The organism is Actinoplanes siamensis, assembly GCF_016862395.1.
In the GTDB taxonomy this organism is placed as follows: Bacteria; Actinomycetota; Actinomycetes; order Mycobacteriales; family Micromonosporaceae; genus Actinoplanes; species Actinoplanes siamensis.
In genome coordinates, this window is record NZ_BOMW01000028.1 from 114,971 (window position 1) to 168,066 (window position 53,096).

The window sequence follows — 53,096 nt, forward strand, 5'->3', positions numbered from 1 at the left end:
CCCGGCTGACCCGTCCGTCGACGATGTTGGAGGTGCCGATGAAGCCGGCCACGAACCGGGTCGCCGGCTTCTCGTAGATCTCCCGGGGCGTGCCGAGCTGTTCGATCAGGCCGGCGTTCATCACCGCGATCCGGTCCGACATGGTCAGCGCCTCGCCCTGGTCGTGGGTGACGTAGACGAAGGTGATCCCGACCTCGCGCTGGATCCGCTTGAGCTCGATCTGCATCTGCTGGCGCAGCTTGAGGTCGAGCGCGCCGAGCGGCTCGTCGAGCAGCAGCGCCCGCGGGTGGTTGACCAGCGCCCGGGCCAGCGCGACGCGCTGCTGCTGGCCGCCGGACATCTCCCTGGGGTGCCGCTTCTCCATGCCGGTGAGCGAGACGATCTCCAGGATCTCGCCGACCCGCCGCCTGATCTCGGCCTTGCCGACCTTCTTGCGCTCCAGCCCGAACGAGACGTTCTGCAACACGTTGAGGTGCGGGAACAGCGCGTACGACTGGAACACCATGTTCACGTCGCGCTTGTTGGCCGCGACGCCGGTCACGTCCTTGCCGTCCAGGAACACCCGGCCGGTGGTCGGCGCCTCGAAGCCGGCGATCATCCGCATCGTGGTGGTCTTGCCGCAGCCGGACGGACCGAGCAGCGAGAAGAACTCCCCCTGAGCGATGGACAGGTCGAGGCTCTTGACGGCCGGGACCGCCTCGCCGTGCGACAGGTATTGCTTGCGCACCCCGGCGAACTGGATCGCCGGGTGGCCGGTCCGCTCACCGCCGGCGGACCGAGCCGTCACGGCGTGATGCGGGGGAGACGTGGTCATCGTGGTCACCTCGGGGCGGGGGTGGTGAAATTCGGTCGGGCAGCGGATCAGCCGGGACAGCTCATCACGTGTTTGATCCGGGTGTACTCCTCGAAGCCGTGCAGGGAAAGGTCCTTGCCCCATCCCGTGTGGTGGTAGCCGGCCACCACCTCGGCGCGCGCCGGCGCGTGCGCGTAGGTCTCCCCGGCGTCGACGACCGGCGACGTCCGCCCCACCTCGGTGTCCGCGAACGACCAGCCGACGAAGTTGCGCAGCACGAGAAATTCGGTGCTCAAGGAGGAGGTGCCTTCCGATCGTGTGGGTCTGATCACCCGAAGTGGGGTGACCTTGTCACACCGGGTACAGGCGTGACAAGGGAATCCGAAGTAATTTCCAAGCATGAAACGGAATCCAAATCCCCGGTGACCAGGGGACAACGTAATCCCGTTTCAGGAGGAGCAACAACGATCCGCCACGGCGAGCGCCGCATCGATGGGCGCCAAGCCCACGCGGATCTCCTCGGCGCTCGTGGCGCACGGCGGCACCACGGGTAAGCGGTTGACATGCGGGAACGGCAGAGCCGTCGCTCCTTGCACGCCGCCGCCTCCGCCATCGGGCCGGCCGCCGCGCCCGCCGCGTCGAACGGCACCAGCGGGGTCCGGTCCGGGTCCCGGATCAGCTCGATTGCCCGCAACACGCCCGGTCCACCGACTTCGCCACCCACGGGGCTGCTTTTCGGCGAGCTCGGCGAGACCGCGACCGCGACCGATCACGTCCTCGCCGAGCGCGCGGGATCGCGTCGGAGATCACCACACCGCCCAGCGGCACCTGGCCGGAGTCCTCCCGGGCGGGGCGGGGGCGGAAGACGTGGGTGCGGGCACGGCGTTCCGGGCGGGCCCCGGCGCCCGCACGCACGTCGGATCACCGCCGGGCCCGCAACGAAATGATGGCCACCGTCCGGGAAAACGCCTGCGCCGAGCACACCGTCGCCGAGGACGGCGGGACACCGACCTCCGACGAACCGTTTCCGCTTCTCGATCGGCACGGACCGACTGCTCGACTACCGATCAGTCCCTGACCGGGACGAAGCTGGCGAAGACCACGTCAAGCACCTCCCTGCGGTACCTGGACCAGTCCGACTCCGGGGTCTGGAACCAGAAACCGTAGGCCTGGTGCGCCGACGTGACGACGCCGCGGTTGTTGATGTGCTGGGTGCCGTTCCTGCGGTAGGTGAACTCCCAGTCGGCCGCCTTCACGAAGTAGTCCACGGACTCGAGCTTGATCTCGCGGTAGTCCGGGAAGTCGCCGCCGCGCAGCCGGGCGTCCCGCTGCGAGCGCCAGTCGGCGACCGGGTTCGATCGCGGCTGGTCGGTCTGGTCGATGCCCAGGACGTGCCCCTTCCCGTCCCGCCAGTACCGCATCGAGCCTTCCTTCGACGTGGTCCAGCCGTCCGGCACGTACACCCGGAATCCGGTCTTGTCCGAGTAGTCGATCCACCCGGCGGGCAGCGGCGGCCGGGCATTCGCGGCGCTGCGGCTCGGCGAGGCGGACGCCGGCGGCGACGCCGGCGGGGAGGACGAGGCGGCGGCCGACGGCTTCGCGCTGGTCACGGTCGTCGCCGGGGGCACGGCCGGCGGAGAGGCCACACCGCTGCCGCCCGTGGTCGTCCGCGACGACGGGCGGTTCACCAGGAACACCGCCAGGCCGGCGAGCACCACCACCACCGCGGCGGCCAGGGCGACCAGCTTGCGCTTCGGGCTCTTCTGCGCCGGTACGGCCGGGGCAGCCGGCGGGATGTCGTCGTCGACCGGGACGCGCGGGGCCGGAATGGCGGCGGCCGCCCGGGCCACCGGCTCGGCCTCCAGCGTGGCCACGGCCTCCCGCAGCAGGCGCTCCGCCTCCTCCGCCTCGATCCGCTGCTCCGGGTCCTTGCGCAGCAGCCCCTCGAGGACCGGGGCGAGCGGACCGGCGTGCGCCGGCTGCTCCGGCTCCTCGGTGGCGAGCGCCGCCAGGGTCGCCATCGTCGACGAACGCTGGAACGGGGAATGGCCCTCGACCGCGGCGAACAGGGTGGCGCCCAGCCCCCACAGGTCGGCCGGCGGGCCGCCGGTGCCGAACCGGGCCCGCTCCGGCGCCATGTAGAGCGGCGAGCCGAGCAGCACGTCGGACTTGCTGGTCAGGCTGTCGTCGTCGAGCGCGGCGATGCCGAAGTCGGTGAGCAGCACCCGGCCGTCGTCGGCGAGCAGCACGTTCGCCGGCTTCACGTCGCGGTGGTGCACGCCGGCCCGGTGCGCGGCCTGCAACGCGGCGAGCAGATCCAGGCCGATCCGGGCCACCCGGTACGCGTCGAGCGGGCCGTCCTCGGCGGTGACCTGGCGCAGGGAGCGGCTCGGCACGTACTCCATGACGATCCAGGTGTGGTCGTCGAGCGACAGGACGTCGTACACCTGAACGACGTTGGGGTGGCTCAGGCGGGCCGCGGCCCGCGCCTCCCGCAGGGTCCGCCGCACGGCCGCGTCGCCCTGGGCGATCTCCTCCGGGAGATCTATCTGTTTGACAGCGACCTCGCGTTGCAGGGTCTCGTCGTGCGCCCGCCAGACCTGGCCCATGCCGCCACGGCCGAGTTCCTCACCCAGGCGATAGCGACCGGCGAGCAGGGGCGGCGCGTCAGGCATGTCGTTCGATATACCCGCCCCGGCGCTCCCCGCAACGTCGGCCGCGGAACGTGCCGGATCTGCCGGGGAGTTCATCGCGCGCCTGCCGTCCTGCGCCGGGCGGAGGTCGGCGCCGGACCATCCTCGCACGCCCTGCGTAACCTGCCCGGCATGGATCACGAGACCGCAGTCGCGGCGTCGCTGGCCGCCGCCGACGTCATCCGGGGGCGGTACGGCACCGCCCTCGACCGGGTGGACAAGGGCGGCGGCGACTTCGCGACGGCCGCGGATCTCGCCGCTGAGCAGGCCATCCGGGACGTGCTCCGGGCGGCCTGCCCGGATGACGCGATCACCGGGGAGGAGCACGGGGCCACCGGGCCGGCGCAGGCCCGGCGGCGGTGGCTGGTCGACCCGCTGTGCGGGACGCTGAACTACGCGGTGCGCACGCCGCTGGTCGCGGTGAACGTGGCGCTGCGTGACGGGGAGCGGGTGCGGGCGGCCGCGGTGGCCGACCCGTTCAGCGGGGAGACGTACTGGACCGACGGGTCTGTCGCGCGGGTGCGCCGGCCGGACGGCAGCACCGCTCCGCTGGCGCCGTCCGGCGCGTCCGGGCTGGTGGACATCAACCTGGACCCGCCGTTCGAGGTGGAGCCCGCCCTGGTGATCGCGGCGCCCGGGTTCCGTGACCGGTTCCGGCCGCGGGTGCTGTCGACGACGCTGGCGCTGGTGTGGGTGGCCGACGGGCGGCGGGCTGCCTATCTGACGTACGGGGACGTGCGGGGCAGCGTGCACTTCGCCGCCGGGATCGCCGTGTGCGAGGCGGCCGGCTGCGTGGTCAGCGGGGTGGACGGGGAGCCGTGGGAGTCGGGCTCCGGATTGCTCGTGGCGGCGGACTCGTCGGTGCATGCGGCGCTGCTCGGCCTGGTCCGTTCCGCCTGACCCGGGTGGGATGCGGCCGGGTACCCGTTCCGGTCGGGCGCCCGGCCGCTCGTCCGCGCGGTTCTTCGCCGGTGTCCGCGCGCTTCCCGCCGCCGGGCGGTCGACTCCGCTTCGCCGGCGGTCGCGCGCTGTCGTCAGCGGGAGCGGCGGATCAGGGCGACGCCGGCGGCGGCCGTGGCGAGGGCGGCTCCGAGGAGCGCGTACTCCCGGGGGTTGGCGGCGACCCGGCGCCGCGCCGAACCGATCGCCGTGGTGGCGCGTTCCGCGGCGTCCGCCGCGGAGGAGGCCATCCTGGTGCCGGTCTGCGCGGTGGCCTCGGCGATGTGGCCAGGGGTGTGCGTCGTGCCTGCTCCCGCCGCCGGCTCGGTCTCCTTGTCCTGGGTGGCCTTGTCCTTGACCTCAGCCGCCTTGTCCTTGATCTGGGCGGCCTTGTCCGCGGCGGTCTCCTTGAGGTGCGTGGCCTTGTCCGCGGCGGCCTCCTTGAGATGCGTGGCCTTGTCCGCGGCGGCCTCCTTCAGCAGGGCGGCCTTGTCCGCGGCCGAGTTCTTCACGCGGGACGGGATGTCCACCTTGGCGACCAGGGCCTCCACGGTGTCGCCCATCTCGGCGCGGGTCTGCTCGATCTCCGCTCGCAACTCCTCGCTCCCGCGAGGGGGCGTGTCGTTCTTGTCGTCGTCCTTGCGCTCCGACTGAACAGCCATGGATCCGTTTCCCTTCGACATCTCGGACTTCATCGGCTGAGCCGTCGCGGGCTCCGGAGTGGCTTCGGCGCTCCCGGCGCCCGGCGCGTCCCGCAGCGGGCCGCCCTTCCCACCGGGAGCCGACGAGGCGCCCGCCAGGGGATCGGACGCCGCCGCCGGCGGCACGGCCGGTGTGCTGGGCGTGACCTCCGCCGCGGCGTGCTCCGGCGGCCCGGGCTCGCTGCCCGTGGTCGGCGGCGTCGCTGCTCCTGGCGTCGCGGCGTGCTTCGGGGGCGCCGGCTTGGGGGTGGCCGGCCTCGCGCCGGCAGTGGCAGGCGTCCGAGGCGGGCCGGGCTTCGGCGGGGTGGGTCTGGGGGCCTGTGACGGACCGGGGGCGGCCTTCCCCGGCGAGCCGGCGGGGTGCTTCGCCGCCTTGGCGCCGCCCGGCGCTGTGTCGCGGGCGCCGGCCGGGGCTTTGCCCGCCGGGTCGGAGCCCGTCCCGGTCGCGGCTTTGCCGGCCTTCGGCTCCGGGACGCCGGACGCGGGGGCGGAGCCCGCTCCCGGCGCCGAGCCGGTGGCTTGCGGTGTGCCGGGGCGCTTCGGCGGCGGGGCGGGGGCCGGCGCCTTGCCCGCGGTGCCCGGACCGGGCACCGGCCGGCCGGCCCGGGCGCCGTGGTCGCGCGGACTCCGCCCGGTGGCCGGCCGGTCGCCGCTGGTGGCGTCGTCGCTCATGGATTCCTCCCCGAGCGGGCCGCCGACATGAACGTGTCCACGTCCTGCCGGCCGCTGGCCATGGCCTCCTGCGGCGCCGGCGGAACGGCCTGCTTCACCTGCCCGCGTCCGATCAGCGCGGCCACGCCGGCGACGGCGAACACCACTGCCGTCACGATCAGCGTGGCCGCCCACACCGGCAGGACCAGCGCCAGCGCCGCCCCGGCGGTGACGAGGAGCGCGCCCAGGCCGTACATCGCCAGCAGGCCGGAAGCACCCAGCAGCCCGGCGCCCTTCCCGGCCTTCTTGCCCTTCTCCATCATCTCCATCCGGGCGAGCGTCAGCTCGTCCCGGACCAGTGTCGTGACCTGCTCACTGAGCCGGCTGACCAGTTCCGCGGTAGACGTCTGCTCGCTTCGTGCGTCGGTGTGCGCCATCGTCCCCTCCGTCCTGTACAGCTTTCCGGGTTTCGACGTACCCGCCCTAATCCGCCCTAACCACCCGACCTCAGCGATGCGCGAGGGCCCGGCCGCCCGTGCCCAGCCCCTCGATGCGCGTCCGGACGCCTTCGCGGTGCGCCCCGGCCAGGTTCGGTCCGCCACCGGCAGGCCGGGTCGCTGCGGCGCGGGGCTGCCGCCCGACCCGGTCGAGGCGTCCAAGGCATCCGGGTAAGCCTCGGCGGTGAGCGTCGAGCGCGCGGGCGGCACGAGGCAGCCCGGGGCGCCTGACCGCTTCTGATCCACAGAACCGGAAGACCGGAAAGAAGGGTGCACCGGTTGGCAGGATGAGCGCATGGAGGACGAGCGGCTGGCCGCGGTCCGGGCGCGGATCGCGGTGATCATCGAACCGGATCCGACTCCGGACGAGCTGGCGCTGGTCCTGCGGATGCTGCGGGGATTCGTGGCGCGCACCCCGGGAGCGGTGGACCAGATGCTGGACGGGTTCCCGGGCAAGGACCTCGGCGTGCTCCGGGACCAGGCGCACGCGCTCAAGGGGTCGGCGGCCAACATCGGCGCCACCGGCCTGGCCGGGCTCTGCTCCGCGCTGGAGGACCAGGCGCGGGCCGGCGCGATCGCCGACCCGGCGGGCACGGCCGGACGGATCCGGGCCGAGGCCGCCGGAGCGGTCGAGGCGGTGTCGACACTGGCCGAGGAGTTCGCTGGGCAACGCCTCCCCTGAGCGGACAGCGGTGACCGGCGCAGGCGCATGTCGCCGCACTCCACGTAATGGGAAACGCCCCATCGGTCACTGGACAATCAGGATCACGGAAGTTCTCATCCGTGTGACCAGGTGGTCGATCCTTCCCTCACGTGAACCACCCGCAGGAGGAACGGATGCAGATGAGCGCAGTCGGTGACCAGGCCCGCGTTTCCGCGGTGCAGAGCTACCAGCTGCTCGACGCGCCCCGTCCCGTCGTCCTGGACGAGCTGGCCCGCCTGGCCAGCTCGGTGTTCGAGACGCCGATGTCCGCGGTGACGCTGATCGGAGCCGACCGGCAGTGGTTCGTCGGCAGCACCGGGATTTCGAGCCGGGGCGGGCCGCTGGAGACCTCGTTCTGCAGCCTGGTGGTGGACCGCCGGGTCCCGTTGATCGTCCGTGACACGCTGGCCCACCCGTTCTACTCGACCTGGGAGCACGTGGTCGGCGCGCCGAACATCCGGTTCTACGCCGGCGTCCCGCTGGCCGACGAGGACGGCTTCGTGCTGGGCACCGTGTGCGTGCTCGACCACCGCCCCCGCGACGTCGGCGACCGGCAGCTGGACATGCTGCGCGCGATGGCCGGGCAGGCCGCCGGGCACCTCTCGGCGATCCGGAACCGGATGTTGCTGGCCGAGGTGGGCGACGAGTTGTCCCGGGCGATCAGCCGCGAGGAGGACTTCGTCGCCACCGTGTCGCACGAGCTGCGCACGCCGGTCACCACCATCCAGGGCTACCTGGAGCTGCTGGTCGACAACGAGGAGCTGGCGCCGTACCGCAGGATGATCGAACCGATCCAGCGCAACGGCGAGCGCCTGGTCCGGATGGTCGATCACCTGCTCGCCGGCACCCGCCCGGCGGTCGCCCCGCTGCCGCTGCTGCGCGCGCAGACCGACCTGGTCGACGTCGCCGAGACGGCGACCGCCGCGTGCCGCGCCCAGGCCGAGCAGCGCGGGGTGGCGTTACGGCTGGAGATCCCGCAGGGCGCCGGGCCGTTCCCGGTACCCGGCGACTTCACCCGGCTCAGCCAGGCCGCGGAGCAGCTGATCCGCAACGCGGTGCTGTTCAGCCCGGGCGGCTCGGCGGTCCGGATCCGGGTCGGCGAGACAGGCATCGACGTGGTCGACCACGGCGCCGGCATCCCGGCCGACGAGCTGCCGCACGTGATCGAGCGCTTCTACCGCGGCCGGTTCGCCCGGGAACAGGCGGTGCCCGGGGTCGGCCTGGGACTCAGCATCGCCCAGCGGATCATGAAGGCGCACGACGGCGAGCTCGCCGTCTTCTCCGAGGGAAGCGGGAAGGGCACCACCGTGCGGATGACAGTGACCCCCTGACCTCGTGCCGCGGGCGGGGGCGGCGGCCGATCGGCGCGCGGCCTCAGGCCGCGGTGAGCAGCGCGAGAACGCCGGTGGCGGCCATCGACCGGCGCACTATCCCGCGGGCGCCCACCACCTGGAACGCCACGTCCCGCGAGGCCGCGCCGGCCCGGGCGGCGAGCAGCGCGTCGATGCCTGCCGAGTCGCAGAACGTCAGGCCGGCCACGTCCAGCACCAGCCGGCGCACGTCCTCCCCGGCCAGGGCGGCGGACACGTACGTGTCGACCAGGTCCGTGGTGGCCAGATCCAGCTCGCCGTGGAAGGCCAGCCGGACCACGCCGGGCCCGTCGTACCGGAGGATCCTCACGCGGCACCTCCGCGAGCCGAACCGGACTCCGCCGCCACGCCACCGGGGCACGGCTGCAGCGTCACCCGCACCTGCTTGCCACCCTCGTGGTTGTGCACCGTCCAGTCCACGGCGAGCGCCTCGATCAGCGCGAGGCCCCGGCCGCCCACGTCGTCCGGGTCGCGCCGCCGGGGCACCACCGAGGAGCCGTCGGCCACCGAGACCACCACCCGCGCGCCGTGCGCCTCGACGCGCAGCGCCACGCAGCCACCGCCGTGCCGCACCGCGTTGGTGACCAGCTCGCTGACCACCACGGCGGCCGCGTCCAGCCAGTCCGGGTCACGGAAGCCCCAACCCCCGAGCACGGCCACCACCGCACGGCGGGCAGCGCCCGGCGCGCCGTGATGGAGGGGAACGTCGAGGTGGGCGGTCAGAGCGCTCATGCACAAACCTCAGGAGTCGCCGATATGCGGCGGCACAGTACCCCGGTCACGCCGGTGGTGAAACATGAGCGGACCGATAGTGTTCTTTTACCTTTTAGAGAATTTTGTCGCTCTAGAGTACGGCCATGGCAGCGGTGCTGGTCGTCGAGGACAACCCGGAACATCAGGCGGTGCTCGTGGAGATCGTCCGCCGCCTCGGCCACGTGCCGACGGTCGCCGACGACGGCCGGGCCGGACTCGCCGCCGCCCTCGCCGCCCGGTTCGACCTGATCGTCGCGGACGTCGACATGCCGCACCTGGACGGGATACGGATGTGCCGGGCACTGCGGGCCGAGCCGGCCACCTCGGACGTCCCGGTCGTGCTGATCACCGGGTATCTGCCGCCCGGCGACAGCCTGCTCACCGGGGCGGGCGCGGCCGCTGTCGTACCCAAGCCGTTCCGTGTCCGCGAGCTCACCGAGACCCTGCGGCGCTGCCTGCCGCTGCCGCCGGACGACCCGTTCCTCGCCGAGCTGATGCACAGCCTGGACACCGGAGCGGTGGCCTGCGACCGCCAGGGCCGGCCGATCTTCGTGAACCGCGCGGTCCGTGACTTCTTCGGCGACGAGTGCGCCACCGTGCCGATCCGCGAATGGCCGGAGCGGTACCACCTGCGCCGCCACGACGGCACCCCGCTGCAGCCGGACGAACTGCCGCTGGACCGGGCGCTGCGCGGCGAACGGGTGCACCACGCCGCGCTGCGGGCCTGCGACCGCGAACACCGGCTGCGCTGGTTGACTGTCAACGCCCGGCCGGTGCGGGACCCGGGCGGGACGGTGCTCGGGGCGGTGGCCGCGGTGCACGACGTGACCGGGGAACGCCAGCAGATCCAGTACGAGAAGTGCAAGGCCGAGGTGCTCCGGGAACTGGTGCACGCCCCGGACATGCGGCACGCCGGCAAGGCCGTGCTGCGCACCCTGTCCACCTGCCTGGACTGGCCGTATCTGCGCCTCTGGCTGGTCGACGAGGTGACCGAGCGGCTGCGGTTGGAGGCCCTGCACGCCGCGCCGGACGCCGAGGAGACCCCGGTGCCGACGACACTGCGGCGCGGGCAGGGGCTGGCCGGCCTCTGCTGGGAGCGCGCCGAGCTGATCTGGGTGCCCGACATCCAGGCGCCGGACTCGCCGATGCTGCCCCAGGTGGCGGCGGCGACCAGGTACCGGGGCGCCGGGGCGGTGCCGGTGCTCAGCGCCGAGCAGGTGGTCGGCGTGCTCACCTTCTTCAGCCCGGACCGGCAGGACCCGGAGCCGGCCCTGGCGGTGCTGCTCACCGGCATCGCCGGGCTGCTCGGGGCGTACCTGGAGCGGCGCCGCTCGGACGAGCTGGCCAACCAGCTGGCGGCCAGCATCGGCGAGTACATCGCACTGGTCGGGCACGAGCTGCGCACACCGCTGACGTCGATCGCCACGTACACCGATCTGATCGTGGAATCCGACGACGACACCACCATCGGCGAGGTCCGCGACCTGCTCGCGGTGATCGAGCGCAACAACGCCCGGCTGCGCTCGCTGGTCGAGCGCCTGCTGGACCTCTCCGCCCTGGAGTCCGGCCACGCCGGCCTCACCCTCGGCACCGTCGACCTCTCCGCGGTGCTGCAGACCGCGATCGCCACGGTGACCGGCGAGACCGGCGAGCCGGGCCCGCGGATCCGCACCGACCTGCCGGACCACCTGCAGATCACCGGCGACCACGCCCGTCTACGCCAGGTCGCGGAAAATCTGATCGGCAACGCGGTCAAGTACAGCCCGGCCGGCTCCACCGTCACCGTCACCCTCACCGCCGACCAGGACGCCGCCGTCCTCACCGTCACCGACGCCGGCATGGGCGTCCCGGACGGCGAGCGGAACCGCCTGTTCGCCCGCCTCTACCGGGCCACGAACGCCCGCCACAGCGACATCCCCGGCGCCGGGCTCGGCCTGGCCCTGAGCCGCGCCATCGTGGAGCTACACCGGGGCTCGATCACCCTCACCAGCGGCGAGGCCGGCGGTACGGTGGCCACGGTCCGCCTCCCCCGCGCCACGGCCGGCTGATCAGTTGTGCCCCAGCAGTCTGGTGGCCAGCACCGCGGCCTGGGTGCGCCGCTCCAGGCCCAGCTTCGCGAGCAGGCTGGACACGTAGTTCTTCACCGTCTTCTCGGCCAGGAACATGCGGCCGGCGATCTCCCGGTTGGTCAGGCCCTCGGCCACGAACTCCAGGATGCGCCGCTCCTGATCGGTCAGGCCGGCCAGCTCGCGGGGCTGCTCGACGCCGTTGCGGATGCGCTCCAGGACGCGCTGGGTGACCGCCGGGTCCAGCAGGGACTGTCCGGCGGCCACCCGGCGCACCGCGTCGACCAGGTCGGTGCCGCGGATCTGCTTCAGGACGTAGCCCGACGCACCGGCCATGATGGCGGCGAAGAGCGCCTCGTCATCCTCGTACGAGGTGAGGATCAGCCCCTTGATCGTCGAGTCCACCGCCCGCACGTCGCGGCACACGTCGATGCCGTTGCCGTCGGGCAGCCGCGCGTCCAGCACGGCGACGTCCGGCCGCAGCGCCGGGATGCGGGCCGCCGCCTCGCGCGCGGAGCCTGACTCACCCACCACCTCGATGTCGCCGCCCGCCTGCAGCAGGTCGACCAGGCCACGACGAACGACCTCGTGGTCGTCGAGGAGAAAGACTCGGATCATGTCTCCTTTTTAGTCCCCGCCCGGCCCGGGCACACAGGGCCATAGGTCCCGGGCCGGACGGAAGGCGACGCGCTAGCCTCGTGGCCGTGGGCGAAGGATCGACGCCGTCGCTGGGCCTGGGCCCGTTGTCCCGGGTCCGGCTGGACGAGTTGCTGCAGGAGATGCTGGACCGGGTCGGCGACGTGGTGGCCAGCCGTGAGCGCCTGCGCTCCCTGCTGGACGCCGTCGTCGGCATCGGCACCGATCTGGACCTGCGCAGCACGTTGCAGCGGATCGTCGAGGCGGCGTGCGCGCTGGCCGGCGCGAAGTACGGCGCGCTCGGCGTGCTGGCCTCCGACAACCGCAGCCTGTCCGACTTCATCACGCACGGCATCGATCCGGAGACGCACACGCGGATCGGCGACCTGCCGCACGGCCGGGGCGTGCTGGGACTGCTGATCACCGATCCGCGCCCGGTCCGGCTGCCGGACATCCGTCGGCACCCCGACTCGTACGGTTTTCCGGCCCACCACCCGCCGATGCACAGCTTCCTGGGCGTCCCGGTGCGCACCCGCGACCATGTCTTCGGCAATCTGTACCTGGCCGAGAAGCAGGGCGCCACCGAGTTCGGCGAGGACGACGAGGAGATCGTGGTGGCGCTGGCCGTCGCGGCCGGGGTGGCGATCGACAACGCCCGCCTCTACGAGCTGGCCCAGCGGCGCGAGCGCTGGCTGGCCGCCGCCGCAGAGATCACCGGCGTGCTGCTGGGCACCGTGCACCGCACCGAGGCGCTGCGGCTGATCGCCCGCCGCGCCCGCGAGGTGGCCGGCGCCGATCTGGTCCTGGTGCTGTTGCACGAGGAGGAGAACGCGCGGTACCGGATCGAGGTGGTCGATCCGGAGCACGCCGGGCTGGCCGGGAAGGTGCTGCCGGCGGACAGCCCGGTGGTGCGCGACTTCGGGGCGCAGCGGCACCGGCTGCTGGACGACCTGCGCGCCGCAGCCGAGTGGCCCGGCCCGGTGCCGTCCGGGCCGGCCCTGGCCGCGCCGCTGACCGGCGTGGAGAAGGGCGTGCTGATCGTCTCGCAGTCCCCCGCCCAGGCCGCGCTCGGCGCCGACGACGCGGTGCTGCTCTCCACGTTCGCCGGTCAGGCCGCGCTCGCCCTGGAACGCGCGCGGGCCCAGGAGGAGCGGGAGCTGCTGGCGGTGCTGGAGGACCGCGAGCGGATCGCGCGAGACCTGCACGACGTGGTGATCCAGCGGCTCTTCGCGACCGGCATGCGCCTGCAGGGCGCGATGGTCCCGGGCACGCGGCCCGAGGTGGCGAAACGGATCAACGACGCGGTGGACGACCTGGACGCGACGATCCGGGACATCCGCCGGTCGATCTTCGAGCTGCGCGCCCCGGTCGGGCCGTCGCTGCGCGCCGAGCTGCGCGAGACGGTGGCGGCGGCCGCGGCGGCGCTCGGGTTCCCGCCCGACCTGGAGACGGCCGGACCGGTGGACAGCGCGGTGCCCGACGATGTCGTACCGGAGCTGATGGCCGTGCTGCGGGAGGCGCTCGCCAACGTCGCGCGGCATGCCCGGGCGTGCAGCGCCCGCGTCTCGGTCCGGGTCGCCGACGGCGAGCTTCTCCTGCGGGTACGCGACGACGGCGTGGGCATCGATCCGGCGCTGGCCCGTGGCGGGGTGGTGAACATGGGCGAGCGGGCCGCCGACCTGGGCGGGGCGTTCGAGATCGGGCCCGCCCCGGACGGCGGCACGCTGCTCGCCTGGCGGGTGCCACTGACCGGTTGACCGGGACTTTCGGCCCTGCCCGCGGGCGCCGCCACGAGGCACCGTGGACTGCGTGAACGGCTACGACGAGTCAGACCTGCGACGTGCGGCGGCAGCCGGCATCCAGGCGCCTTCGATGCACAACACCCAACCCTGGGCCTTCCGGCTGCGGGACGGGGCCATCGAGGTGACGGCGGACCCCACCCGCCGGCTCACCGTCGCCGACCAGAGCGGCTGGGCGATGCGCCTGGCCCTCGGGGCCGCCACCTTCAACGCGCGGCTGGCGCTGGCCTGGGGCGGCACCCCGGCGGACGTGCTGCTGCTTCCGGACCCGGCCGAGTCCGGCCTGGCCGCCCGGCTGACGCCGGGAAAGAAGAGGCCTCCGACGTACGCGGAACGGGACCTGTACGCCGCGATCGAGCGCCGGCACAGCAACCGGCAGCCGTTCTGGCCCGACCCCGTGCCGGCCGGCGCCCGGGTCCGGCTGATCGAGGCGGCCCGCGCCGAGCACGCCTGGCTGGACCTGCTGGTCGGGATGACCGCGCTGACCGGGTTCTCGGAGATCGCGCACAGCGCCGACCGGGTGCTGCGGCGTGACGGGCGGTACCAGGCCGAGCTGATCAGCTGGACCGGCACCGAGTCGGCCACGGACGGGATGCCGGCGTTCGCCGGGGCGGCGGTCGGCGAGAGCCACGACCTGATCCCGCAGCGGGCGTTCACCGAGCGGCGCCGCGCGCCGGGCCGGGACTACGAGCCGGAGCCGCTGGTCGGCATCCTGGGCACGGCCGGTGACCGGCGGCTCGACCAGTTGCAGGCCGGTCAGGCGCTGCAGCGGGTCCTGCTCACCGTGACGGACGCGGGGCTGGCCTGCTCGATGATCTCCCAGCCGATCGAGGTGCCGGCCGCCCGTGACCAGTTGCGGCGCTCGCTGGGCCGGACCGGCTTCCCGCAGATCGCCCTCCGGATCGGCTACGGCCACCCGGGCCGCCGCTCCCCCCGCCGCCCCGTCGAGGAAACCCTGGGCTGACCCCCCGCGCGACACGGCCCCGGCTGCGTCCGCACCGCGCCACCCGGTCCCGACCGGTGGCGCCGGGTCTCCCGCACCGCGCGAGACACCCGTCACCACCATACGATCGTGATTGTTGATAGTGATCACGTTCATCGCGCGTTCTAGTTGCCAAGGATGTGCAACAGCTAGCCGTGGCTTATAAGCTGATCCCGCGGGGAATCCGGCCCCGCGTTGGGGAGGGCGCCATGGATGCGCAAGCGATGCACATCGCGAACGGGATCGTGAACGGCCCGGTGTCGGCGATCTTCGTGGTGTTCGCCGTCGCCGTGCTCGCCGTCTGCGTGCGGCGGGCGCGAGCCGACCTGGACGACCGGCTGGCCCCGATGGCCGGCCTGGTCTCGGCGTTCATCTTCGCCGTCCAGATGCTCAACTTCCAGGTGCTGCCGGGCGTCTCCGGCCACCTGCTGGGCGGCACGCTCGCGGTGATCCTGGTCGGTCCGTGGGTCGGCGCGCTCTGCGTCTCCACCGTCCTGATCGTCCAGTGCCTGCTCTTCGCCGACGGCGGCCTGACCGCGATCGGGCTGAACATCACGAACATGGCGCTGCTCGGCACCGCCGCCGGCTACCTGCTGGTCGCCGGTCTGCTGCGGGTGCTGCCGAAGAATCCGGGCGGCCTCGGCGTCACCGCGTTCGCCGCCTCGGTGGTCTCCGTCGTGGTGGCCTCGCAGGGTTTCGTCCTGGAGTACGCGCTGGGCGGCACCACCGACCTCTCGCTCCCGTGGATCTCCGGCACCATGGCGGGCGTGCACGTGCTGATCGGCATCGGTGAGGGCCTGATCGCCGCGACCACCGTGGCGACCGTCGCCCGGGTCCGTCCCGACCTGGTCTACGCACTCCGCAAGTTCCGCAAGCCGGTCGTCCTGGAAGAGGTCGCGGCATGACCAGGAAGCTCGGCTGGTTCCTGGCCGGCGGCCTGCTGGTCGCCCTGCTGCTGGCCGGGGTGGTCAGCAACTTCGCCTCCGGCAGCCCGGACGGCCTGGACGCGACCGCCCGCGAGGGGTGCACGTTCGGCGCCGACGGGGAGATCACCGGCGGCACCTGCATGGCCCAGCGGGAGCGGGACCACCAGATGAAGGACAGCCCGCTCGCCGACTACGGCATCCGGGGCGTCCACAACGAGGCGGTCTCCACAGGCCTCGCCGGGGCGGCCGGCGTGCTGATCACTTTCGGCATCGGCGCGGGCGGCCTCTGGCTGGTCCGCCGCCGCGAGCGGAAGGCCGCCTGAGGTGGGGGCGGGGCACACCCACGCGCTCTACCTCGACCGGGGCGGCCGGGTGCACCGGCTGGCCCCGGAGGTGAAGATCGTGGCGGTGCTGCTGTTCACGATCGTGGTGGTGGTCACCCCACCCGCCGAGTTCCCCGCGTTCGCCGGCTATCTCGTCCTGCTGGCCGGTGTCGCGGCGGTGGCCCGGGTCCCGGCGCTCTGGCTGCTCAAACGGGCCACCATCGAGCTGCCGTTCGTGCTGCTCGCGGTGGCTCTGCCGGTCTTCGGGCACGGCGAGCGCATCGACTGGCTCGGCCTGTCCCTGTCGGTCGAGGGCCTGCACGGCGCGTGGAACATCCTCGCCAAGGGGACGCTCGGCGTGCTGGCGTCGCTGCTGCTCGCCGCGACGACCACGATGCGCGACCTGATCCTCGGGCTGGACCGGCTGCGGGTCCCCGCGGTGTTCACCCAGATCGCCACGTTCATGCTGCGCTACATCGACGTGCTCGCCGACGACGCGCGCCGGATGCGCATCGCCCGGCTGTCCCGCGGCTACGACCCGCGGTTCCTCTGGCAGGTGAAGGCGTTCGCGGTGGGCGTGGGGTCGCTGTTCCTGCGGTCGTACGAACGGGGCGAGCGGGTCTACCTGGCGATGGTGTCCCGCGGGTACACCGGACGCCTGCCGCACGCCGAGTCGCGGAAACCGGCGACCCGCGAGTGGGCGCTCGCCGCCACCCTGCCGTTGATCTCGCTCGGCATCGCGGTCCTAGCATGATCGGCGTGACGACTCCCGCTCTCCAGGTCACCGGGCTGCGATACGCCTACCCCGACGGCCGGCCCGCGCTGCGCGGCGTCGACCTGACCCTCGCCCCGGGCGAGCGGGTCGCCCTGCTCGGCCCGAACGGCGCCGGCAAGACCACCCTGGTGCTGCACCTCAACGGCATCCTGCACGGCGGCGGTGGCCGGGTGGAGGTCTCCGGGCTGCCGGTCACGCCCGGCGACCGGGCCGCCATCGCGGAGATCCGCCGCCGGGTCGGCATCGTCTTCCAGGACCCCGACGACCAGCTGTTCATGCCCACGGTCGCCGAGGACGTCGCGTTCGGCCCGGCCAACCTGGGCGTGCGCGGCGCCGAGCTGACCGCCCGGGTGGACGAGGCACTGGCCGCGGTCGGCATGACCGAGCACCGCGACCAGGTCCCGCACCACCTGTCGTTCGGCCAGCGCCGGCGGGTCGCGGTGGCGACCGTGCTGGCGATGCGCCCGGAAATCCTGGTCCTCGACGAGCCGTCGTCCAACCTGGACCCGGCGAGCCGGCGCGAGCTGGCCGAGATCCTCGAGTCGCTGCCGGTGACGCTGCTGATGGTGACCCACGACCTGCCGTACGCGCTGGAGCTGTGCCCGCGTTCGGTCATCCTGGACGGTGGCCGTATCGCCGCCGACGGCGATACGGCCGCGTTGCTGTCCGACCGCGAGCTGATGCGCGGCCACCGCCTGGAGCTGCCGTTCGGCTTCAACCCGGCGGCGGCCGGCGCCTGACGTCCGCGACGGGTCGCAGCTCCCCCAGGCGTTTGGATTCCTACTCGGGGCGGCCGTCGGCGAGCCATTGGGCGAGACCGCGCAGCCCGGCCGCCCACCGGCCGAGGTCGGTGACCTCCGCGTGCCCGGTGACGACGGTGAGCAACTCGGCCACCGCCTCGTCCGTCCGCCGCGCGTCGTTGAGGGTGAGGGCCCGGAAGACGCGTACGGAGTCGGAGTCGGGAAACTCCCCGCGGGCCCGGTCGAGCACCGCCAGCGACTCGTCCAGCTTGCCCAGCCATCGCAGGGTACTGGCGTACTGGCACAGACACCGGCGCAGGACGTCGCCGTCGAGGCCGAGGGCGAGCGCCCGCTCGTAGTAGCCGCGGGCGGTCTCCTCCTGGCCCGCGGTGTCGTAGGCGCCGCCGACCTCGTACACGAGGACGGGGTGGTCGGGGTGCTCCGCGAGCAGCGCCTGGAAGTAGGCGATCGTGGGCGCCATGTTCGACCGGTCGCGCTGCTCGTAGCCACGCTGGATCGCCTCGGCCAGTTCGGGCGTCACGTCTGTCGTCACTGCTGCGGCTCCCGAGGATACGAGTGTGAGGATCGGCTCAGGCTATCGCAGCCTCGTCCACAGGGCGCCGCGTCGCCCCGGTCGGCCGTGGCACGGATCCGTTCCTGTTCGCCGTCGCCGTACCGGACGCCAGGAGCCCGCCGTGCTCATCCCGCCGGCCAGCGTTCGGCGGGATGAGCATGGCGCGGGAACAACGAGCGCCCGCCGTAGCGGCGCTGGTGTGCTGAGTCAATTTCGACTCAGGACACCAATCAGGCGGCCTGCCGCAGTTCCCCGGCGACGCCGGTGACCAGCGCCTGCCAGGTCTCCGGCCCGACCACGCCGTCCACGGTCAGCCCGGCGCCGGACTGGAAGGCGCGCACCGCCGACTCGGTGGCCGGCCCGAAGATCCCGTCCGGGTCGGACGGCGTCCCGGCGCGCTGCCGGAACTCGTGCTGAACCCCGCGCACCGCGCTGCCCGACGCGCCCGGCCCCACCGCCACGATCAGCGCCTGCCAGGTGTCGCCGCAGACGACGCCGTTGTCGGGGAGTCCGCGGGTGCGCTGGTAGGCGGGGACCGCGTCGCCGGTCTGGGCGCCGAAGACGCCGTCCACGGTGACCGTGTGGCCACGGGCTCGCAGCAGATACTGCAGCGTGGGCACGGGATGCCTGGTCGAGCCCTGCCTGGTCGTCGGCCAGCGGCTGTGCGTATCTGCCATCCGGAAGTCCCTTCCTCCACGTCGAGTAGGCGTATGCCATTCACCTTCGCGCCATCCGTCGTCGAAAGAAAGGGTGAAGTGGCTCTCCGCCCCTACTTTGTTAGGCGGAGAGACACTGCGACCGTCACTGATCAGTGCTGGGCCCAGTCGCCGAGCGACCAGTCACGCACCTCGGGCATGTCCTCCAGGTGCTCCACGACGTACGCCTCGTGCTTGCGCAGCTGGGCCTGGCACCAGGCCTTGAGCTCGCTCGCCCCGCCCGGCAGCCGGTGGGAGTTGTTGATCGCGTCCATCACCAGGTGGTAGCGCGACGCCTTGTTCCGCACGGTCATGTCGAACGGCGTGGTGGTGGTGCCCTGCTCGATGAAGCCGCGGACGCGGAACCGGTCGGCGTCCGGCCGGCCGTGCACCAGTTGGTGGATGGCGCCCGGGTAGCCGTGGAAGGAGAACACCACGTCCACGTGGTCGGTGAACAGCTCGCGGAACATCGTCTCGCTCATGCCGTGCGGATGGTCCTTGGGCCGCGGCAGCGTCATCAGGTCGACGACGTTCACCACCCGTACCTTCAGCCGTGGCAGCTTCTCCATCAGGATCCGCGCCGCGGCCACCGTCTCCATCGTCACCACGTCGCCGGCACAGGCCAGGACGATGTCCGGGTCGCTGTTGCCGTCGTCGGTGCCGGCCCATTCCCAGACGCCCGCGCCCTTGGCGCAGTGCTCGATCGCCTGCTCCATGTCGAGCCACTGCAGCTGCGGCTGCTTGTCGATGACGATCAGATTGATGTACGACCGGGACCGGAAACAGTGATCGGCCACCGAGAGCAGCGTGTTCGCGTCCGGCGGAAGGTACACCCGCGCCACGTCGCCGCGCTGGGTCAGCACGTTCTGGATCAGGCCGGGCCCCTGGTGCGAGAACCCGTTGTGGTCGTTGCGCCAGGCCGTCGAGGTGAGCAGGATGTTCAGGCTCGGCACCTTGGCCCGCCAGGGCAGGTGCGAGGCCTCCTGCAGCCACTTGCCGTGCTGGATCGTCTGCGACGCGCTGACCATGGCGAACGCCTCGTAGGTGGCGAACATGCCGTGCCGCCCGGTCAGCGTGTAGCCCTCCAGCCAGCCGTGGCAGTTGTGCTCGGAGAGCACCTCCATCACCCGGCCGGAGCGGCTGATCTTCACGTCGTCCGGGGTGACCGTCTCCATGAAGCCGCGGTCGGAGACCTCGAAGACGGCGCCGAGCCGGTTCGAGTTCGTCTCGTCCGGGCAGAACAGCCGGAACCGGTCGGTGTTGCGCGCGTAGATGTCACGCATCATCTCGCCCAGCTTGCGGGTCGACTCGGCACGGCCCGCTGCCGGCCTCTCCACCGCGACCGCGTAGCCGCGGAAGTCCGGCAGGTCGAGATCCCTGGTCAGCCGGCCGCCGTTGGCGTGCGGGCTGGCGCTCATCCGCAGGTCGCCCTCCGGCGCCAGGTCGCGGACCGGGCCGGACGGGGCGCCGGTCGCGTCGAACAGCTCCTCCGGCCGGTAGGACCGCAGCCACTCCTCGAGCAGCCGCAGGTGGTCGGGGTTGTCCTTGACCCCGGAGAGCGGGACCTGGTGGGCCCGCCAGGTGCCGCCCACGGTCACGCCGTCGACCTTCTCCGGACCGGTCCAGCCCTTGGGCGTACGGAGGATGATCAGCGGCCAGTGCGGCCGGGAACCGTCCCAGTCCCCGGCACGCGCCGCGGTCTGGATCGCCCGGATCTTGCCCCACGCCTCGGCGAGCGCCTGCGCGAACCGGTGGTGCATGCCGGGCAGGTCGTCGCCGGAGACCTCGATGATCTCGTATCCGTGGCCCTCCAGAAGCTTGCGCACCTCGGCCGGATCTTTGCGGGCGAGCACGGTCGGGCCGGCGATCTTGGCGCCGTTGAGGTGCAGGATCGGCAGCACCGCGCCGTCGCGCTCCGGGTTGATGAAGGAGACGCCCTTCCAGGAGCCCTCCAGCGGCGCGGTCTCCGCCTCGCCGTCGCCGACCACCGCGATGCTCAGCAGGTCCGGGTTGTCCATCACCGAGCCGAACGCGTGGACCAGCACGTAACCCAGCTCGCCACCCTCGTGGATGGAGCCGGGCGTGGTCACCGAGACGTGGCTGGGGATGCCGCCCGGGCTGGAGAACTGCCGGAACAACCGCAGCATGCCGTCCTCGTCCTGGGTCACCCCCGGGTAGATCTCCGAGTAGGTGCCCTCCAGGTAGCCGGCGGCCACCAGCGCCGGGCCGCCGTGCCCCGGCCCGGCCAGGTAGATCGCCTGCTGGCCGGTGGTCTTGATGAGCCGTGACACGTGGGCGTAGATGAACGACAGGCCGGGGCTGGTCCCCCAGTGCCCGAGCAGCCGCGGCTTGATGTGCTCCGGGCGCAGCGGCTCCCGCAGCAGCGGGTTGGCCTGCAGATAGATCTGTCCGACGGTCAGGTAGTTGTTCGCGCGCCACCACGCGTCGAGGCCCGCGACCTCGGTCTCGTCGGGTTGGGCGAGCTTACGCACCAGGTCCTCGTGGTCGAGCACAGCGGTCACGATCTTTCCTTCCCCCTGAAGGCTTCGTCGTCGAGCACTCTTCTCCGCCGGAACCTCCTGGCGGCAGGGTCCTTCGGCCCCTCCGATCGGGACGTTACCCGCGGGAAACGGCGCCATGCCGGGTCGTTTCGCCTACTTCCCTCGCAGAGCGGCGAGGACCGGCGCATACATCCGACTCTTGATCGTCCCCAGGGTCTGGCCCGCGTTGGGCGCCAGCGTCGCGGCGATCCTGGTGGCCGTGGCGTCGACGGCGTCCTCGGCTACCGCGTGGTCGACGATCCCCGCCCGGAGCGCCTCGGCGCCGCCGTACCGGCGTCCGGTGGTCATCGCCTCGTGCGCGACCTGCGGAGTGAGGCGGCTCTGGATCAGCGCGGACATCCCGGGCGTGAACGGGATGCCGATGTTCACCTCGGGCAGGCACCAGAAGCCGCGGTCGGCCCGCATCACCCGGAAGTCGTGCGCCAGCGCCAGCATCGCCCCCGCCGCGAAGGTGTGCCCAGGCAGGGCCGCCACGGTCGGCACCGCAAGAGCCAGGAACCGGGCGAGCAGATTCTGTACGGTCGCGGCGTACCCGGGAAGCCTGTCCCCGTTGGCGCCCAGCCAGTCGAGGTCGAGCCCGTTCGAGAAGAACTTCCCGGTCGCGGTCGTGACCAGGGCCTTCGGCCCGTCCGCCTGCTCCACCTGGTCGAGCGCCCGGCCGACGGCGTCGAGCCAGTCCGGATGGAAGCGGTTCTCGGTGTCGCCGAGGTTCAGCACGAACACGTCGTCGTGGCGGTCGAGAGTGGGCATTGGACGCCTCCTTCAGCGAAGTTACCGACTGGTAACTTCGCCATGGTGGCTCACCCCGCATGACCGGTCAAGCTGTCCCCCGGGGCTACCGACAACGCCGCCGGCACCGGCCATGATGGGCGGCGTGGCCCGGTCCGCGACCTGTCCGGCGATCAGGCGTCGCGGCACGCTTGTGCCGAGGCCGAGCGGGATGACCGGCGGCCGGCGCTGATCGTCGCCCCGTGAGCTCCGGCCCCGGAACCCGCCTGAGCCGCAGCCGGTCAGCGGCGCTGCTGGTCCAGGGTGAGGGTGCAGCTGTCCTGCTCCGCGGCCAGCTCGGTGATGTCGCCGCCGAGCTGCACGCGCCACGGGAGAGGCTCGCCGCTGCGGCCGACGCGGAGCTCGGCGCCCTCGCGGACGACGCTGAAGACCGTGTCGGCGCCGGACGGGCCCGGGACGACCACGGCGGTGCGGCCGGCGGCCGGCTCGAAGAGGCGCAGGGTGACGCCGTCGCGGTAGTCGTAGTCCGGGCGGTCCTGGCGGGCTCCGACCGGGATCGCCGCGCCCGGACGGACCAGCAGCGGGACGGTGTCGAAGCCGTGCGTCTCACGGACCCAGCCGGGGCCCTGGACGACCTCGCCGGTCAGGTAGTGCGTCCAGCGGCCGGCCGGGACGTAGTAGGACACCTCGCCGGACTCGCTGAACACCGGCGCCACCAGCAGGTCGCCGCCCAGCAGGTACTGCCGGTCCAGATAGGTCACCGCAGGGTCGTCCGGGAAGCCGACCACCATCGGCCGCATCACCGGCACGCCGGTCAGGTGGGCTTCCCGGGCGGCGCCGAACACGTACGGCATCAGGCGGTACTTGAGGTGCGTGAAGAAGCGGAGCACGTCCACCGCCTCCTCGTCGAAGTTCCACGGCACCCGGTACGACTTCGAGCCGTGCAGCCGGCTGTGCGAGGAGAGCAGCCCGAACGCCACCCAGCGTTTGAAGACCGCCGGGTCGGGCAGCCCCTCGAAGCCGCCGATGTCGTGGCTCCAGAAGCCGAAGCCCGACGACATCAGCGACAGGCCGCCGCGCAGGCTCTCCGCCATCGACGTGAAGGTGCCGGTGTTGTCGCCGCCCCAGTGCACCGGGAACTGCTGCCCGCCGACCGTGGCCGAGCGGGCGAACAGCACCGCCTCCCCCTCGCCCCTGGCGTCGCGCAGCACGTCGAAGACGACCCGGTTGTAGAGCTGCGTGTAGTAGTTGTGCATGCGCTCCGGGTCGGACCCGTCGTGCCAGACGATGCCGTCGACCGGGATGCGTTCGCCGAAGTCCGACTTGAACGCGTCGACGCCCATGTCGACAAGCGCGCGCAGCTTGCCGGCGTACCAGGCGCGGGCGTCCGGGTTGGTGAAGTCGACCAGGCCCATCCCGGCCTGCCAGCGGTCCCACTGCCAGACGTCGCCGGAGGCGGTCCGGACCAGGTACCCGTTGGCCTTGCCCTCGGCGAACAGCGGCGAGCGCTGCGCGATGTACGGGTTGATCCACAGGCAGACCTTGAGCCCCTTGCCGGCGAGTCGCTCGAGCATGCCGGCCGGGTCCGGGAAGGTGCGGGTGTCCCACGCGAAGTCGCACCAGTTGAACTCGCGCATCCAGAACGTGTCGAAGTGGAACACCGACAGCGGCAGGTCCCGGTCGGCCATCCCGTCGACGAACTTGTTCACCGTCTCCTCGTCGTAGGAGGTGGTGAACGACGTGGTCAGCCACAAGCCGAAGGACCAGGCCGGGGGCAGCGCCGGCCGGCCGGTCAGCGCGGTGTACCTGCGCAGCACGTCGGCCGGGGTGGGTCCGTGGAGCACCAGGTACGACAGGGCCTGGCCGGCCACGCTGAACTGGGTACGGGTGACCATCTCGGAGGCCACCTCGAAGGACACCTTGCCGGGGTGGTCGACCAGGACGCCGTACCCGGCGTTGGTGAAGTAGAACGGGACGTTCTTGTAGGCCTGCTCGCTGCTGGTGCCGCCGTCCTCGTTCCAGATGTCGATGCTCTGGCCGTTCTTGATCAGCGGACCGAAGCGCTCGCCGAGGCCGTAGACCACCTCGCCCACCCCGAGGTCCAACTGCTCGTGCACGAAGTCGCCGGCGCCGCCGGAGACGACGCCCATACCCTTCCAGCCGCTGCCGGTGAGCCGTCTGCCGTCGGCGACGAAGTCCAGTCCCCAGTTGTCGCCGGTGCGCACCGAGGCGGTCAGCGCGCCGGAGGTGAACGAGGTGTCCGTGACGGCGATCTGCGCCGGCCCGGTGGCGATGGCGAAGTCCGGGCCGGTCGGGGCGCCGCCCTGGAAGTGTTCGATGGTGACCCGGACGACGTCGTCCATCGGGGCGCTGAGGGTAACCGTGATCAGCGGCGCGTCCAGGGTGTCGCCGCGGTCCCGGATCCGCTTGGTGGCGGCGTAGACGGTCAGCGATTCCGGTCCGGCGCTGCTGTCCAGGTAGTGCGCCGGGTGCACCACGGTGAGGCCGTCGCGCTTGCGCCAATAGCCGTCGGTGAACTTCATGGGTGTCCTTTTCTAAAGATCACTTGATGGCGCCGGCGGCGACGCCGCGCGTGAGGGTCCGCTGGAAGAGGAGGAAGAAGACCATCGCCGGGACGATGCCGATCAGCGCGGACGCGCTGGTGGTCGTGGCGTCCATCAACCGGTCGCCCTGCAGCACGCCGAGCGCCACCGGGACGGTCTGGTTGTCGTTGGAGATCAGGAAGATCAGCGGCAGGAAGAACTCGTTCCACGTCCAGATGAAGAAGAACGTGAACAGGACCGCGAGGGTCGGCCGACTGACCGGGACCACCACCCGCCACAGCGCCCGCCATCTGCCGGCGCCGTCGATCGAGGCGGCCTCCAGCAGCTCCTTGGGGAACTCGGTGTAGACCGAGGTGAGCAGGTACGTGCCGAAGGCGCTCTGGACGACAGTGAAGATGATGATGATCGAGAACAGGCTGTCGTAAAGGCCGAGCTGCTTCGACAGGTGGTACAGCGGGTAGACCAGCGCCTCCTGCGGCAGCAGGTTGGCGATCAGGAAGAAGACCAGGAACCAGATCCGGCCCTTCACCCGGCCGACGCCCAGCGCGTACGCGTTGCACACCGACAGGACCACGCCCAGAACCGCGACGACGAGGCTGGTGATGAAGCTGTTCCAGAGCTTGAGGCCGAAGTCGACCCGGTTCCAGAAGTCGACGACGCCCTTCCAGTGGAGGTGGCCGGGCAGCGCCAGCGGGCCGTGCGCCGCGTAGTCGGCCGGGCTCTTCACCGCGTTGATCGCGACCACCAGCAACGGCGCGACCACCAGCAGGAGCAGGACCAGCAGTAGGGCCAGGATCAGGAACCGGGTGGGGTGCCGTGCACGGAAGGACGCCCGGGAGGGGGTGACTGTCATTTCAGCTCCGCTCGGCACGGTTCTGCAGGCGCAGGAAGACGGTCGCGAGGATGATGATCAGGACGGTGAGGACTGTGGAGATCGCCGAGCCGTACCCGACCTGGGCCTTCTCGAAGAAGTTCTGGTAGGCGAAGTACGACGGCACCAGCGTCGCGTTGCTCGGCCCGCCGCGGGTGAGCACGAAGATCTGCCCGAAGATCTTGAGGGTCGCGATGGTGGTGGTCACCAGCACCACGTACAGCTCGGGCCGGATCATCGCGATGGTGATCTTCCGGAACCGCTGCCACCAGGTGGCGCCGTCCAGGTCGGCCGCCTCGTACAGCTGCGGGTCGATGCGCTGCAGCCCGGACATGAAGATCACGATCGGGTAGCCGAGCTGGAACCAGATCATCACCGCCATCACGCTGAACAGCGCGTACTTCGGGTCGCCCAGCCAGTTGCGGGCCAGCGAGCCGAGCCCGGCCGACTCCAGGATCCTGTCGAGCGCGCCGTAGCCGGGGTGCAGGATCCAGCCCCAGATGATGCCGGTGACCGCGACCGGCAGGACCTGTGGCAGGTAGTAGCCGGAGCGCAGCACCGACGCCCAGCGGTCGCCGAACCGCTTGGCGACGTAGTCGAACAGGACCGCGGCCAGGACTAGGCCGAGGAAGGTGGGGATCACCGCCATCGCGACGATCAGCAGGACGATGTGCCCGAACGACGCCCAGAAATTGGCGTCCCCGAACAGCCGGGTGTAGTTGTCGAGGCCCACCCACCTGGGGCTGCCGATCCCGGTCCACTTGGTGAAGCTGATGTAGACCGTCATCACCAGCGGGACGACGATCACCGCGGTGGAGGCGACCAGCCCGGGGACGAGGTAGACCGCGTACCCGCGGTTCTTGGTGCTGCCGGCCATGCGCCCGGTCCTTTCCAGCGGGGCGGGCGACGCCCGCCCCGGTTGTCACAGCGCCGGTCACTTGCCGAGGTCGGCGAGATTCTCCTGGTACGGCTTGGCGATCTCGTCACGGAACGCCTGCGGCGTCTTGGAACCGTTGATCAGGCCCTGCACGCCGGCCACCAGCACGTCGTAGTAGCCCGGGGCCGGCCAGTCCGGATAGAAGGCGAGGCCGTCGGACGAGGTGAGCTTGGTGAAGTTCTCGATCAGCTCCTTGTTCTTGGCGTCGGTGATCGCCGCGGGGTCCGCCGCGACCGGCACGCCACCGCTGTTGCCGAGCAGGTTCTGCACCTCGGGCGACATGGTGATGTCGATGAAGTCGTACGCCAGGCTCTTGGCCCTGCTCTTCTGCGGGACCACCCACAGGTTGCCGCTGGAGCCGGGGTGCAGCGTGTTGCCGGGGAACAGGAAGGTGCCCCACTCGAAGTTCTTCACCTCGTTGACGAACCGGCCGTACCACCAGGAGCCGGAGATCAGGATCGGGAACTTGCCCTGCTCCCAGGAGACGCCCATGTCCTCGGCCTTGATGCCGGCCGAGTCCTTGCCGAGGTAGCCCTTCGACACCCAGTCGGCGAACGCCTGCGCGCCGTAGCTGATCACCGGGCCGTTGAAGTCGACCTTGTTCTTGTACAGCTGGTAGTCGTCGACGAAGGCCCGGTCGGCCTTGGCGAGCGCGAGCTCGTAGAAGATCTGCTGAGCCGGGTACTCGGCGCCGCCGACCGCGAGCGGGGTGACCTTGTTCTTGACGAACGTGTCCATCGCGGCGGTGAACTGGTCGAACGTGGTCGGCACGGCGATCTCGTACTTGTCGAACAGCGCCTTGTTGTAATAGACCATGACGTATTCGCCGTAGTTGGGCACGCCGAAGAACCTGCCGCTGCCCATGATGCCGTCGTCGTCGTACTTCGCGGTGGTCTGCAGGCTGCCGCTGAGCAACTTGTCCCAGCCGTACTTGCCGAACTGGTCCGACAGGTCGGTGAGCAGGCCTTGCTTGGAGAGCAGGCCGGCGGTCGCGTTGCCCTTGTTGTACTCCATGATGTCGGGCGCGCTGTCCGAGTTCAGGATCATCTGAGCGTTCTGCTGGATCTGCTCGAAGCTCTTCTCCTCGAACTTCACCTCGACGCCCGGGTGCTTCCGCTTGAAGATCTCGATCGCCTTGTTCCAGGCGACGCCCATAGCGCTGGTCGGGCCCTCGTAGTGCCAGAGGGTGAGGGTCTTGGCGTCCGCACCCTCGTCCGCGGAGGAGGAGCCGTCGCCGCAGGCGGCGAGCGCGATCGAAGTGGTCGTCGCGAGGGCGCCGGCCAACAGCCCACGTCGTGAAAGAGCCATGTCGTGTCCTCCCAGGGGACTGGTCGAGGAGTGCGGCGCAACAGGAGGAGGGAACTCTCGAAGCGCTTCGACGATGCGCTGATTTTGTCGAAGCGCTTCGACAACTGCCTTGCGCAGACGCTAAGGAACCATCGATGCAGATGTCAACGGTGTGACGGCGAGATTTCGCGGCAGCTGTCCCGCTCGACCAGCCGGGGCTCCAGCAGCCGGGTGAAGTCGACACGGCGGTTGTCCAGCAACCTCATCGCGGTCTCCACCGCGATGGTCCCGACGTCGTGCGCCGGGATGTCGATGGAGGTCAGATCGACCGGCATCGCGGTCGCCACGTCCCGCGGGCAGACGGCGACGATCGAGACGTCCTCCGGCACCCGCCGCCCGGCGGCGTGCAGCAGGTCCAGCAACGGCCTCAGCGCTTCCTCGTTGTGCACGACCAGAGCGGTCAGACCGGGCAATGCGGTGTCCAGGTCGGCCAGGGCGGCCCGCACCCCGTCCGCGCCGGGCTCGCAGGGGTGGGTGGTCGTCCGCAGCTCCAGCTCGTGGGAGGCCCGCAGGAAGCCTGCCAGGAACCGGTCAGCGTACGTCGTCTGGCGCCGGTAGACGGCCGGCGACGCGCCGATCAGCCCGATCCGCCGGTGACCGTGGCCGGCCAGGTGCCGCAGCGCGAGCGCGGCAGCGGCCTCGAAGTCCAGGTCGACGCAGGCGATGCCGGCGTGGTCGGCGGGTAGTCCGATCAGGACGGACGGCTGCTTGAGCGTACGGATCGCGGGCAGCCGCACGTCGTCCCGCTCGATGTCCATCAGGATCAGCGCGTCGACCATGGTGCTGTGCGCCACCCGCTCCAGGCCGGCGGTGCCCTCGTCCTTGGTCAGCAGCAGCACGTCGTGGTTGAACGACCGCGCGGCCGTCACCACAGCCGTCGCGAACTGCATGATGACCGGCACGTTCACGTCCACGCGCAGCGGCGCCACCAGCGCCAGCACGTTGGTCTTGCTGCTGGCCAGCGCCCGCGCCCCGGCGTGCGGGTGGAAACCCAGCTCGGCGATGGCGGCCTGGACCCGGGCCCGGGTCTCGGCGGAGATCGGCCGGCGCCCGCTCAACACGTACGACACCGTGCTGGGCGACACACCGGCCGCCCGGGCGACGTCGTTGATCGTCGGCACTGCGCCTCCCCATGTACCCCGGCCCCGGCCCACGACCGCTCCCCTCGCCGATCCTAACTACCTGCTGCTCACCAACCGCATACCGCGGGTCGCGGCGGGCAGCCGCGAGAAGGGTCGCGGCGGGGAGCCCGCTCCCAGAAGGCCCCCCGCCGCGAGTCTCACCGGAAACCGAACGACGCCAGCGCAGACCGGGATCGAACACCAGGTAGACGTCCCGGCGCCCGGTCGCGGCCGCCAGCGGCGCGCTCACCGCGTTGTCCGCGTAGACGCCGCCGGTGTCCGACACACCGGCCGCGCCGATCACCCGGCCGGTCGGCGACCCCGGCCGCACCCGCACCGGCCCGGCGCCGGCGGCCCGTACCGTCACGGTCTTCGCACCCCGCAGCGCGGCGTCGCGGAAGGCGGCCGACCAGGTCGTCGACGCGGGTCCGCAGCGGCAGGCGGGGATCGCGGAACGGCCACGCCGGCGCGGCGTGTGCCGGCGTGGCGATCAACGGGACGGTGAGCGGTGCGGCGGCCAGCATCGCCGGTCCGCGTCCGGTGCGCATGCCGGTCTCCCTCGGTGGCGGAATCGAAGCGCTTCGACAAGGTGCGGTCACCATAGATTCCGGCCGATGCCGGAGGCAACAGCCTTGCCGAAATCTGCCGGAAACCGGAGCGCGTAACCGGGCACAATGGGCGAGTGCGACTGATCGTGATCGGTGGGGACGCGGCTGGGATGTCGGCGGCCGCGCAGGCCCGGCGCAAGCGCGGCCCGGACGCGCTGGAGATCCTGGCGTTCGAGATGGGCCGGTTCGTATCCTATTCGGCGTGCGGCATCCCGTACTGGATCGGCGGGGTGGTGGACGGCCCGGACGCGCTGGTCGCCCGAGCGCCCGCGGAGTTCCGCAAGGCCGGGATCGAGGTACGGACCCGGCACGAGGTGACCGGGATCGATCTCGCCGCGCAGCGCGTCACCGTGCGTGACCTCGACGGCGGCGTGTCCCGGACCGAGCATTTCGACGAGTTGGTCTACGCGACCGGCGCGACACCCGTCCGGCCGCCCTGGGCGCAGGTGCCGGAGGAAGGCGTCTTCGGCGTGCAGACGCTCGAGGACGGCGCGGCGCTGCGCGCGTGGCTGGACACCGAGAAGCCGGAGTCCGCCGTGGTGATCGGGGCCGGCTACATCGGCGTCGAGATGGCCGAGGCGCTGATCAACCGCGGCCTGCGGGTCACCCTGGTGGAGAAGGCCGGGCAGCCGATGGGCACCGTCGACCCGGACATGGGCGCGCTGGTCGCGGACTCGATCCGGCAACTCGGCATCGACCTGCGCACCGGCGTCACGGTCGAGGGCCTGGAGACGGCGAACGGCCGGATCACGGCGGTGGCCACGGACAGCGGTCCGGTCGCGGCCGGCGTCGTGGTCGTCGGATTGGGCGTACGCCCCAACACCGCCCTGGCCCAAGCCGCCGGCCTGCCCGTCGGGACGACCGGCGGGCTCCGCACCGACCAGCGGCAACGCGTGGTGGGCCGGGTCTGGGCGGCCGGCGACTGCACCGAGGTGCACCACCGGATCAGCAACCGCCCGGTGCACGTGCCGCTCGGCACGCACGCCAACAAGCAGGGCCGGGTCGCCGGGATCAACATCGGCGGCGGGTACGCGACGTTCCCCGGGATCATCGGGACCGCCGTGACCAAACTCTGCGACCTGGAGGTCGCCCGCACCGGGCTGAGCTCACGGGAGGCGGAACAGGCGGGCTTCGCGACGGTGAGCGCCGTGGTGGAGTCGACGAACCGGGCCGGCTACTTCCCCGGCGCGGTGCCGATGACGGTCAAGGTGATCGCCGAGCGGGACAGCGGAGTGTTGCTCGGCGCGCAGATCGTGGGCCGGACCGAGGCGGCGAAGCGGATCGACGCGTTCGCCGTGGCGGTGTGGAATCGGATGACCGTCAGTGACATGACCGGTCTGGATCTCGGCTACGCGCCGCCGTACGCCCCGGTCTGGGATCCGATTCTGATCGCCGCCCGCAAGGCCGAGGAGGCCCTCCGCAAAGTGCCCCCTCGGCCGTAGCGTCACGGCGTGACGGAACCGATCCGGACCGACCCGCGGCCGACGACCGCGCCCTCGCCGGTCACGAACGACACCTCACCGGAGAGGTGCCGCCCGGCCGGCGGGACCGCGGAGACGGTCACCGCGCCGGTGACCGTCGCGGACGCCCCGACCGCCAGCGCGATCGGCGTGCCCGGCGCCGACACGCCGCCCAGCGCCGGGCTGTAGTACGCGTCCTGGTAGTCGTACGCGGTCGAGCCGGCGGGCACCGAGTACCCCTGGATCTCCACCTTGTACCTCCCGGCGGCCGGCGAGAGCAGCGTGACCGCCTCCTGCGAGTCGCCGTCCGCGGACCGGCCCACCTCGACGCCGTTCGCGTCGTAGACGAACAGGTCCAGGTCGGCGGCCGGGTCGGCGGTGCCGCCGATGGCCACGTTCAGCCGGGACGCGCCGGCCGGGACGTCGACCGTGTAGTCCTGCACGCCACCCTGCTCGATGGTCGGGCGCTGGGTCGACGAGCTGCCCAGCGGACCGCCCTGCGGGATGATCGTGATCGGGCCGAACCGGTTGGCGACCGTCCAGCTCGCCGGGGTGGCGGCACCCACCCGGACGCCGGGCAGCGTCACCGTCTCCGGCGAGACCGTCACGCCCTGCACCTTGGCGGTCAGCGCGAACGGGTTGCTCAGCAGCGGCGAGGTGCGCCGGGACTCGACCTCGAGCTCCCAGACGCCCGGGACCGGGTTGTCGTACGACCGCTCCTCCGGCTTGCAGGCCGCCGGGTCGGAGTAGCCGGTGTAGCAGTACGGGCTGGAGGTCGGCTCGACCGGCACGCCGTACGGGTTGATCGCGATCCACCGGGTCTGCGAGCCGGCCGCCAGACCGCCCAGGTCCACCTGCAGCGAGGTGGCGTCCGGCGGGACGGTGACGAAGAACGACGTGGTGGAGTTGCGGTCGACGGCGCCGGAGAACGTCGTCGCGTACGACGGGCTCTTCGTCTCCACGCCGGTGACCACGGTGTTCAGCACCTCGAAGTCGATCGCCGGGGTCAGCGGGTCGTCCACCTCGAGCAGCGCGCTGGTCACGCCGCGGCCGGCGGTCACCCGGACCGGGACCTTGACGGTCTTGTTCAGCGGCAGTCCGACCAGCGGGACCGTCGAGAACGCCGCACGGTCACCGGCGAACGAGAGCCGGTGCAGGACGGTCCGGTTCGGGCCGCTGGTGCGGGTCAGCGACAGCGTCACCACCTTGGTCCGGCCGGCCTCGAAGCCGCCGTCCGCGGCCGCGCACCGGTTGTGGATGCCGGCGCCGACGCCGGGCGTGGCCAGGTACTGCGCGAGCGGGGTGCAGACCGGCGCCGACGAGGTGTACCCGCGCACCTCGGTGATCCGGGTGAGCAGGTTCCATGAGGCGGGCACGTCGACGACGCCGTAACCCTGCTCGTGCACCTGCTCGCCGGGGATCGGGTCGGCGGTCGAGTAGATCGCCCGGCGCAGCTGGGCCGGGGTGACCGTGCGCCGGTTCTGCGCGGCGGCCGAAAGCAGCAGCGCGGCGGCGCCGGTGGCCTGCGGCGCGGCCATCGACGTGCCGTTCTGCATCGAGTAGCCGGCCGGCAGCCGGTAGCCGACCGTGTCGATCCCGGCGACCGCCTCCCAGGTCGGCGACGCGGAGATGGCCGAGCCGGGCGCCGTGATGTTCGGCTTGAAGCCGCCGTCCTCCCGCGGGCCACGCGAGGAGAACGGGAACAGCTGCAGGTCCTTGCGGGTCACCGAGCCGTAGTTGGCCAGCCAGGTCTGTTTCGACACGCTCGCCGCGACGCTCACCGCGTCGGTGGCGACCGACGGGTCGCCGACGGTGTTCAGGCCCGGCCCGGAGTTGCCGGCCGAGACGAACAGCTGCACCCCGTACCCGGTGATCAGGCTCTGGTAGAGCTGCGCCTGGGCGCTGCTGCCGTCGTTCAGCGCGGGCAGGCCGCCGATCGACAGGTTCACCACGTCGACGTGCCGGTTCACGACCAGGTCGACCATGCCGGTGGTGAGCGCGGCCGCGGTGCAGCCGCCGCCCCACGAGCAGGCCCGCGCGGAGACGATCGTCGAGCCGGGCGCCTGGCCGTCGAGGTCGCGGTTGCCGAGCAGGTCGTTGCCCGCGGCGATGCCCGCCACGTGGGTGGCGTGCAGGCCCTCCGGGATGCCGATGTTGACGAAGTCGGCCACGCCGGGCAGGCCGGCCGGGGCCAGGTCGACGTCCTCGCGGTACTCCACCACGAACGGCATCCGCTCGGCGATCTCGGTGGCCGGGTTGTCGGTGCCGAAGTAGCCGACGTCGAACTTCTCCCGGTACGGCCGCATCACGGCGTCGTCGGTGAAGTCGTTGTTCTGGTTCACGTCGACCCGGATGTCGTGGCTGACCGGGTCGTAGAGGACACCCCAGACGTCCGTGGTGTCGCCGTCCCGGTTGACGTCGCCGGCCGGCTCCGAGTTGGTGGTGATGGCCTCGCTGAAGCGGTTGATCCGCCAGGTCCCGGCCGGCGCCTTCCAGGTCGAGCCGGCGTACGTGAACGCCGGGCCGGCCACCTCGGTGAGCATCGCGCGCCAGGTGCCGTCGCCCTCCACCACGGGGTCGGTGGCGGTCACCCAGTCGACGATCTTGCGCGCGCCGGTGGTGGTCCGCTGCAGGGCCGGGTGGGCCAGGTCGACGCCGCTGTCCATGATGCCGATGGTCACGCCGCGCCCGTCGTACGCCGGGTGCTTGCGCTTGAACTCCACCGAGCCGGTCTCGCCGGCCGGCAGGAACGGGTTGTCGGCCGGGGTGTTCGCGCCCGGCCCGGCCGCCACTGGCGCCCGCGTGCCACCCTTGGCGCCGGAGGCCAGGTCGGGCTCGGGGAGCTTGACGGTCTCGTCCAGGTCGACGGCCGCGACGCCGGGCAGCCCGGCCGCGGTGAGCACCTTGCCGGTGGGCACCGTGGCCAGCACGTAGCCGACCTCGTCGAAGCGCCGGGCGACGGTGCCGCCGAGCGCCTCGAGCCGGGCCGCGACGTCCGCCGACCGGCCCTGGTCGGTGGCGATGATGAGGGTGACGGCCGGCCGGCGCTCGGCGCGGGCCTCGGCTAGCAGGCCCGCGTCGTGCGCGCCGAGCGAGTCGGCGGGCGAGTCCTTGGGGTCGACGCTCTCGGTCGCCGGCGCGCCGTCCTGCCTCACCGGCGCCGGGGCGGCCGCGGCCGGCAGCGAGCCGCTCACCGTCGTCACGCCGGCCGCCAGGCCGATCGCCAGGACCGAGGTGAACGTTCGTCGGCCCCAGCGGGATGGTTGTGTCACGTGCGGGTCCTCCGGAGGGTGTGCGCCCGCCAGGGGTGTCCGGGCGCTTCTCCGGGAGTCTGCGATCGAACCGGATGGAAGTCACTACAGTGGATAAGGTTCGTGACCTTCCCGTGACCATGGTCGATTCACCCGTTGGCCACCATGCTCCCCGTCCCGCCGCCGGGGACCCCGGGGCCTACGCGGTCAGGCGGGCGAGGAGCACCGGGCTCGCGGCGCCCGCCCAGTCGGCGGTCAGGATCGCGTCCTGCCCGGCCGGTGCGGGCCCCGGCGTACGGAAGATCTCCAGACCGCTGCCGGTGGCCGTGACGACGCGGGTCACCTCTCCGTCGACCACCTCGACGATCTCGCCGGCTGCCGGCGCCGCGGAGCCGCTGCCGCGCAACAGGAGATTCGGTTCCCGGACGACCACCCGGCCATCCTCGTGCAGCTCCTCCACCGCCTGCTGCGCCCCGTCGCGGATCGCGTCGCCGAGCACCCGCGCGAACACCGGATCCCCGCACGCGTCGTAGACCCACCGCTGCCCGAGCACGCTGTGGTGCATCGTCCCGGCGAGGAACCGCTCGGCGCCGTCCAGCGGCGCGCCGCGGTACGTCAGCGGCACGTGCAGCACCGGCCCGCCGCCCACCCGGACCAGCAGGATCTCGATGCCCACCACGCCGTCCGGGTCGTCGAACCGGGCCGCGCCGACCCGGTCCACAGCGGGCGCGGACCGCCCCGGAAACCAGCTCCGGCCGGGCAGCCACGTGCTCAGAAGCTCCAATTTGGTCGGTGTCAGAACCGACTTGTGCAACAACGCCATACTGAGCACCCTAATGACGAACCGTAGACTTGCCCGCCCCGGTCAACGCCCCCGCTCCCGGCACCGTCACCCCGGCATGAACCTGCTCCGGGTGGCCGCCGCGGCACTGTCGCTCGCCGTCGTCGCCGGGTGCGGCGACACCGCGACCCCGAGCACCGCCGGTGCGCCGCCCGGCGCCTCCGCACCGCCCGGCGCCGGTGCGTCCACACCGGTCACCGAGTCGCTCTCCACGCCGCCGGCCGCCGAGTCGGACGCGCGCATGGCCCTGCCCTCGGCGCTGCGCCGCCGCGTGCCGGTGTTCCCGCCGCCACCGCCGGTGACCACGCAGGTGACGCTGCCCGAGGACGGCAGGGCGGCGAACTTCACCCGCATCCCGACCACCGACAAGGTCGCCTTCGTCACCATCGACGACGGCTGGGAGAAGGACCCGAGGGCGCTCCAGCTGCTGCGCGCCGCGAACGTGCCGGTCACGCTGTTCCTCGAGGTCGACGCGGTGAAAGGGGACCCGAAGTACTTCACCGCGCTGCAGTCGGCCGGCGCGACGATCGAGAACCACACGATCAGCCACCCGATCCTGACCGGCCTGGGCTACGACGCCCAGAAACGCCAGATCTGCGGCGGCGCCGACCGTCTCGCGTCGTACTACGGCCGTCGTCCCACGCTGTTCCGCCCGCCCGGCGGCAACTTCAACGCCACCACGCTGCGGGCCGTCCACGACTGCGGCATGCTGGCGTCGTTCACCTGGATGGAGAGCGCCGACAAGGGCAAGTTCCGCTTCCAGCCGCCGCAGAAGGTGGTCGCCCCGGGGGACATCATCCTGATGCACTTCCGGCCGGCCTTCGTCGACGACTTCCTGGTCGTGCTCAACGCCATCCACAAGGCCGGCCTCACGCCGGCCCGCTTGGAGGACTACGTCCCCGGCGCCGCCGCCACGCCCGCGGCCGGCTGACGCCCGCCCCGCCACAGCCGGGCCCGCGGTCGCCGGCGGCGCGGCTGCGCCCGGGGGCGCCTCACGAACCGTGAGACGCCCCCGGGCGACCAGCCGGGGCCTACAGGCCCATGTCCTTCGCGATGATCATTTTCATCACCTCGGACGTGCCGCCGTAGATGCGGTTCACGCGGTTGTCCGCGTAGAGGCGGGCGATCGGGTACTCGTTGATGAAGCCGTAGCCACCGTGCAACTGCAGGCAGCGGTCGATGACCCGGTGCGCCACCTCGGTGCAGAACAGCTTCGCCGACGCCGCCTCCGCCGCGGTCAGCTCGCCGGCGTCCAGCGCCTCCAGCGCGCGATCCGCCACCGCCTGTGCCGCGTCCACCTCGGCCTGGCACGCGGCCAGCTCGAACTTGGTGTTCTGGAACGACGCGACGGTCTGGCCGAAGACCTTGCGCTCCTGGGTGTACTTCTTGGCGAACTCGACAGCGGCCGCCGCCTGCGCGTAGGCGCCGAACGCGATGCCCAGCCGCTCCTGCGGAAGGTTCTGACCCAGGTACGAGAAGCCCTTGTTCGCCTCGCCGAGCAGGTCCTCGACCGGCACCAGCACGTCCTGGAAGGCCAGTTCGGCGGTGTCCGACGTCTTGAGGCCGAGCTTGTCGAGCTTGCGGCCGACCGAGTAGCCGGGCAGCTTGGTGTCGACCACGAGCAGCGAGATGCCGAACCGGCGGTCATCCGGCCTAGGCGGGGACGTGCGGGCGCAGACGATCACCCGGTCGGCCAGGACGCCGCCGGTGATGAACGTCTTCGCGCCGTTGAGGACGTAGTGCCGGCCGTCCTCGGTGAGCTTGGCCGTGGTGCTCATGCCGGCCAGGTCGGAGCCGGTGCCGGGCTCGGTCATCGCGATCGCGAACATCATGTCGCCGCTGACGAACGACGGCAGCCAGCGCTGCTTCTGCTCCGGCGTCGCCAGCTTCAGCAGGTACGGCAGGCAGAGCGCCACGTGCACGCCGGAGCCGCCGAACGACACACCGGCGCGGGCGGTCTCCTCGTACTGCACGGCCGCGAACTTGAACGAGTCGATGCCGGCGCCGCCGTACTCCTCCGGCACCTCGATGCCGAACAGGCCGAGCTCGGCCAACTTCTTGTAGAACTCGCGCGGCACCTCGCCGTCGTGCAGCCACTGGTCGTAGTGCGGAACCACCTCGGCCTGCAGGAACTCCCGCAGGGTCTGGCGGAAGGCCTCGTGGTCCTCGTTGAAAACAGTGCGGCGCATGGCGACCTTTCTCAGAGACGGCGTCCACCGTCGACGTACAGGGTCTGGCCGGTGACGAACGATGCGGCGTCGCTGGCCAGGAACGCGACGACCTTGGCGATGTCCTCGGGCTGGCCGACCCGCCGCAGCGGGGTGATCTCGGCCGCCTTGGCCTGCATATCGGCAGCGGAGACGCCGATCCGAGCGGCCGTCGCGTCGGTCATCTCGGTGACGACGAAGCCGGGGGCCACCGCGTTGACGTTGATCCCGAACGGTCCCAGTTCCATCGCCAGCGTCCGGGTGAGGCCCTGGATGCCGGCCTTGGCCGCGGCGTAGTTGGCCTGACCGCGATTGCCCAGGGCGGAGACGCTCGACGTGTTCACGATCTTGCCGGACCGGCGGGGCACCATGTGCCGCTGCGCCGCCCGGCTGCACAGGAACGCGCCGCGCAGGTGCACGTTCATCACCATGTCCCAGTCCGACGCGGGCATCTTGTGCAGCAGGTTGTCGCGGGTCACCCCCGCGTTGTTGACCAGCACGTCGACGCCGCCCAGCTCGGCCGCGACCTTGTCGATCGCGGCGTCCACCTGGGCCTCGTCGGCGACGTCGCAGCCCAGCGCGATCGCGGTGCCGCCGGCGGCCCGGATCCGGCCGACCACGCCGGCGCAGTCACCCTCGTCGAGGTCGAGTACCGCGACCGAGGCGCCCTCGGACGCGAACTGCAACGCGGTGGCTGCGCCGATGCCGCGGGCGGCTCCGGTGACGATGACAACCCGGCTCATGCGGGAACTCCCTTGTTCTAGAAGGCGCTGATCCCGGTCAGCGCACGGCCGATGAGCAGTTTCTGGATCTGGCTGGTGCCCTCGTACAGGGTCTGGACGCGGGCGTCGCGCATGTACTTGCCGACCGGGAACTCGTCGACGTAGCCGTACCCGCCGAAGACCTGGATCGCCTGGTTGGCCGCCTTGACCGCGGTCTCGCTGGCGAACAGCTTGGCCATCGAGGCGGCGGTGCCGAACGGCTGCCCGCGGTCGACCAGGTCGGCGGCGCGCCAGACCAGCAGGCGCGCCGCGTCGGTCTCCACCGCGATGTCCGCGATCATCTCCTGGACCAGCTGGTACGCCGCGATCGGCTTGCCGAACTGGGTGCGCTCCCCGGCGTACCCCACGGCGGCCTCCAGGCACGCCCGCGCCAGGCCGACGCTGCCCGAGGCGACAGCGATCCGCCCCTTGTCCAGCGCGCGCATCGCGATCGTGAAGCCGGCGCCCTCGGGCCCCAGCATCTCGTCGCGCCCCACGCGCACCTCGTCGAGCGTCAGCGCGGCGGTGGCCTGCCCGCGCAGACCCAGCTTCCCCTTGATCTCGCGGCGGCCGAAGCCCTCCCGGTCGGTGGGCACGAGAAAAGCCGAAACACCCTTGGGGCCGGAATCTCCGGTACGGGCGAAGAGCAGCGCCACCCCGGCCCAGGTCCCGTTGGTGATGAAGATCTTCTCCCCGCTGATCAGCCAGTCGTCACCGTCGCGGACCGCCCGGGTGGCCAGGTTGCCGGCGTCCGAGCCGGTGCCGGGCTCGGTGAGCGCGAAGCAGCCCAGCGTCTCGCCCGAGCAGAGCGCGGGCAGCCAGCGGCGCTTCTGCTCGTCGCTGCCGTGGGCCTGAACGGTCTTGGCGACCAGGCCGAGGGTCACCGAGACGATGCCGCGCACCGACGTGTCGCCCCGGCCCAGCTCCTCCATGACCAGCGCGTAGTCCAGGAAGTCGCCGCCCGAGCCGCCGAACTCCTCCGCGATCCCGAGACCGAGAAAGCCCAGTTCCGCGAGCTTCCCGACGATCTTCGTGTCGACCTGCTCGGCCCGGTCCCACTCAGCGGCGTGCGGCACCACCTCGCGCTCGACCCAGTCCCGGGCGAGGTCACGCAGGTGCTGCTGTTCCTCCGAGAGGGCGAGATCCACGGCGGGCTCCTAAATTGAACGCTGTCAGGTTTCCCGGGCCATGTTAACTTAACAGTGTTAGCCACCACAACGCATGGGAGAGGAACGCATGCCGCGGCCGACGACTCCGCTGCTCAGTAGGGACGGCATCCGGTCGGCGGCACTGGAGATCATCGACCGGGACGGGCTCGACGGCCTCAGCATGCGGAAACTCGCGACAGCGCTGAAGGTGAGCGCCCCCGCGCTGTACTTCCACTTCCCCACCAAGGAGCAGCTGCTCGACGACGTGGCCGGCGAGATCATGGAGAAGGTGGACGTGAGCGCGTTCGCCCGTGGGTGGCGCGAGGGCCTGCTCGGCTGGGCCCGGTCGTACCGTGCGGCGCTCGCCGAGCATCCGAACATCGTGCCGTTCCTGGCCCGCGGCCCCGGCCGGCGCGACGCGTCACTGCGCCGCGCCGACGCCGTGCACGGCGGCCTGGTCGCCGCGGGCTGGCCCGCCCGGGACGCCACGATGATCGGAGCCTCGACGAAATACCTGGTCCTGGGCGCGGCGATGGGGTCGTTCTCGCGCGGCTTCGCCGACGACGTGCAGGTCTACCTGGACCGGTACCCGGCGCTCGGCGACGCGCACCGGCTGCGCGAGCACGCCGACGAGGTGGACCGGGACAGCTTCGAGTTCGCGCTCGTCACGTTCGTCGACGGACTCGCCGCCCGGCTGGCCGCATGATCCTCTGCGCCGGGCTGTGCACGCTGGACATCCTGCAACGGGTGTCCCGCTATCCGGGTGACAACGAGAAGGTGACCGCTGTTGATCAGACAGTGGCCGCCGGCGGGCCGGCCACCAACGCGGCGGTGACCGCCGCTCACCTGGGGACGCCCGCGGTCCTGGTGACCGCTGTGGGGCGCCATCCGCTCGCCGCCGGCATCCGCGCCGATCTCTCGGCGGCCGGGGTGCGGCTGGTGGACCTGGCGGCCGGCGATCCGGGGGCGCCACCGGTCTCCAGCATCGTGGCCAGCGGCGGCAATCGGGCGGTGGTCTCCACGAACGGGGCCGCCCGGGCGCTGTCCGTTCCGGATCCGGCCCGATGGCTGGCCGGCGCGGCCGCGGTGCTCGTCGACGGGCACTATCCGGAGCTGGCGGTCGCGGTGCTCCGGTCGGCGCGCCGCCTCGGGATCCCCACGCTGCTCGACGCCGGCAGTTGGAAGGCGGTCACTCCGTCGCTGTTGCCGCTGGCCGACGTGGTGGTCTGCTCCGCCGACCTCCGCCCGCCGAACGCCACTCCCGACTCCACTCCCGCGCGCGACGCCGGTCCCGGCCCGGGTGCCACTCGTGCTCCCGGCGCCGCTTCCGTCCCCGGCGCCGGTCCGGCTTCCGCTCGGGTTGTCGCGGAAACTCTCGCAGCTTCCGGGGTTCGCTGGATCGCCATCAGCCGGGGTGCCGAGCCGATCCTGCGCTGGACCGGCGAGGGTTTCCGCGAACAGCCGGTCCCGCAGCCCACAGTGGTCGACACCCTGGGCGCCGGCGACGTGCTGCACGGCGCGCTGGCCGTGGCGGTCGCCGGCCGCTGGCCGTTGACCGACGGGACCTTCGCGGCAGCCCTCGACGAGGCCGCGGCGGTGGCCTCGAGATCCTGCGCGTCGTTCGGCACCCGGGCCTGGATGCGATAAGGACCAGCCGGCGCACAGAGGTGTCTCGACGGCCCCGGGACACCCGGGACCACCAGCCGGGACCGTGACACGCGCGGCCACCGGCGCCCACGGCGGGGGTGGCGTCCAGCGGCTACGCGGCGGCGGGCTTCCAGCCGAGGGCCGGACCGAGGCGCTCGGCCATGTCGGTGAGGATCTGGACGTAGTCCTCGTGCTCGAAGGTGAACGGCAGCGCGAACGCCACCTCGTCGATCTCCCGGAACGCCGCGTGCGCCGCCAGCTCGTCCGCGATCTGGGCGACGGTGCCGACGATGTCCGGCGCGAACATCATCCGGGCCGGTCCCTGCGGAGACCTGGTACGCGGGGTACGCGCCTCCGCGTACGCCCGGTACTTCTCGCGCTGCGCCGGGGACGCGGAGTCGGTGGGGATCACGACCAGACCCTGCGAGACGCGGGCCCGGTCGCCGTCCGGGTGGGCGGCGCGGAACGCCCGGATGTGCGAGAGCTGGATCTCCGCGAAGTCCTCCGACTCCTCGGCCTTGACGACGCTGCTGGTCAGGAAGTTCATCCCGTGCTCGCCGGCCCACCGGGCCGAGCGCAGGGAACCGCCGCCGTACCACAGGCGCGACGCCAGGCCCGGCGAGTGCGGCTGGACGCGCGTGGAGAACCGCTCGAAGCCGACGGTGCCCTCGACGTCGGTGACCGGCTCACCCCGAACACACGCCAGCAGTCTCTCGACCCGGGCGTAGCCAAAGTCCTCCGCATCGGCCGTGCCGGGATAGAGCGCGTCCTTGACGCGGTCGAAGTTCATCGGCGGGCCGACGCTGATGCCCGGGTTGAGCCGACCGCCGGTCAACAGGTCCACCGTGGCCAAGTCCTCGGCCAGGCGCAGCGGGTTCTCCCAGCCCAGCGGGGTGACCGCGGTGCCCAGCTCGATGCGGCTGGTGCGCTGGGACGCGGCGGCCAGCACGGCGACCGGCGAGGAGATGCCGAACTGCAGGTGCCGGTGGCGCAGCCAGGCGCTGTCGAAGCCGAGGCGCTCGCCCAGCTCGATGATCTCGAGAGTCGACTCGTGGCCCCGTCGCGGATCGGCCTCGTCGAACAGGCCGATGGTGAGGAAACCCAGCTTGCGCAGCATGCCTGCACCCTATCCCGGAGATGTGAACCACTCGTTGTTTACAAGATCCTTCATATTCGGCCGGCGATGGTTAGGCTGAGCCGATGTCCAGCCCCCGGACCCGTGTGTACCTGACGGCCGCGGCCACCGCCGTGGTGCTCTCCGCCGGCGCGGCGATCGGTCTCGCCCACAACCGTGACGCGGACGTGACCGCCGGGGAGTGGGTGACGCCGTCCGCCCCGGCGCCCGCGCCGTCACCCAGTTCGTCACCGCGGCCGCTGGCCGCCGCTAAACCGCCGGCCGGCCTCCCCGTGATCAAGTACACGGACGGGCCGAGCGGCCTGCCCGCCGACCCGGACGCCAGGTCCACGGTCGCGCCCACCCGGGGCCTGCACCCGGCGCGGAAGGTGGCGCTCTACGACGCGCCGGGCGGCAAGCCGCGCGCCTACCTGCCGCCGTCGATCAGCGGGCTGCGCACCGTGGTGCCGATCGTCGGGGAGCAGAGCGGCTGGGTGGCCGTGCTGGTGCCCTCGGTCAACCGGCGGATCGGCTGGGTGCCGCCCGGCGGCTGGGAGATCGAGGCGCTGCACGACCACCTGATCGCCGACCTCTCCGAGCACTCGCTGGTCTGGCTGCGCGACGGCCGGGAGCAGCGGCGGTGGACGGTGGCGACCGGCTCGAAGTCGACGCCGACGCCGACCGGCCGGACGTACGTGATGGGCACGACCCGCATGCGCGGCGACATCTACCTCAACATGGACGCGCTGGTGCTGGGGTCGGTCCCGGAGGAGCCGGAGAAGATGGCGGAGGCGTTCCAAATCGCGCACACCGGCATCCACGCCTGGTACAACAAGGGCGCGTTCGGGCACGCCGTGTCGAACGGGTGCCTGCGCATGCCGAGGGACGCGCAGCAGAAGCTGCTCGACGAGATCCCGGCGGGGACGACGCTGACCGTGCTCGCCTGACGCCGCCCCGCCGGTCCGGTCAGCAGGTCACCAGCAGGCGGGCGGACATCCGGGCCAGCCCGGTCCGCGGACGTCCGCCGGCGGATCGGCGCGCCGGGCGCCGGCCACCGCCGACCGAGCAGACCGGGCCGCGCCGGGTCCGCGAGGCCGCGACCTCGTAACGGCCGGCCGGGCGCACCTGCTGGCGGACCATCGGCTGGCGCACCGCCGGCTGGCGCAGCATCTCGTCGCGGACCAGGTCCAGCAGGTCGGTCATGGGCAGCCCGAGCGCCCGGCAGATCGCCGCGAGGATCTCCGACGACGCCTCCTTGGTGCCGCGTTCGACCTCCGAGAGGTACGGCAGGGACACGCCGGCGTCGGCCGCTACCTCCTTCAGCGTGCGCCCCTGACGCTGACGCACCCGGCGCAACACCGATCCGATGACCCGGCGCAACAGTGGCATGCCCGTCCCCTCCCGCGACTGTGGACTCCATCCTGCCTTACCACGGCGCGGCCGCGAACGGTGCTGTCCCGCGTTCCCCGCCTGGGCACCCGACGTGCCGCCGGAGTCGTCGTCCTCTGCGCCGCCGGGCCGCCCCGGGTGACGAGGCCCGCCGGGTCCGGCCGCGGCCGGCGGGAGAGATCAGTCCGGCGTGGACATCCGCCGGGGTGCCTCCTAGGCTCCTGCCCACTCGGTTATCTAGGCTCCTTGCCGGGAGGTTTCCTTGGCGGACGACAACGACATAAGCGGCTCGACCGTGCGCCGGCTCCAGGTCGGCGCGCACCTGCGTGCGCTGCGCCGGGCCAGCGGGCTGACCCGCGAGCAGGCGGGGTACGTGATCCGGGCCTCCGAGTCGAAGATCAGCCGGATGGAGCTGGGCCGGGTCGGTTTCAAGGAACGCGACGTCGTCGACCTGCTCAAGCTGTACGGCGTCGAGGATCGGGCCGAGCTGGACCGGATGCTGGCGCTGACCCGCGAGGCGAACGCGCCCAGCTGGTGGCAGGCATACGGCGACGTGCTGAACACCTGGTTCCAGAACTACCTGGACCTGGAGCAGGCGGCCTCGCTGATCCGGACGTACGAGGTGCAGTTCGTCCCGGGCCTGCTGCAGACCGACGCGTACGCCCGTGCGGTGATCCGTCTCGGCCACGGCAACGCCACCACGGACGAGATCGAGCGCCGCGCCCGCCTGCGCATGGAACGGCAGAAGGTGCTGCAGCGCCCGGACGCCCCACGCCTGTGGGCGGTCCTGGACGAGGCGGCGCTGCGCCGCCCGATCGGCGGCCGGCCGGTGCTGCGCGAGCAGATCCTCGCGCTGATCGAGACGTGCGAGTCCCCGAACGTCCGGCTCCAGGTGGTCCCGTTCAACTCCGGCGGCCACGCCGCGGCCGGCGGCGCCTTCAGCATCCTGCGCTTCCCGCACGAGGAACTGCCGGACGTGGTGTACATCGAGCACCTGACCAGCGCGCTCTACCTGGACAAGCGCGAGGAGGTGGACCACTACGCCGCGGCCATCGGCCGCCTGTTCATCGAGGCCGAGCCGCCGGCCGGGACCCGGAAGTTCCTCGAGCGCGTCCTGGACGATCTCGACGCCGACCGGATCTGATCTGACCCGGCGCCGCCACGGGCCGGGCCGGTCAGAAGCGGATCGCGGTGCGCGTGCGCGTCACCAGCGCCACCGAGCAGCGGGCCCGGTGCAGCAGATGACGGCCGACCGACGGGCGCAGCATCGCGCGCAGCGCCCGGCGGGCCCCGGCGCCCGCGACCACCAGTTGGGCCCCGGCCGCGGCCTGGGCCAGCACCTCGCCCGGCGAGCCGACCACCACCTCGGCGCTGACCGGGACCGACGGGAACCTGCGCCGCCAGCAGCCGACCATCGCCTCCAGCCGGCCGCGCTCCTCGGCCACCGCGCGCAGGTTCGCGTCGCAGAGCAGGTCACGCCCGTCCGGCGGGGACCACCCGTGCACCGCCCGCACCGGCACCCCACGGACCGCCGCCTGCTCGCACGCGAAACCCAGCACCTGACCCGCGGCCTCCGACCCGTCGACCCCGGCCACCACCGGGTCGGTGACCCGTGGCTCGCCGCGGACCACCACCACCGGGCAGCGGGCGTGCGCGCTGACCGACCCGCTGGTCGAGCCGAGCCAGGCGCGCACTCCGGTGGGCCGGCGTCCGCCGAGCACCACCAGGGAGGCGTCCGCGGCGCGCTGGATCAGTGCGACCGCCGCGGTGGAGTGCTCGACCCGGGCCCACACCCGGACGCCGGGGTGAGTGCTCATCGCGGTGTCCACGGCCCGGCCGAGCATGTCGGCGACGGCCAGATCGGTGTCCAGATCGGGATAGACCGCCGCGGCCGGCATCATCGCGGCCGCCGGGACGTAACTGGGCCATTCGTACGCATAAACCAGCTCGACCGGCATGTCGCTCCGCTCGGCCTCGTCCAGGGCCCACCGGGCTGCCTTGCGCGCATCCGCCGAGCCGTCGTACCCCACCACGATCCTCTGGTTGTCCACGGCGCCGCCTCCTCCCGCGCTGCTTCCCTCGATCGTCGTTGCTGGGCCCGCCCCGGGCAAGAGTGTGGGGCCCGTCACATTATGGTCCTCTCGCTTCGATGTGGACAGGACCTTCGGCACTTCCCCGACATACCGGTACAGCGAGCGCGCACCGCCCGCCGCCACGGCGCACATCGGTCAGACCGATCGCGCTGATCACCGCGGGTGGCGCGGATCACTCGTCCGCCGGCCGGGATCGGAAACATGGATTTGATCTTCGGCCGTTAACCTCCTCCCGCCGCGCCAGGGTCGTCCGGCAATGCCATCCGGCGCCGTATCCGTCTGAGGAGAAGTGAATGGCTGTCAAGGCCGAGTACATGTGGGTCGACGGGACCCAGCCCACTGCGAAGCTCCGGTCCAAGACCAAGATCCTGGCCGACGGCGCCGAGCCGCCCATGTGGGGATTCGACGGCTCCAGCACCAACCAGGCGCCGGGCGACAAGTCCGACTGCGTGCTGCGCCCGGTCTTCACCTGTCCGGACCCGATCCGCGGCGGCGACAACATCCTCGTGCTCTGCGAGGTCGAGCTGATCGACGGCACCCCGCACCCGACGAACACCCGGGCCGCCTGCGTCGCGAGCGCCACGAAGTACGCCGACCAGGAGGCGATCTTCGGCATCGAGCAGGAGTACACGTTCTTCAAGGACGGCCGGCCGCTCGGCTTCCCGGCCGGCGGCGGCTTCCCGGCCCCGCAGGGCGGTTACTACTGCGGCGTCGGCGCGGACGAGGTCTTCGGCCGCGACATCGTCGAGGAGCACATGGACGCCTGCCTGGCCGCCGGCCTGCACCTGTCCGGCATCAACGCCGAGGTCATGCCGGGTCAGTGGGAGTTCCAGATCGGCCCGGTGGCGGCTCCGCAGGTGGCCGACGAGCTGTGGGTGGCCCGCTGGCTGCTCTACCGCATCGCCGAGGACCACGGCATCGCCGCCACCCTGGACCCGAAGCCGGTCAAGGGCGACTGGAACGGCGCCGGCGCGCACACCAACTTCTCCACGAACGCGATGCGCGACAACTACGACGCGATCATCACGGCCGCGGAGGCGCTCGGCAAGAGGCGCCAGGAGCACGTGGACGGCTACGGCGCCGGCATCGAGCAGCGCCTGACCGGCCTGCACGAGACCGCCCCGTGGACCGAGTACAGCTACGGCGTGTCCGACCGTGGCGCGTCGGTGCGCATCCCGTGGCAGGTGGAGAAGGACGGCAAGGGCTACATCGAGGACCGCCGGCCGAACGCCAACGTCGACCCGTACGTGGTCACCCGCCTGCTGATCGACACCTGCTGCGAGGCCCTGGCCCGGCCCTGACCGGCACGGGCAGCACGCGCCGGGCGCGTCCCCGCCGGCGCGTGCCCTCCCCCGCCCCGGAGCGCCCTTTCCGGCCGCGGACAGCTTCCGGAGGCGCGCTCACGGCCTGCGGATGTCATGATGGGCCGGGCAGACTTCCCCGGAGGCAGGGAAAGGTACGGCGGTCGATGGCGAGCTTCGAGGCGAGGACAGCCGCCGAGCCGGGCCGTGTCACGGTGTTCCTGGCCGGCGACTGCGACCTCACCGCCCGGGACCGGCTCACCGCGGTGCTGCTCGACGCGGTCAGCCGGTCGAAGGCGGTCTTCGTCGACCTGGCCGAGGTCGGCTTCCTCGACTCCACAGGTGTGCACGCCCTGGTCACGGCCCATCACGCGGCACGCGGCCAGGGCGGCCGGATCTACGTGACGAAAGCCGCCGGCGCGGCCGCCGCCGTGCTCGAACTGACCGGGCTGGACACCCTGCTGAAAGCTCCGGCCGAAGAGCGCCGCCATGCCTGACCAGCAGCAGAACAGCGACGCCGACGGGATGGGCTACACCGAGCCCGACGATCTGCGCACGGTCCGCACGTTCGTCGCCGAGCGGGCCCTCGCCCTGGGCCTGCCGCCCGCCCGGATCGAGCTGCTCACCCTGGCGGTCAGCGAGCTCACCACCAACACACTGCAGCACACCGGCGGCGGCGGTCACATCCGGGTCTGGGCCGAGAACGGCCGGCTGGTCTGTGACGTCGTGGACGGCGGAGGCGCACGCCCGTTCGGCCGGGCGATGCCGTCGGCCGAGGCGATCCGGGGCCGGGGCCTGGCCATCGTCGAACGGATCTGCGACGAGGTCTACACCACAGCGGTCCCCGGCGGCACCATGGTCCGCATCTGCCTGGACCTCTGAAAACCCCCCGGGGGTACGCACGACAGCCGCGCCCCCGACAGCGCAACGCCCCTTTCCCACCGCATCCCCGGCAAGGCAAGAATGCCCGCCGATCGCACCGGGCCTTCCACCGGCCGGCTTCGGCTGGCGCCGGACGATCAATGCCGGACGCGGACGGTGAGTGTGCAGGTGTCGTCGTCCGGGCTCGGCGCGTGCAGCAGCCGGTGGATGCGCGGCAGCGGATCCGCGCCGGGCGCCGCCGACACGGCGCTCAGCTGGTCCCGCACCTCGGCCGACCGCCGCGCCACGTCACCGCGGTGCTCGACCAGGCCGTCGGTGTAGAACAACACCAGATCGCCCGGGCACAGCCGGACGTCGACCACCGGGAAGTCCGCCTCGCTCTCCGCGCCCAGCAGCAGCCCCGGCGGGCGCTCCAGGTCCACACCGCGCCCCTGCCGGCCCAGCATCGGCGCCATGTGGCCGGCCCGCGCCCAGGGCAGCAGCCGCGTCGCCGGATCGTAGACGCCGACCACCGCCGTCGCGGTGATGCCCAGCTCGGCGCAGAGCCGGTTGAGGTGGCGCAGCAACAACCCGGGATCGCGGATCCCCGCCGACAGCCACGCCACCAGGGCGAACCGCAGATGGGCCATCCCGCTGGCGGCCTCCATGCCGTGCCCGGCGACGTCCCCGACCGCTAGCACGACGCGCCCGTCCGGCAGCGTCTGCGCGTGGTACCAGTCCCCGCCCACCTGCAACGCGCTCTCCGCCGGCAGGTAGCTGACCATCGCCTCCAGGCCGTCCAGCTCGAACGCGCCCTCCGGCACCGGCTGGATCATCCGCTGCAACTGCCGGGCCAGGCGGTGCTCGGCCAGCGCGGTCAGCTCGCCCAGTCGGACCTGGTCGCTGAGCCGCTCGATCTCGGTGCGGGTGGCCACCCGGGCGGTCACGTCCTGCACCACGGCGTAGATCTTCACCGGCCGCCCGGTCGCGTCGTGCGCCAGGTCGGACAGGATGCGCAGGTGCTTGAGCCGGCCGCCGATCCGGAAGCGGACCGTCACGTCCGAGGGCGCGCCGACCTCCAGCGTCTGCCAGGCCGCCTCGGCGATGCCGCGGTCCTCGGGCGGGATCGCGGCGGCCTGGTCGGCCCGGGACAGCGGTCCCTCGGTGGGGTCGCGCTCGAAGATCCGGTACATCCCCGGCGACCACTCGGACCGGCCGGTGGCCAGGTCGTACTCCGCCCAGCCGAGGCTGCCGAGCAGCTCGGTGTTCTCCATCCGGCGGCGGTGCTCGTCGACCCGGGTCCACCAGACGAGCAGGCCGCCCAGCACGGGGTGCACGCTGATCTCGAAGCGGGACTCGGCGACGACGCCGGGACGGGACTCCCCGTACCGGAAATCGTCCATGGTGGCGGATCTCCCGGTGCGCAGCACCTCCAGGTAGAGCTGCCAGAGCGGGCCGTCCACCACCGACGGGTACAGCTCCCTCAGCCGGCCGTCGACGCGCTGCGCCCCGCGGCCGTAGACGTCCAGGATCCGGTCGCTGGTGGCGGCCACCCGGAAGTCGGTGACCCGGCCGTCCTCGCCGGTGACCGGGAGCAGCCAGGTGCAGCCGGCGGGCACCACGGCGAGCAGTTCCCGGACCACGTCCTCGTCGGCCATCCCCGCAGCCTACCGGCCCGGAACACCGCGGACGACTTGCGCAATACCGCCAAAAAGACGTGAGCGGTTTCTGGAGTGGGCCCGACCCTGTCGAGGATCCGATGCAGTCGGCCAGGCGGACGCGTCGATGAGCGAGCTGACCCGGTTGCCGGGGAGCTGCGCGACGTCCTCGTCCGGTCCCGCGCGTGAGGCCGCTCCCGCGTGATCGCGGGCCGGGGTCTCAGTGCCCCAGCAGGCGCTGCACCCGCCGCAGCAGCTCGGCGGGATCGAGCGGCTTGACCAGGTAGTCCTCGGCGCCGACCACTCGGGCCAGATCCAGGTCGGCCGGCTCGGCCCGCCCGCTGATGAAGATCACCGGGAGGTGCGCGGTCTGCGGCGACGAGTGCAGTTCGTAGCAGAAGCCGAGCCCGTCCAGCCCTGGCATGCACACGTCGAGCAGCACCAGCGCCGGCCGCTCGCCCACGGCGAGAGCCATCGCGGTCCGCCCGTCCGCCGCCTCCAGCGTCCGGTAGCCGGCCGCCCGCAGCCGCGTACCGATCAGGTCCCGGATGTTCTCGTCGTCGTCCGCGATCAGCACGGTCGGCGGCTCCAGCGCCGCCGCCCAGTCCCCCACCGGCCAGGACAGACCGGCCTCCGCGTCGCTGAACGACAGGGCGGTGGAAGAGGTCTGCGGCATCGCGGGCTCCTTGGTCGTGGGACCCATGAGATCGTCCGGCCGGCCCTTGCCCGCAGGGAATTCCCGGGTGCGATCGGGTTGCGGAGAGCGAGAAGTCTTAGGTTAGGGTTACCTAATCCAAATGTGGGAGGCGTTGTGACCCTGACCGTTGTTCCGTCGACCGAGGCGGCGCCGTTCCGGTTCTTCCCGGTCTCGGTGGCCCGGATCACCCGGCTCAGCCCGAACTTCGTGCGCGTCACGTTCACCGGCGACGATCTCGACAAGTTCGCCGACAACGGCTTCGACCAGCGGATCAAGCTGATCACCCCGCTGGCCGAGGGCGGTCTCGACCACCTGCCCACGGGCGAGGACTGGTACACGCGGTGGCGCGCCCTGCCCGCCGAGCGGCAGAACCCGATCCGGACGTACACGGTCCGCAACGTCCGCGCCCACCTGCGCGAGCTGGACGTCGACATGGTTCTGCACGGCGTCTGCGGCCCGGCCTCCCGTTGGGCCGTCACGGCCGTTCCCGGCTCCGTCGCCTGCCTGCTCGGGCCGAACGCGGACTTCGCCGGCAACTCGGGCGGCGTCGACTTCCACCCGCCGGTGGACACCAACCGCATGCTGCTGGTCGGCGACGAGACCGCCGTGCCCGCGATCGCCTCGATCCTGTCCCGGCTCCCCGCCGACGCCCGGGGCGAGGTCCTGCTGGAAGTGCCGGAGAGCGCCGACCAGTTGCTCCTCGACGTTCCGGCAGGCGTCCGGGTGACCTGGGTCCCGCGCGACGGCGCGGACCACGGCAGCAAGCTGATCCCCGCGGTCCAGGCAGCCGCCGCCCACCTGCTGGGCGACGCCGCCGGGGTGACCTGCGCGGAGCTCGAGGACGTGGATGTCGACGAGGACCTGCTCTGGGAGGTGCCGGACCGGACCGAGCCCACCCACGGGTTCTACGCCTGGCTGGCCGGGGAGGCCGCGGTGATCAAGACTCTGCGCCGGCATCTGGTCGGGGTGTGCGGCGTGGACCGGCGCGCGGTGGCCTTCATGGGTTACTGGCGCCTCGGCAAGGCGCAGTGCTGATCCCCTCCTGATCCCCCGCCGGGACCGGCGGGCGCGGCGGAGCGCTCCACGGACCGTGTGCGGCCGCCCCGCGCGAGGCCGGAGTCGGCTGACCGGACCGGGTGGGCGCCTCATGACCGGTGAGGCGCGGACGATGGTCGAGCCATGACCGTCGCCCGTTACGTCGCCCGGATCGCCGCGTTCGCGGTGGTCCAGTTGCTCGCCTTCCCGTTCCTGCCGCTGCCGGTCGCCGCGGTGTGGATGCTCGCGCAGGGCCGCTGGGGCCTGCGCCGCTTCGACGTGATCGCGCTGGCCACGCTGACCGCCGCGGCCACCGTCGCGACCGGCGGCGGGACGCTGTCCGGGCTCGGCGCCGCGGTCGCGGTCACGGCGCCCGCGGTGCTCTTCGCGGTGCTGGTGGAACGCTGGGCGCCGGGCTGGTGGCTGCGGCACGGCGACCGGTTCCGCCCGGGACGCGCCCGCCTGGCCCGGATCGCCGCGGCGGCGGCGCTGAGCGCCGTCGCCGCCCTGGTGCTGCGGGCCGTGATCACGCCCGGGATGTCGCTGTCCGGGGTGCTGCTCACGCTGCTCGGGGAGACCGCCGGGACCCTGCTGCTCGCGTCGGCCGCACGAGCGCTGGGCGCATTCTTGCCGGGGCCGCCTGCTGACGTCGCGCCGCTGGCTCGAACGGGAGGCAGGAGCCGCCGATGACCTCTGCCACATCGGATACGTGCTCCGCAAGCCGCTCGGGTGCGTGACGTCTTCGCCGCTGGCGAGCCGAAGCGTACCCCCACCGAGTGGCCGGAAAGTGCCGGATCGGTCCGTTCTGTCGCTTTGGAGACAACATTCCCATCACGCTCCGGTTAGGTTCGGTCACACAGCGAACTTGTCGGTTGCGAATCCGATCGGCTTCGGATGGGAGAGACAGCGATGACCAATAACGCATCTGAGCAGGCCCTCACCGACGACCCGGGCCGGCTCCACGAGGACGACCCGTCCGGGCTCGGCCAGGACGACCGGTCCCGGCTCCGCCAGGCGGTGTCCAAGGTCCGCACTTCCCGCCCGGCCCAGGCGGTGTCCAAGGTCCGCACTTCCCGCCCGGTGCAGGCGGTCGCCAGCCACCGCAAACCCGCCGGCGCCACCCTGCTGACCCTGGCCGGCGCGGCGGCGGCCGCGCTGTTCCTCCTCCGCAAACGCAACACACAGCCGGTCCGCTCCGCCGGGCGCCCGTCCTTCAGCCGCTCCACCTCCGGCCGCGCCGGCTCCGGCCGTGCGGCCTTCAGTCGTCCTCTGCTCACCCGCCCCGTCTTCGGCAGCCGCTGACCACCCGGCCGCATTCCTGGCGCCCGGACTCCCAGGTCCACGGCCGGCGCCGAGCCCGCCCGGTCCGCGACGTAGCCAGCGGGTCGGGCGGCTTCGGTCAGCGGCGGAGGCGGGCTCCCAGCCGGCCGATGTCGGTGGCGTCCCTGGGCCGGCGCGGGAGGGCCGGATTCCAGACCGGGTACATCCGCTTGATCTCGATCTGGGCCTCGGGGGCGATGATCGGGCAGGTGATCCCGGACAGCGTGCGGCGCGCCACCATCTGCACGCCCGCCGCCTTTCTCCGCCGGAATTGCCTGATGAGCCGCTGTCGCAGGTCGGAGCGCCCGCAGCCGGCGGCTCGAACGTTTCAAGTGGCGGGCCCAAATCCCCGGCCCTTGACTTGCGGGGCCGGTTTTCGGCATAGAAGGCAGGGGGATGCGGAGAGGAGTACGGGGGTCGAGCGGCACAGGAGGGGCGATGCGAATCAGGGACATTCTTCGAGTCAAGGGCGCGAGTGTGGTGACGGTCCCGCCGGACACACCTGTGGAGGGGCTGATCAGGCAGCTCGCGCACCACCGGATCGGCGCCGTGGTGGTGTCGCGGGACGGCGTCACGGTGGAGGGGATCGTCAGCGAACGGGACGTGGTCCGCACACTCGCCGAACGCGGGCCGGCCGTCCTCGCGGAACCGGTGAGCGCCATCCACACCAGCCAGGTGCGAACGGTCTCCCCGGAGGCCCACCTGGAGGACGTCGAACGGCTGATGACCGAACGCCGCTTCCGGCACGTGCCGGTCGTGGTCGACGGGCGGCTGTCCGGTGTGGTGAGCATCGGCGACGTCGTCAAGAACCGGATCGACGAGCTGGAGACGGAACGAACCACCCTCGCCGACTACATCACCGGCGACCGCACCTGACACACTCCCGGCCGGGCCCAGAGGTGTATCGAGCGCCAGGCACCGAGCACCGGCCGGCATGAGCCCGGCAGCGACCAACGGCA

General features: G+C 72.2%; 51 protein-coding genes (1 of these 51 cut by a window edge). 23 read left to right on the forward strand and 28 right to left on the reverse strand.

The window, feature by feature from the left end:
* From Asi03nite_RS15855 to Asi03nite_RS15865, 3 genes are all read right to left on the reverse strand, one after another.
* A protein-coding gene (locus Asi03nite_RS15855) for an ABC transporter ATP-binding protein (protein ID WP_203680503.1) crosses the window boundary here: on the reverse strand, positions 1 to 814 show its 5' portion. 344 nt of this gene lie to the left of the window's left edge; only the first 814 of its 1,158 coding nucleotides appear in the window; it begins with the start codon at positions 812 to 814; its stop codon lies off the left edge, out of view.
* Between the two features lie 47 nt (positions 815 to 861).
* The gene (locus Asi03nite_RS15860; RefSeq protein WP_203680505.1) at positions 862 to 1,089 is read right to left on the reverse strand and encodes a hypothetical protein; all 228 of its coding nucleotides are present in this window, start codon (positions 1,087 to 1,089) and stop codon (positions 862 to 864) included.
* A gap of 771 nt (positions 1,090 to 1,860) precedes the next feature.
* Complete coding sequence (locus Asi03nite_RS15865; RefSeq protein WP_203680507.1) at positions 1,861 to 3,468, reverse strand: serine/threonine-protein kinase; 1,608 nt, start codon at positions 3,466 to 3,468, stop codon at positions 1,861 to 1,863.
* 141 nt (positions 3,469 to 3,609) lie between these two features.
* Here Asi03nite_RS15865 and Asi03nite_RS15870 point away from each other — a divergent pair, with 141 nt between their 5' ends.
* Complete coding sequence (locus Asi03nite_RS15870; protein ID WP_373872119.1) at positions 3,610 to 4,386, forward strand: inositol monophosphatase family protein; 777 nt, start codon at positions 3,610 to 3,612, stop codon at positions 4,384 to 4,386.
* A 134-nt stretch (positions 4,387 to 4,520) separates the two neighbouring features.
* Here Asi03nite_RS15870 and Asi03nite_RS15875 read toward each other — a convergent pair whose 3' ends face one another.
* Positions 4,521 to 5,798, reverse strand: a complete 1,278-nt coding sequence (locus tag Asi03nite_RS15875; RefSeq protein WP_203680511.1) for a DUF3618 domain-containing protein — start codon at positions 5,796 to 5,798, stop codon at positions 4,521 to 4,523.
* Complete coding sequence (locus Asi03nite_RS15880; protein ID WP_203680513.1) at positions 5,795 to 6,214, reverse strand: phage holin family protein; 420 nt, start codon at positions 6,212 to 6,214, stop codon at positions 5,795 to 5,797. The genes Asi03nite_RS15875 and Asi03nite_RS15880 overlap by 4 nt, the downstream gene beginning before the upstream one ends.
* A 355-nt stretch (positions 6,215 to 6,569) precedes the next feature.
* On the opposite strand from Asi03nite_RS15880, the gene Asi03nite_RS15885 reads away from it, so the two are divergent.
* Both Asi03nite_RS15885 and Asi03nite_RS15890 read left to right on the forward strand, forming a co-directional pair.
* Positions 6,570 to 6,956, forward strand: a complete 387-nt coding sequence (locus Asi03nite_RS15885) for an Hpt domain-containing protein (RefSeq protein ID WP_203680515.1) — start codon at positions 6,570 to 6,572, stop codon at positions 6,954 to 6,956.
* A gap of 155 nt (positions 6,957 to 7,111) precedes the next feature.
* Positions 7,112 to 8,308 (forward strand): sensor histidine kinase, encoded by a 1,197-nt coding sequence (locus tag Asi03nite_RS15890; protein WP_239102718.1) that lies wholly within the window; start codon positions 7,112 to 7,114, stop codon positions 8,306 to 8,308.
* 43 nt (positions 8,309 to 8,351) lie between these two features.
* On the opposite strand, the gene Asi03nite_RS15895 is transcribed toward Asi03nite_RS15890, so the two are convergent.
* Both Asi03nite_RS15895 and Asi03nite_RS15900 read right to left on the reverse strand, forming a co-directional pair.
* Entirely contained in the window at positions 8,352 to 8,657 is a 306-nt protein-coding gene (locus tag Asi03nite_RS15895) for an STAS domain-containing protein (RefSeq protein WP_203680517.1), read from the reverse strand.
* Entirely contained in the window at positions 8,654 to 9,079 is a 426-nt protein-coding gene (locus Asi03nite_RS15900) for an ATP-binding protein (protein ID WP_203680518.1), read from the reverse strand. The genes Asi03nite_RS15895 and Asi03nite_RS15900 overlap by 4 nt, the downstream gene beginning before the upstream one ends.
* Positions 9,080 to 9,204: 125 nt before the next feature.
* Between Asi03nite_RS15900 and Asi03nite_RS15905 the strand changes: the two genes are divergently transcribed.
* On the forward strand, positions 9,205 to 11,148 hold the full coding sequence (locus Asi03nite_RS15905; protein WP_203680519.1) for a hybrid sensor histidine kinase/response regulator: 1,944 nt from the start codon (positions 9,205 to 9,207) through the stop codon (positions 11,146 to 11,148).
* Here the strand turns inward: Asi03nite_RS15905 and Asi03nite_RS15910 are convergent, their stop codons facing one another.
* Positions 11,149 to 11,784 carry a response regulator gene (locus tag Asi03nite_RS15910; RefSeq protein ID WP_203680520.1) on the reverse strand — a complete coding sequence of 212 codons (636 nt, stop codon included), beginning with the start codon at positions 11,782 to 11,784 and terminating at the stop codon, positions 11,149 to 11,151. It lies immediately after the preceding gene.
* Between the two features lie 161 nt (positions 11,785 to 11,945).
* Here Asi03nite_RS15910 and Asi03nite_RS15915 point away from each other — a divergent pair, with 161 nt between their 5' ends.
* The 6 genes from Asi03nite_RS15915 to Asi03nite_RS15940 all read left to right on the forward strand — a co-directional run bounded on the left by Asi03nite_RS15915 (position 11,946) and on the right by Asi03nite_RS15940 (position 17,347).
* Positions 11,946 to 13,559 carry a GAF domain-containing sensor histidine kinase gene (locus Asi03nite_RS15915; protein WP_203680602.1) on the forward strand — a complete coding sequence of 538 codons (1,614 nt, stop codon included), beginning with the start codon at positions 11,946 to 11,948 and terminating at the stop codon, positions 13,557 to 13,559.
* A gap of 52 nt (positions 13,560 to 13,611) precedes the next feature.
* On the forward strand, positions 13,612 to 14,565 hold the full coding sequence (locus Asi03nite_RS15920; protein WP_203680521.1) for an Acg family FMN-binding oxidoreductase: 954 nt from the start codon (positions 13,612 to 13,614) through the stop codon (positions 14,563 to 14,565).
* A gap of 227 nt (positions 14,566 to 14,792) precedes the next feature.
* Complete coding sequence (locus Asi03nite_RS15925) at positions 14,793 to 15,488, forward strand: energy-coupling factor ABC transporter permease (protein WP_203680522.1); 696 nt, start codon at positions 14,793 to 14,795, stop codon at positions 15,486 to 15,488.
* Positions 15,485 to 15,832 (forward strand): PDGLE domain-containing protein, encoded by a 348-nt coding sequence (locus Asi03nite_RS15930; RefSeq protein ID WP_203680523.1) that lies wholly within the window; start codon positions 15,485 to 15,487, stop codon positions 15,830 to 15,832. The genes Asi03nite_RS15925 and Asi03nite_RS15930 overlap by 4 nt, the downstream gene beginning before the upstream one ends.
* Position 15,833: 1 nt before the next feature.
* The gene (gene cbiQ / locus Asi03nite_RS15935) at positions 15,834 to 16,586 is read left to right on the forward strand and encodes a cobalt ECF transporter T component CbiQ (protein ID WP_203680524.1); all 753 of its coding nucleotides are present in this window, start codon (positions 15,834 to 15,836) and stop codon (positions 16,584 to 16,586) included.
* 5 nt (positions 16,587 to 16,591) lie between these two features.
* On the forward strand, positions 16,592 to 17,347 hold the full coding sequence (locus tag Asi03nite_RS15940) for an energy-coupling factor ABC transporter ATP-binding protein (protein WP_373872118.1): 756 nt from the start codon (positions 16,592 to 16,594) through the stop codon (positions 17,345 to 17,347).
* A gap of 40 nt (positions 17,348 to 17,387) precedes the next feature.
* On the opposite strand, the gene Asi03nite_RS15945 is transcribed toward Asi03nite_RS15940, so the two are convergent.
* From Asi03nite_RS15945 to Asi03nite_RS15985, 9 genes are all read right to left on the reverse strand, one after another.
* Positions 17,388 to 17,900, reverse strand: coding sequence for a tetratricopeptide repeat protein (locus Asi03nite_RS15945; RefSeq protein WP_203680528.1), 513 nt, complete (start codon positions 17,898 to 17,900; stop codon positions 17,388 to 17,390).
* 251 nt (positions 17,901 to 18,151) lie between these two features.
* Entirely contained in the window at positions 18,152 to 18,598 is a 447-nt protein-coding gene (locus tag Asi03nite_RS15950) for a peptidoglycan-binding domain-containing protein (protein WP_203680530.1), read from the reverse strand.
* Between the two features lie 131 nt (positions 18,599 to 18,729).
* Entirely contained in the window at positions 18,730 to 21,138 is a 2,409-nt protein-coding gene (locus tag Asi03nite_RS15955) for a phosphoketolase family protein (RefSeq protein ID WP_203680532.1), read from the reverse strand.
* 132 nt (positions 21,139 to 21,270) lie between these two features.
* Positions 21,271 to 21,927, reverse strand: a complete 657-nt coding sequence (locus Asi03nite_RS15960; protein WP_203680534.1) for an enoyl-CoA hydratase-related protein — start codon at positions 21,925 to 21,927, stop codon at positions 21,271 to 21,273.
* A gap of 260 nt (positions 21,928 to 22,187) precedes the next feature.
* Entirely contained in the window at positions 22,188 to 24,449 is a 2,262-nt protein-coding gene (gene yicI, locus Asi03nite_RS15965) for an alpha-xylosidase (protein WP_203680536.1), read from the reverse strand.
* Between the two features lie 19 nt (positions 24,450 to 24,468).
* Positions 24,469 to 25,323, reverse strand: a complete 855-nt coding sequence (locus Asi03nite_RS15970) for a carbohydrate ABC transporter permease (RefSeq protein ID WP_203680538.1) — start codon at positions 25,321 to 25,323, stop codon at positions 24,469 to 24,471.
* Position 25,324: 1 nt separating this feature from the next.
* Complete coding sequence (locus Asi03nite_RS15975; protein ID WP_203680540.1) at positions 25,325 to 26,218, reverse strand: carbohydrate ABC transporter permease; 894 nt, start codon at positions 26,216 to 26,218, stop codon at positions 25,325 to 25,327.
* A gap of 57 nt (positions 26,219 to 26,275) precedes the next feature.
* A complete protein-coding gene (locus tag Asi03nite_RS15980; RefSeq protein ID WP_203680544.1) occupies positions 26,276 to 27,586 on the reverse strand; it encodes an extracellular solute-binding protein in 1,311 nt (436 codons plus the stop codon).
* A 143-nt stretch (positions 27,587 to 27,729) separates the two neighbouring features.
* Entirely contained in the window at positions 27,730 to 28,746 is a 1,017-nt protein-coding gene (locus Asi03nite_RS15985) for a LacI family DNA-binding transcriptional regulator (protein ID WP_203680545.1), read from the reverse strand.
* A 682-nt stretch (positions 28,747 to 29,428) separates the two neighbouring features.
* On the opposite strand from Asi03nite_RS15985, the gene Asi03nite_RS15990 reads away from it, so the two are divergent.
* Positions 29,429 to 30,796 carry an FAD-dependent oxidoreductase gene (locus Asi03nite_RS15990; protein WP_203680546.1) on the forward strand — a complete coding sequence of 456 codons (1,368 nt, stop codon included), beginning with the start codon at positions 29,429 to 29,431 and terminating at the stop codon, positions 30,794 to 30,796.
* Positions 30,797 to 30,798: 2 nt separating this feature from the next.
* On the opposite strand, the gene Asi03nite_RS15995 is transcribed toward Asi03nite_RS15990, so the two are convergent.
* Both Asi03nite_RS15995 and Asi03nite_RS16000 read right to left on the reverse strand, forming a co-directional pair.
* On the reverse strand, positions 30,799 to 34,086 hold the full coding sequence (locus Asi03nite_RS15995) for a S8 family serine peptidase (RefSeq protein ID WP_203680548.1): 3,288 nt from the start codon (positions 34,084 to 34,086) through the stop codon (positions 30,799 to 30,801).
* Between the two features lie 178 nt (positions 34,087 to 34,264).
* On the reverse strand, positions 34,265 to 34,888 hold the full coding sequence (locus Asi03nite_RS16000; protein ID WP_203680550.1) for a CG0192-related protein: 624 nt from the start codon (positions 34,886 to 34,888) through the stop codon (positions 34,265 to 34,267).
* Between the two features lie 76 nt (positions 34,889 to 34,964).
* On the opposite strand from Asi03nite_RS16000, the gene Asi03nite_RS16005 reads away from it, so the two are divergent.
* Positions 34,965 to 35,837: a polysaccharide deacetylase family protein gene (locus Asi03nite_RS16005; protein ID WP_203680552.1), complete on the forward strand. Its 873-nt coding sequence runs from the start codon at positions 34,965 to 34,967 to the stop codon at positions 35,835 to 35,837.
* Between the two features lie 100 nt (positions 35,838 to 35,937).
* Here Asi03nite_RS16005 and Asi03nite_RS16010 read toward each other — a convergent pair whose 3' ends face one another.
* From Asi03nite_RS16010 to Asi03nite_RS16020, 3 genes are read right to left on the reverse strand one after another with little or no spacing between them, the layout of a single operon-like run.
* Positions 35,938 to 37,095: an acyl-CoA dehydrogenase family protein gene (locus Asi03nite_RS16010; protein WP_203680554.1), complete on the reverse strand. Its 1,158-nt coding sequence runs from the start codon at positions 37,093 to 37,095 to the stop codon at positions 35,938 to 35,940.
* An 11-nt stretch (positions 37,096 to 37,106) separates the two neighbouring features.
* Positions 37,107 to 37,856 (reverse strand): 3-oxoacyl-ACP reductase FabG, encoded by a 750-nt coding sequence (gene fabG / locus Asi03nite_RS16015; protein ID WP_203680556.1) that lies wholly within the window; start codon positions 37,854 to 37,856, stop codon positions 37,107 to 37,109.
* A gap of 17 nt (positions 37,857 to 37,873) precedes the next feature.
* Positions 37,874 to 39,022 (reverse strand): acyl-CoA dehydrogenase family protein, encoded by a 1,149-nt coding sequence (locus tag Asi03nite_RS16020; RefSeq protein ID WP_203680558.1) that lies wholly within the window; start codon positions 39,020 to 39,022, stop codon positions 37,874 to 37,876.
* An 88-nt stretch (positions 39,023 to 39,110) separates the two neighbouring features.
* Between Asi03nite_RS16020 and Asi03nite_RS16025 the strand changes: the two genes are divergently transcribed.
* Together Asi03nite_RS16025 and Asi03nite_RS16030 are read left to right on the forward strand one after the other, a co-directional pair.
* A complete protein-coding gene (locus tag Asi03nite_RS16025) occupies positions 39,111 to 39,728 on the forward strand; it encodes a TetR/AcrR family transcriptional regulator (protein ID WP_203680560.1) in 618 nt (205 codons plus the stop codon).
* Positions 39,725 to 40,669, forward strand: a complete 945-nt coding sequence (locus Asi03nite_RS16030; RefSeq protein ID WP_203680562.1) for a PfkB family carbohydrate kinase — start codon at positions 39,725 to 39,727, stop codon at positions 40,667 to 40,669. Before Asi03nite_RS16025 ends, Asi03nite_RS16030 begins: the two co-directional genes overlap by 4 nt.
* 112 nt (positions 40,670 to 40,781) lie before the next feature.
* On the opposite strand, the gene Asi03nite_RS16035 is transcribed toward Asi03nite_RS16030, so the two are convergent.
* Positions 40,782 to 41,786: an LLM class flavin-dependent oxidoreductase gene (locus Asi03nite_RS16035; protein WP_203680564.1), complete on the reverse strand. Its 1,005-nt coding sequence runs from the start codon at positions 41,784 to 41,786 to the stop codon at positions 40,782 to 40,784.
* A gap of 83 nt (positions 41,787 to 41,869) precedes the next feature.
* Here Asi03nite_RS16035 and Asi03nite_RS16040 point away from each other — a divergent pair, with 83 nt between their 5' ends.
* Positions 41,870 to 42,730 carry a L,D-transpeptidase gene (locus Asi03nite_RS16040; RefSeq protein WP_203680566.1) on the forward strand — a complete coding sequence of 287 codons (861 nt, stop codon included), beginning with the start codon at positions 41,870 to 41,872 and terminating at the stop codon, positions 42,728 to 42,730.
* Positions 42,731 to 42,749: 19 nt separating this feature from the next.
* Here Asi03nite_RS16040 and Asi03nite_RS38520 read toward each other — a convergent pair whose 3' ends face one another.
* Positions 42,750 to 43,172: a helix-turn-helix domain-containing protein gene (locus tag Asi03nite_RS38520; RefSeq protein ID WP_203680567.1), complete on the reverse strand. Its 423-nt coding sequence runs from the start codon at positions 43,170 to 43,172 to the stop codon at positions 42,750 to 42,752.
* 262 nt (positions 43,173 to 43,434) lie between these two features.
* Here Asi03nite_RS38520 and Asi03nite_RS16050 point away from each other — a divergent pair, with 262 nt between their 5' ends.
* Positions 43,435 to 44,316, forward strand: coding sequence for a Sco1979 family transcriptional regulator (locus Asi03nite_RS16050; RefSeq protein WP_203680568.1), 882 nt, complete (start codon positions 43,435 to 43,437; stop codon positions 44,314 to 44,316).
* Positions 44,317 to 44,347: 31 nt separating this feature from the next.
* Here Asi03nite_RS16050 and Asi03nite_RS16055 read toward each other — a convergent pair whose 3' ends face one another.
* Positions 44,348 to 45,223 (reverse strand): universal stress protein, encoded by an 876-nt coding sequence (locus Asi03nite_RS16055; protein WP_203680569.1) that lies wholly within the window; start codon positions 45,221 to 45,223, stop codon positions 44,348 to 44,350.
* Between the two features lie 335 nt (positions 45,224 to 45,558).
* On the opposite strand from Asi03nite_RS16055, the gene glnII reads away from it, so the two are divergent.
* From glnII to Asi03nite_RS16070, 3 genes are all read left to right on the forward strand, one after another.
* Positions 45,559 to 46,566, forward strand: coding sequence for a glutamine synthetase (gene glnII, locus Asi03nite_RS16060; protein WP_203680570.1), 1,008 nt, complete (start codon positions 45,559 to 45,561; stop codon positions 46,564 to 46,566).
* A gap of 167 nt (positions 46,567 to 46,733) precedes the next feature.
* Positions 46,734 to 47,063 carry an STAS domain-containing protein gene (locus Asi03nite_RS16065; protein WP_203680571.1) on the forward strand — a complete coding sequence of 110 codons (330 nt, stop codon included), beginning with the start codon at positions 46,734 to 46,736 and terminating at the stop codon, positions 47,061 to 47,063.
* A complete protein-coding gene (locus Asi03nite_RS16070) occupies positions 47,056 to 47,448 on the forward strand; it encodes an ATP-binding protein (RefSeq protein WP_203680573.1) in 393 nt (130 codons plus the stop codon). The genes Asi03nite_RS16065 and Asi03nite_RS16070 overlap by 8 nt, the downstream gene beginning before the upstream one ends.
* Positions 47,449 to 47,585: 137 nt before the next feature.
* Here Asi03nite_RS16070 and Asi03nite_RS16075 read toward each other — a convergent pair whose 3' ends face one another.
* Both Asi03nite_RS16075 and Asi03nite_RS16080 read right to left on the reverse strand, forming a co-directional pair.
* The gene (locus Asi03nite_RS16075; protein ID WP_203680574.1) at positions 47,586 to 49,085 is read right to left on the reverse strand and encodes a PP2C family protein-serine/threonine phosphatase; all 1,500 of its coding nucleotides are present in this window, start codon (positions 49,083 to 49,085) and stop codon (positions 47,586 to 47,588) included.
* Positions 49,086 to 49,305: 220 nt separating this feature from the next.
* On the reverse strand, positions 49,306 to 49,761 hold the full coding sequence (locus tag Asi03nite_RS16080; protein WP_203680575.1) for a response regulator: 456 nt from the start codon (positions 49,759 to 49,761) through the stop codon (positions 49,306 to 49,308).
* A gap of 135 nt (positions 49,762 to 49,896) precedes the next feature.
* Here Asi03nite_RS16080 and Asi03nite_RS16085 point away from each other — a divergent pair, with 135 nt between their 5' ends.
* The 3 genes from Asi03nite_RS16085 to Asi03nite_RS16095 all read left to right on the forward strand — a co-directional run bounded on the left by Asi03nite_RS16085 (position 49,897) and on the right by Asi03nite_RS16095 (position 52,119).
* A complete protein-coding gene (locus tag Asi03nite_RS16085) occupies positions 49,897 to 50,817 on the forward strand; it encodes a siderophore-interacting protein (RefSeq protein WP_203680576.1) in 921 nt (306 codons plus the stop codon).
* Between the two features lie 144 nt (positions 50,818 to 50,961).
* Positions 50,962 to 51,507, forward strand: coding sequence for a hypothetical protein (locus Asi03nite_RS16090; RefSeq protein ID WP_203680577.1), 546 nt, complete (start codon positions 50,962 to 50,964; stop codon positions 51,505 to 51,507).
* Between the two features lie 219 nt (positions 51,508 to 51,726).
* On the forward strand, positions 51,727 to 52,119 hold the full coding sequence (locus Asi03nite_RS16095; RefSeq protein WP_203680578.1) for a hypothetical protein: 393 nt from the start codon (positions 51,727 to 51,729) through the stop codon (positions 52,117 to 52,119).
* A 97-nt stretch (positions 52,120 to 52,216) separates the two neighbouring features.
* On the opposite strand, the gene Asi03nite_RS16100 is transcribed toward Asi03nite_RS16095, so the two are convergent.
* Positions 52,217 to 52,384, reverse strand: coding sequence for a hypothetical protein (locus Asi03nite_RS16100; protein WP_203680580.1), 168 nt, complete (start codon positions 52,382 to 52,384; stop codon positions 52,217 to 52,219).
* A gap of 191 nt (positions 52,385 to 52,575) precedes the next feature.
* Between Asi03nite_RS16100 and Asi03nite_RS16105 the strand changes: the two genes are divergently transcribed.
* Entirely contained in the window at positions 52,576 to 53,013 is a 438-nt protein-coding gene (locus tag Asi03nite_RS16105; RefSeq protein WP_203680582.1) for a CBS domain-containing protein, read from the forward strand.
* The last annotated feature ends 83 nt before the right edge of the window (positions 53,014 to 53,096 follow it).

Bases quoted from the DNA above. Each gene is read 5' to 3' on its own strand.
- Asi03nite_RS15980 (WP_203680544.1), bottom strand. From the start codon at position 27,586: ATGGCTCTTTCACGACGTGGGCTGTTGGCCGGCGCCCTCGCGACGACC.
- Asi03nite_RS15885 (WP_203680515.1), top strand. From the start codon at position 6,570: ATGGAGGACGAGCGGCTGGCCGCGGTCCGGGCGCGGATCGCGGTGATC.
- Asi03nite_RS16010 (WP_203680554.1), bottom strand. From the start codon at position 37,095: ATGCGCCGCACTGTTTTCAACGAGGACCACGAGGCCTTCCGCCAGACC.
- yicI (WP_203680536.1), bottom strand. From the start codon at position 24,449: ATGAAGTTCACCGACGGCTATTGGCGCAAGCGCGACGGCCTCACCGTG.
- Asi03nite_RS38520 (WP_203680567.1), bottom strand. From the start codon at position 43,172: ATGCCACTGTTGCGCCGGGTCATCGGATCGGTGTTGCGCCGGGTGCGT.
- Asi03nite_RS16065 (WP_203680571.1), top strand. From the start codon at position 46,734: ATGGCGAGCTTCGAGGCGAGGACAGCCGCCGAGCCGGGCCGTGTCACG.
- Asi03nite_RS15975 (WP_203680540.1), bottom strand. From the start codon at position 26,218: ATGGCCGGCAGCACCAAGAACCGCGGGTACGCGGTCTACCTCGTCCCC.
- fabG (WP_203680556.1), bottom strand. From the start codon at position 37,856: ATGAGCCGGGTTGTCATCGTCACCGGAGCCGCCCGCGGCATCGGCGCA.
- Asi03nite_RS15880 (WP_203680513.1), bottom strand. From the start codon at position 6,214: ATGGCGCACACCGACGCACGAAGCGAGCAGACGTCTACCGCGGAACTG.
- Asi03nite_RS15890 (WP_239102718.1), top strand. From the start codon at position 7,112: ATGCAGATGAGCGCAGTCGGTGACCAGGCCCGCGTTTCCGCGGTGCAG.
- Asi03nite_RS15960 (WP_203680534.1), bottom strand. From the start codon at position 21,927: ATGCCCACTCTCGACCGCCACGACGACGTGTTCGTGCTGAACCTCGGC.
- Asi03nite_RS16105 (WP_203680582.1), top strand. From the start codon at position 52,576: ATGCGAATCAGGGACATTCTTCGAGTCAAGGGCGCGAGTGTGGTGACG.
- Asi03nite_RS16035 (WP_203680564.1), bottom strand. From the start codon at position 41,786: ATGCTGCGCAAGCTGGGTTTCCTCACCATCGGCCTGTTCGACGAGGCC.
- Asi03nite_RS16095 (WP_203680578.1), top strand. From the start codon at position 51,727: ATGACCAATAACGCATCTGAGCAGGCCCTCACCGACGACCCGGGCCGG.
- Asi03nite_RS15970 (WP_203680538.1), bottom strand. From the start codon at position 25,323: ATGACAGTCACCCCCTCCCGGGCGTCCTTCCGTGCACGGCACCCCACC.
- glnII (WP_203680570.1), top strand. From the start codon at position 45,559: ATGGCTGTCAAGGCCGAGTACATGTGGGTCGACGGGACCCAGCCCACT.
- Asi03nite_RS16000 (WP_203680550.1), bottom strand. From the start codon at position 34,888: ATGGCGTTGTTGCACAAGTCGGTTCTGACACCGACCAAATTGGAGCTT.
- Asi03nite_RS16030 (WP_203680562.1), top strand. From the start codon at position 39,725: ATGATCCTCTGCGCCGGGCTGTGCACGCTGGACATCCTGCAACGGGTG.
- Asi03nite_RS15925 (WP_203680522.1), top strand. From the start codon at position 14,793: ATGGATGCGCAAGCGATGCACATCGCGAACGGGATCGTGAACGGCCCG.
- Asi03nite_RS16075 (WP_203680574.1), bottom strand. From the start codon at position 49,085: ATGGCCGACGAGGACGTGGTCCGGGAACTGCTCGCCGTGGTGCCCGCC.
- Asi03nite_RS16080 (WP_203680575.1), bottom strand. From the start codon at position 49,761: ATGCCGCAGACCTCTTCCACCGCCCTGTCGTTCAGCGACGCGGAGGCC.
- Asi03nite_RS16040 (WP_203680566.1), top strand. From the start codon at position 41,870: ATGTCCAGCCCCCGGACCCGTGTGTACCTGACGGCCGCGGCCACCGCC.
- Asi03nite_RS16025 (WP_203680560.1), top strand. From the start codon at position 39,111: ATGCCGCGGCCGACGACTCCGCTGCTCAGTAGGGACGGCATCCGGTCG.
- Asi03nite_RS15900 (WP_203680518.1), bottom strand. From the start codon at position 9,079: ATGAGCGCTCTGACCGCCCACCTCGACGTTCCCCTCCATCACGGCGCG.
- Asi03nite_RS16090 (WP_203680577.1), top strand. From the start codon at position 50,962: ATGACCGTCGCCCGTTACGTCGCCCGGATCGCCGCGTTCGCGGTGGTC.
- Asi03nite_RS15915 (WP_203680602.1), top strand. From the start codon at position 11,946: ATGCTGGACCGGGTCGGCGACGTGGTGGCCAGCCGTGAGCGCCTGCGC.
- Asi03nite_RS16005 (WP_203680552.1), top strand. From the start codon at position 34,965: ATGAACCTGCTCCGGGTGGCCGCCGCGGCACTGTCGCTCGCCGTCGTC.
- Asi03nite_RS15865 (WP_203680507.1), bottom strand. From the start codon at position 3,468: ATGCCTGACGCGCCGCCCCTGCTCGCCGGTCGCTATCGCCTGGGTGAG.
- Asi03nite_RS15905 (WP_203680519.1), top strand. From the start codon at position 9,205: ATGGCAGCGGTGCTGGTCGTCGAGGACAACCCGGAACATCAGGCGGTG.
- Asi03nite_RS16070 (WP_203680573.1), top strand. From the start codon at position 47,056: ATGCCTGACCAGCAGCAGAACAGCGACGCCGACGGGATGGGCTACACC.
- Asi03nite_RS15930 (WP_203680523.1), top strand. From the start codon at position 15,485: ATGACCAGGAAGCTCGGCTGGTTCCTGGCCGGCGGCCTGCTGGTCGCC.
- Asi03nite_RS15910 (WP_203680520.1), bottom strand. From the start codon at position 11,784: ATGATCCGAGTCTTTCTCCTCGACGACCACGAGGTCGTTCGTCGTGGC.
- Asi03nite_RS15950 (WP_203680530.1), bottom strand. From the start codon at position 18,598: ATGGCAGATACGCACAGCCGCTGGCCGACGACCAGGCAGGGCTCGACC.
- Asi03nite_RS15875 (WP_203680511.1), bottom strand. From the start codon at position 5,798: ATGAGCGACGACGCCACCAGCGGCGACCGGCCGGCCACCGGGCGGAGT.